This is a genomic window from Streptomyces sp. NPDC037242 (genome assembly GCF_055604165.1).
The window spans coordinates 1-41,644 of the sequence record NZ_JBVJUY010000049.1 but is presented as its reverse complement, the minus strand read 5'-3'; the positions used below and the strand labels follow the sequence as shown (position 1 = coordinate 41,644).

37 protein-coding genes and 10 pseudogenes are annotated in these 41,644 nt (G+C 68.7%); 24 read left to right on the top strand and 23 right to left on the bottom strand.

Features of this window, described 5'->3' with window-relative positions; genetic code table 11:
- Window positions 1–175: 175 nt before the first annotated feature.
- The 5 genes from kdpA to kdpF (ACZ7GJ_RS36390) all read right to left on the bottom strand — a co-directional run bounded on the left by kdpA (window position 176) and on the right by kdpF (ACZ7GJ_RS36390) (window position 3,048).
- Window positions 176–1,840 carry a potassium-transporting ATPase subunit KdpA gene (gene kdpA / locus ACZ7GJ_RS36410; RefSeq protein WP_470758041.1) on the bottom strand — a complete coding sequence of 555 codons (1,665 nt, stop codon included), beginning with the start codon at window positions 1,838–1,840 and terminating at the stop codon, window positions 176–178.
- An 8-nt stretch (window positions 1,841–1,848) separates the two neighbouring features.
- On the bottom strand, window positions 1,849–1,938 hold the full coding sequence (gene kdpF / locus ACZ7GJ_RS36405; protein WP_063785316.1) for a K(+)-transporting ATPase subunit F: 90 nt from the start codon (window positions 1,936–1,938) through the stop codon (window positions 1,849–1,851).
- A 239-nt stretch (window positions 1,939–2,177) separates the two neighbouring features.
- Window positions 2,178–2,486, bottom strand: coding sequence for a hypothetical protein (locus tag ACZ7GJ_RS36400; protein WP_470758038.1), 309 nt, complete (start codon window positions 2,484–2,486; stop codon window positions 2,178–2,180).
- 18 nt (window positions 2,487–2,504) lie between these two features.
- Window positions 2,505–2,861 carry a DUF4118 domain-containing protein gene (locus tag ACZ7GJ_RS36395; RefSeq protein ID WP_470758037.1) on the bottom strand — a complete coding sequence of 119 codons (357 nt, stop codon included), beginning with the start codon at window positions 2,859–2,861 and terminating at the stop codon, window positions 2,505–2,507.
- A gap of 97 nt (window positions 2,862–2,958) precedes the next feature.
- Window positions 2,959–3,048 (bottom strand): K(+)-transporting ATPase subunit F, encoded by a 90-nt coding sequence (gene kdpF / locus ACZ7GJ_RS36390; protein WP_470758035.1) that lies wholly within the window; start codon window positions 3,046–3,048, stop codon window positions 2,959–2,961.
- Between the two features lie 241 nt (window positions 3,049–3,289).
- On the opposite strand from kdpF (ACZ7GJ_RS36390), the gene ACZ7GJ_RS36385 reads away from it, so the two are divergent.
- From ACZ7GJ_RS36385 to ACZ7GJ_RS36370, 4 genes are all read left to right on the top strand, one after another.
- Window positions 3,290–5,176 (top strand): APC family permease, encoded by a 1,887-nt coding sequence (locus ACZ7GJ_RS36385; RefSeq protein ID WP_470758033.1) that lies wholly within the window; start codon window positions 3,290–3,292, stop codon window positions 5,174–5,176.
- 259 nt (window positions 5,177–5,435) lie between these two features.
- On the top strand, window positions 5,436–7,586 hold the full coding sequence (gene kdpB / locus ACZ7GJ_RS36380) for a potassium-transporting ATPase subunit KdpB (protein ID WP_470758031.1): 2,151 nt from the start codon (window positions 5,436–5,438) through the stop codon (window positions 7,584–7,586).
- Between the two features lie 190 nt (window positions 7,587–7,776).
- Window positions 7,777–9,714 (top strand): APC family permease, encoded by a 1,938-nt coding sequence (locus tag ACZ7GJ_RS36375; RefSeq protein ID WP_470758029.1) that lies wholly within the window; start codon window positions 7,777–7,779, stop codon window positions 9,712–9,714.
- A gap of 117 nt (window positions 9,715–9,831) precedes the next feature.
- The gene (locus ACZ7GJ_RS36370; RefSeq protein ID WP_470758027.1) at window positions 9,832–9,963 is read left to right on the top strand and encodes a hypothetical protein; all 132 of its coding nucleotides are present in this window, start codon (window positions 9,832–9,834) and stop codon (window positions 9,961–9,963) included.
- Between the two features lie 9 nt (window positions 9,964–9,972).
- Here the strand turns inward: ACZ7GJ_RS36370 and ACZ7GJ_RS36365 are convergent.
- Window positions 9,973–10,367, bottom strand: a pseudogene (locus tag ACZ7GJ_RS36365) (diaminopimelate decarboxylase); the annotation flags it as partial.
- Between the two features lie 95 nt (window positions 10,368–10,462).
- Here ACZ7GJ_RS36365 and ACZ7GJ_RS36360 point away from each other — a divergent pair.
- From ACZ7GJ_RS36360 to ACZ7GJ_RS36335, 6 genes and pseudogenes are all read left to right on the top strand, one after another.
- Window positions 10,463–11,426, top strand: a pseudogene (locus ACZ7GJ_RS36360) (site-specific integrase); the annotation flags it as partial.
- Window positions 11,427–11,484: 58 nt separating this feature from the next.
- The gene (locus tag ACZ7GJ_RS36355) at window positions 11,485–11,820 is read left to right on the top strand and encodes an ArsR/SmtB family transcription factor (RefSeq protein ID WP_470758025.1); all 336 of its coding nucleotides are present in this window, start codon (window positions 11,485–11,487) and stop codon (window positions 11,818–11,820) included.
- A complete protein-coding gene (locus ACZ7GJ_RS36350) occupies window positions 11,820–12,539 on the top strand; it encodes a cation efflux transmembrane domain-containing protein (RefSeq protein WP_470758024.1) in 720 nt (239 codons plus the stop codon). Before ACZ7GJ_RS36355 ends, ACZ7GJ_RS36350 begins: the two co-directional genes overlap by 1 nt.
- A 79-nt stretch (window positions 12,540–12,618) precedes the next feature.
- Complete coding sequence (locus tag ACZ7GJ_RS36345) at window positions 12,619–13,407, top strand: TSUP family transporter (protein WP_470758023.1); 789 nt, start codon at window positions 12,619–12,621, stop codon at window positions 13,405–13,407.
- Window positions 13,408–13,901: 494 nt separating this feature from the next.
- Window positions 13,902–14,180, top strand: a pseudogene (locus ACZ7GJ_RS36340) (transposase); the annotation flags it as partial.
- Window positions 14,181–14,574: 394 nt separating this feature from the next.
- Complete coding sequence (locus ACZ7GJ_RS36335) at window positions 14,575–14,757, top strand: hypothetical protein (protein ID WP_470758022.1); 183 nt, start codon at window positions 14,575–14,577, stop codon at window positions 14,755–14,757.
- Between the two features lie 191 nt (window positions 14,758–14,948).
- On the opposite strand, the gene ACZ7GJ_RS36330 is transcribed toward ACZ7GJ_RS36335, so the two are convergent.
- Complete coding sequence (locus tag ACZ7GJ_RS36330; protein ID WP_470758043.1) at window positions 14,949–15,983, bottom strand: M14 family zinc carboxypeptidase; 1,035 nt, start codon at window positions 15,981–15,983, stop codon at window positions 14,949–14,951.
- Between the two features lie 91 nt (window positions 15,984–16,074).
- Here ACZ7GJ_RS36330 and ACZ7GJ_RS36325 point away from each other — a divergent pair.
- The 3 genes and pseudogenes from ACZ7GJ_RS36325 to ACZ7GJ_RS36315 form a co-directional block, all read left to right on the top strand.
- Window positions 16,075–16,302, top strand: a pseudogene (locus ACZ7GJ_RS36325) (trypsin-like serine protease); the annotation flags it as partial.
- A 170-nt stretch (window positions 16,303–16,472) separates the two neighbouring features.
- Window positions 16,473–16,964 (top strand): hypothetical protein, encoded by a 492-nt coding sequence (locus ACZ7GJ_RS36320; protein WP_470758021.1) that lies wholly within the window; start codon window positions 16,473–16,475, stop codon window positions 16,962–16,964.
- 274 nt (window positions 16,965–17,238) lie between these two features.
- Window positions 17,239–17,787, top strand: coding sequence for an EF-hand domain-containing protein (locus ACZ7GJ_RS36315; RefSeq protein ID WP_470758020.1), 549 nt, complete (start codon window positions 17,239–17,241; stop codon window positions 17,785–17,787).
- Window positions 17,788–17,844: 57 nt separating this feature from the next.
- Here ACZ7GJ_RS36315 and ACZ7GJ_RS36310 read toward each other — a convergent pair whose 3' ends face one another.
- Window positions 17,845–18,657 carry a site-specific integrase gene (locus tag ACZ7GJ_RS36310; RefSeq protein WP_470758019.1) on the bottom strand — a complete coding sequence of 271 codons (813 nt, stop codon included), beginning with the start codon at window positions 18,655–18,657 and terminating at the stop codon, window positions 17,845–17,847.
- A gap of 504 nt (window positions 18,658–19,161) precedes the next feature.
- Between ACZ7GJ_RS36310 and ACZ7GJ_RS36305 the strand changes: the two genes are divergently transcribed.
- The gene (locus tag ACZ7GJ_RS36305; RefSeq protein WP_470758018.1) at window positions 19,162–19,518 is read left to right on the top strand and encodes a hypothetical protein; all 357 of its coding nucleotides are present in this window, start codon (window positions 19,162–19,164) and stop codon (window positions 19,516–19,518) included.
- Window positions 19,519–19,591: 73 nt separating this feature from the next.
- Here ACZ7GJ_RS36305 and ACZ7GJ_RS36300 read toward each other — a convergent pair whose 3' ends face one another.
- From ACZ7GJ_RS36300 to ACZ7GJ_RS36290, 3 genes are all read right to left on the bottom strand, one after another.
- Window positions 19,592–20,437 (bottom strand): tetratricopeptide repeat protein, encoded by an 846-nt coding sequence (locus ACZ7GJ_RS36300; protein WP_470758017.1) that lies wholly within the window; start codon window positions 20,435–20,437, stop codon window positions 19,592–19,594.
- A gap of 222 nt (window positions 20,438–20,659) precedes the next feature.
- Window positions 20,660–20,848, bottom strand: a complete 189-nt coding sequence (locus tag ACZ7GJ_RS36295) for a hypothetical protein (RefSeq protein ID WP_470758016.1) — start codon at window positions 20,846–20,848, stop codon at window positions 20,660–20,662.
- Window positions 20,849–20,988: 140 nt separating this feature from the next.
- Entirely contained in the window at window positions 20,989–22,215 is a 1,227-nt protein-coding gene (locus ACZ7GJ_RS36290; RefSeq protein ID WP_470758015.1) for a BTAD domain-containing putative transcriptional regulator, read from the bottom strand.
- Window positions 22,216–22,999: 784 nt separating this feature from the next.
- On the opposite strand from ACZ7GJ_RS36290, the gene ACZ7GJ_RS36285 reads away from it, so the two are divergent.
- A complete protein-coding gene (locus ACZ7GJ_RS36285) occupies window positions 23,000–24,856 on the top strand; it encodes an endonuclease/exonuclease/phosphatase family protein (protein ID WP_470758014.1) in 1,857 nt (618 codons plus the stop codon).
- Window positions 24,857–25,133: 277 nt separating this feature from the next.
- Here ACZ7GJ_RS36285 and ACZ7GJ_RS36280 read toward each other — a convergent pair.
- Window positions 25,134–25,223: pseudogene (locus ACZ7GJ_RS36280) on the bottom strand (NAD(P)-dependent oxidoreductase); the annotation flags it as partial.
- A 22-nt stretch (window positions 25,224–25,245) separates the two neighbouring features.
- Between ACZ7GJ_RS36280 and ACZ7GJ_RS36275 the strand changes: the two are divergent.
- Window positions 25,246–25,713 (top strand): annotated as a pseudogene (locus tag ACZ7GJ_RS36275) (LmrA/YxaF family transcription factor); the annotation flags it as partial.
- 107 nt (window positions 25,714–25,820) lie between these two features.
- Here ACZ7GJ_RS36275 and ACZ7GJ_RS36270 read toward each other — a convergent pair.
- Window positions 25,821–26,702, bottom strand: coding sequence for a hypothetical protein (locus tag ACZ7GJ_RS36270; protein WP_470758013.1), 882 nt, complete (start codon window positions 26,700–26,702; stop codon window positions 25,821–25,823).
- 10 nt (window positions 26,703–26,712) lie between these two features.
- The gene (locus ACZ7GJ_RS36265) at window positions 26,713–27,276 is read right to left on the bottom strand and encodes a papain-like cysteine protease family protein (RefSeq protein WP_470758011.1); all 564 of its coding nucleotides are present in this window, start codon (window positions 27,274–27,276) and stop codon (window positions 26,713–26,715) included.
- A 549-nt stretch (window positions 27,277–27,825) separates the two neighbouring features.
- On the opposite strand from ACZ7GJ_RS36265, the pseudogene ACZ7GJ_RS36260 reads away from it, so the two are divergent.
- Window positions 27,826–27,897 (top strand): annotated as a pseudogene (locus tag ACZ7GJ_RS36260) (hypothetical protein); the annotation flags it as partial.
- A 3-nt stretch (window positions 27,898–27,900) separates the two neighbouring features.
- Window positions 27,901–28,424 (top strand): annotated as a pseudogene (locus ACZ7GJ_RS36255) (LysR substrate-binding domain-containing protein); the annotation flags it as partial.
- A 197-nt stretch (window positions 28,425–28,621) separates the two neighbouring features.
- Here the strand turns inward: ACZ7GJ_RS36255 and ACZ7GJ_RS36250 are convergent.
- Entirely contained in the window at window positions 28,622–29,455 is an 834-nt protein-coding gene (locus ACZ7GJ_RS36250) for an SDR family oxidoreductase (RefSeq protein ID WP_470758010.1), read from the bottom strand.
- Between the two features lie 290 nt (window positions 29,456–29,745).
- Here ACZ7GJ_RS36250 and ACZ7GJ_RS36245 point away from each other — a divergent pair, with 290 nt between their 5' ends.
- Complete coding sequence (locus tag ACZ7GJ_RS36245; RefSeq protein ID WP_470758008.1) at window positions 29,746–30,258, top strand: hypothetical protein; 513 nt, start codon at window positions 29,746–29,748, stop codon at window positions 30,256–30,258.
- Here the strand turns inward: ACZ7GJ_RS36245 and ACZ7GJ_RS36240 are convergent.
- Window positions 30,237–31,022, bottom strand: coding sequence for a GNAT family N-acetyltransferase (locus tag ACZ7GJ_RS36240; RefSeq protein WP_470758006.1), 786 nt, complete (start codon window positions 31,020–31,022; stop codon window positions 30,237–30,239). The two genes, ACZ7GJ_RS36245 and ACZ7GJ_RS36240, sit on opposite strands and share 22 nt — an antisense overlap.
- Window positions 31,023–31,709: 687 nt before the next feature.
- Between ACZ7GJ_RS36240 and ACZ7GJ_RS36235 the strand changes: the two genes are divergently transcribed.
- Complete coding sequence (locus ACZ7GJ_RS36235) at window positions 31,710–32,105, top strand: hypothetical protein (protein ID WP_407835199.1); 396 nt, start codon at window positions 31,710–31,712, stop codon at window positions 32,103–32,105.
- Between the two features lie 257 nt (window positions 32,106–32,362).
- On the opposite strand, the gene ACZ7GJ_RS36230 is transcribed toward ACZ7GJ_RS36235, so the two are convergent.
- The 4 genes and pseudogenes from ACZ7GJ_RS36230 to ACZ7GJ_RS36215 form a co-directional block, all read right to left on the bottom strand.
- Window positions 32,363–33,049, bottom strand: a complete 687-nt coding sequence (locus tag ACZ7GJ_RS36230) for a hypothetical protein (protein WP_470758004.1) — start codon at window positions 33,047–33,049, stop codon at window positions 32,363–32,365.
- A gap of 578 nt (window positions 33,050–33,627) precedes the next feature.
- Window positions 33,628–33,942 carry a hypothetical protein gene (locus ACZ7GJ_RS36225; protein WP_470758003.1) on the bottom strand — a complete coding sequence of 105 codons (315 nt, stop codon included), beginning with the start codon at window positions 33,940–33,942 and terminating at the stop codon, window positions 33,628–33,630.
- A 238-nt stretch (window positions 33,943–34,180) separates the two neighbouring features.
- Window positions 34,181–34,627, bottom strand: a pseudogene (locus ACZ7GJ_RS36220) (transposase); the annotation flags it as partial.
- 214 nt (window positions 34,628–34,841) lie between these two features.
- Window positions 34,842–35,231 carry a Uma2 family endonuclease gene (locus ACZ7GJ_RS36215; protein ID WP_470758001.1) on the bottom strand — a complete coding sequence of 130 codons (390 nt, stop codon included), beginning with the start codon at window positions 35,229–35,231 and terminating at the stop codon, window positions 34,842–34,844.
- Between the two features lie 222 nt (window positions 35,232–35,453).
- Between ACZ7GJ_RS36215 and ACZ7GJ_RS36210 the strand changes: the two genes are divergently transcribed.
- On the top strand, window positions 35,454–36,794 hold the full coding sequence (locus ACZ7GJ_RS36210) for a Vps62-related protein (protein WP_470757999.1): 1,341 nt from the start codon (window positions 35,454–35,456) through the stop codon (window positions 36,792–36,794).
- A gap of 324 nt (window positions 36,795–37,118) precedes the next feature.
- Window positions 37,119–37,277: a hypothetical protein gene (locus ACZ7GJ_RS36205; RefSeq protein WP_470757997.1), complete on the top strand. Its 159-nt coding sequence runs from the start codon at window positions 37,119–37,121 to the stop codon at window positions 37,275–37,277.
- On the opposite strand, the pseudogene ACZ7GJ_RS36200 reads toward ACZ7GJ_RS36205, so the two are convergent.
- A pseudogene (locus ACZ7GJ_RS36200) lies at window positions 37,275–37,634 on the bottom strand (transposase family protein); the annotation flags it as partial. The gene ACZ7GJ_RS36205 and the pseudogene ACZ7GJ_RS36200 sit on opposite strands and share 3 nt — an antisense overlap.
- Before the next feature lie 170 nt (window positions 37,635–37,804).
- A complete protein-coding gene (locus ACZ7GJ_RS36195) occupies window positions 37,805–38,368 on the bottom strand; it encodes an RICIN domain-containing protein (protein ID WP_470757995.1) in 564 nt (187 codons plus the stop codon).
- A gap of 356 nt (window positions 38,369–38,724) precedes the next feature.
- Here ACZ7GJ_RS36195 and ACZ7GJ_RS36190 point away from each other — a divergent pair, with 356 nt between their 5' ends.
- Window positions 38,725–39,984, top strand: a complete 1,260-nt coding sequence (locus tag ACZ7GJ_RS36190; protein ID WP_470757994.1) for an MFS transporter — start codon at window positions 38,725–38,727, stop codon at window positions 39,982–39,984.
- A gap of 509 nt (window positions 39,985–40,493) precedes the next feature.
- On the opposite strand, the gene ACZ7GJ_RS36185 is transcribed toward ACZ7GJ_RS36190, so the two are convergent.
- Entirely contained in the window at window positions 40,494–40,847 is a 354-nt protein-coding gene (locus tag ACZ7GJ_RS36185; protein ID WP_470757992.1) for a hypothetical protein, read from the bottom strand.
- A gap of 409 nt (window positions 40,848–41,256) precedes the next feature.
- Between ACZ7GJ_RS36185 and ACZ7GJ_RS36180 the strand changes: the two genes are divergently transcribed.
- The gene (locus ACZ7GJ_RS36180) at window positions 41,257–41,514 is read left to right on the top strand and encodes a hypothetical protein (protein WP_470757991.1); all 258 of its coding nucleotides are present in this window, start codon (window positions 41,257–41,259) and stop codon (window positions 41,512–41,514) included.
- Window positions 41,515–41,644 lie beyond the last annotated feature (130 nt).

Here is a 41,644-nt window from a genome sequence, read left to right as displayed (position 1 = left end):
ACGAACATCACCGGCGACTTGACCATCACCCGGGGATCGAGCTTGCGCACGGCATCCGGGAAGGACCTGACCAACTGCTTCGGATCGAAGAGACCGCCGCCCACCCGTCCGGCGCCGCCCGGTTTGTGGCCGGTGGGCACGTCCTGGTGCGGAGCCCTTGTCGGTGTGGCGGTGCTCATGATGCGAGCCCTTCGGCGAGCGGACCCAGCGCGAGGGCCGGGAAGTAGGTGAGTCCGGTGATGATGAGGATGGTGCCGACGAGCAGGCCGGCGTAGAGGGGCTTGTCGGTGCGCAGGGTGCCCGCCGTCTCGGGGACGGGCTTCTGCTCGGCGAGGGAGCCTGCGAGGGCGAGGACGAAGACCATGGGCAGGAAGCGGCCCAGCAGCATCGCGATTCCGATGGTCGAGTTGAACCACTGGGTGTCGGCGTTCAGGCCCGCGAACGCCGATCCGTTGTTGTTGGCGCCGGAGGTGTAGGCGTAGAGGATTTCGGAGAAGCCGTGTGCGCCGGAGTTGGTCATGGAGTTGCCCGGGGTGGGCAGGGCCATGGCGGCGGCGGTGAAGCAGAGCACGAGGGCGGGGGTGATGAGGATGTAGCAGGCCGCGAACTTGATCTCGCGGGTGCCGATCTTCTTGCCGAGGTACTCGGGGGTGCGCCCGACCATCAGGCCTGCGATGAACACGGCGATGATCGCCATGATCAGCATGCCGTAGAGGCCGGAGCCGACGCCGCCGGGCGCGATCTCACCCAGCTGCATGCCCAGCAGCTGAATGCCGCCGCCGAAGCCGGTGAAGGAGGAGTGGAAGGAGTTGACCGCGCCGGTCGAGGTGAGCGTGGTGGCAACGGAGAAGATCGCGGAGGCGCCGATCCCGAAGCGGGTCTCCTTGCCTTCCATCGCCCCGCCGGAGACCTCGAAGGCCGGGCCCTTGCCCGCGAACTCGGTCCACATCATCAGCGCGGTGAACCCGATCCAGATGATCGCCATCGTCGCGAGGATCGCGTAGCCCTGGCGCAGGTTTCCGGCCATGCGGCCGAAGGTGCGGGTCAGCGCGGAGGGGATCAGCAGGATCAGGAAGATCTCGAAGAGGTTGGAGAACGGGTTGGGGTTCTCGAAGGGGTGGGCGGAGTTGGCGTTGAAGTAGCCTCCGCCGTTGGTGCCCAGCTCCTTGATGACCTCCTGCGAGGCCACCGCCCCGCCGTTCCACTGCTGGCTGCCGCCCATGAACTGGCCGACCTCGTGGATGCCGGAGAAGTTCTGGATGGCGCCGCAGGCGACCAGGATGATCGCGCCGATGACGGAGATGGGCAGCAGGATCCGGACCACTCCGCGGACCAGGTCGGCCCAGAAGTTGCCCAACTCACCGGTGCGGGAACGGGAGAAGCCCCGTACGAGGGCGACCGCGACAGCCATGCCGACCGCGGCGGACACGAAGTTCTGCACCGCGAGGCCGCCGGTCTGTACGACGTGGCCCATGGCCTGCTCGCCGTAGTACGACTGCCAGTTGGTGTTCGCCACGAAGGACGCGGCGGTGTTGAACGCCTGGTCCGGGTCGATCGCGACGAAGCCGAGCGAGCCGGGCAGGATCCCCTGCGCCCGCTGCAGGGCGTAGAGGAAGAGGACGCTCACGGCCGAGAAGGCCAGGACGCCGCGCAGGTAGGCGGGCCAGCGCATCTCGGCGGTCGGGTTGGCGCCGATGGCCTTGTAGATCCACTTCTCGGGGGCGTAGTGGCGCTCCGAGGAGTAGACCCGGGCCATGTAGTCGCCCAGGGGTCGGTAGGCCAGCGCGAGCGCGGCGATCAGCGCGAGCAGCTGGAGCACACCAGCGATTTCGGGGCTCATATCAGTGCTCAGAACCTCTCCGGCTTGACGAGGGCGAGGACGAGGTATCCGAGCAGGGCGACGGCCACGATGAGGCCGACGATGTTTTCGGCGTTCACAGCTTGGTCACCCCCCGGGCGATGAGAGCCACCAGCGCGAAGACCGCGATCGTGGTGACGACGAAGGCCAGATCGGCCACCGTGAGCTCCTGGATGAAGTGGAAGATGTCTATCGGCCATGTGGCCGAGGACGAGATAACCGTGTCTTCACCCCGGCGTTAAGACGCCTTGACGGGGTCCATACGAGCGCACGGGAACTCTTAACGGGGCCCTTACGCGGCAGACGGGTGAGGGGCGTGTCAGGCCTGGTGGGGGAGGTCGGCGGTGTCCAGGGCGGCGCCGGCCTGTGCGGTCAGCGCGACCGCCACCAGGCGGGCTTCCTCGCGGGGCAGGGGGCGGCCGGGGACCGGTTCGAGGAGGTAGCGGCCGTAGTAGTGCCCACCGCCGATGACCCTGAGCTCGGTCTCACCGTCCGTGGGCCAGGCCGTGTACTCCGTGATCCCGTCTGCGTGGCGAAGCCACAGGCTGCCGTCGTGCTCCAGCCGGGGCCGGTGGCCCATCAGGGTGCCGTACTCGAAGCGGCAACCGCGCAGCCGCAACAGGCCCAAGAGCTCCCGGCGGACGTGCTAGACCACCGCGTCAGGGGAGGCTCCGTCCTCGGCCAGCCGGGCGGCCCCCTGGAGGCTGGACAGGTGCGCGGCATCGGTGACCACGGTCGTGTGCAGGGTGCGCGCTCGTACGGCCAGCTGGCCGACGATCAGGCCGACGACCAGCAGGAGTACGGCCGTTTGGATCTCGTCACGGTCGGAGATGGTGAACTTCTGGTAGGGCTTGGTGAGGAAGAAGTCGTACCAAGCGGCCGCGGAGAGCGCGGCCAGTGCTCCGGCGGCCCGCGTGCCCGAGGCGGCGACCGCGACGGCGACGATCAGGGCCTCGTTCGTCGCGGACAGACCGGTACGGAACGCAACGAGCGCGAGCGCCACGAGCAGGGGCGCGACGAGGGCCGCGAGCAGGGCGGCCCGGTCGTGGAATCGGAACCCGGACGCGTGATGCCTCCGGTCCGGACATGGGGATCCTGACTCAGAACCTCTCGGGCTTGATCAGGGCGGTCACCAGATAGCCGAGCAGGGCGAGGGCGATGATGAGCCCGACCACATTCTCCGCGTCCATCGGCACGTCTCCTTGGAAGTCGTCGGGCGCAAAAGCCGCCCACTTCAAGCGTGCCCCCGGGTGACGGGGGAACCAGGCACCCTGGCACGGTCTTGACGCACCCCATACGACTTCCTGCCCCCGGCGTCAGGAGCGCGTGAAGAGTGGGGCGCCCGCCGTATGGATCTCGCCAAGAGCACTGGTGATCCTGCCGTGGCGTCCCGACGCTGTCCTCACTTTGTCCAACGGAGGAACAGCGAACATGTCCATACACATGGGAAAGCCGGCGGCGGGAGAGGCTCCTGGCACGGAGGAGCCTCCTGATACCGGCGTGGCAACGCCCGTGGCGGTGGCCGGGGAACGGCACAAGCTGACCGCACTACAGGGACTCGCCGCGCTGTCACTCGACGCCATGGCGTCCGTGGCGTACGGGCCGGAGTCGATCGTGCTGGTGCTGGCGGCGGCCGGCGCGTACGGGATGGGCTTCACCCTCCCGGTGACGATCGCCATCGCGGCCCTGCTGGCCGTGCTGGTGGCCTCGTACCGCCAGGTGATCGCCGCGTTCCCGGACGGCGGCGGCTCGTACGCCGTCGCGAAGCGGCACCTCGGACGGCGTACCAGCCTGGTGGCAGCGGCCTCGCTGATCCTGGACTACGTGCTGAACGTCGCGGTCTCCGTCACGGCCGGCGTGGCCGCGCTGACCTCGGCCTTTCCGGAGTTGTACGGGGAGCGGGTGTGGATCTGCCTCGGTGTCCTCGTCCTGGTCACCGCCGTCAACCTGCGGGGCGTGGTCGATTCTGCCAAGGCGTTCCTGGTTCCGACCGCGCTGTTCGTCGGTTCGATCCTGGCGATGATCGCCGTCGGGCTCTTCCGGGACGGGCCCGTCAGCACGGCCTCCGCAGCCGGGCATGCTTCCGCGCTCGGCGAGGGCGCCACCACGGTTGGCGCGCTGCTCCTACTGAAGGCCTTCGCGGCCGGCTGCTCCGCCCTGACCGGCGTCGAGGCCGTCGCCAACGCCGTACCGTCCTTCCGGACCCCGGCCGCCCGCCGCGCCCAACGCACCGAGGTCGCGCTCGGCGCCCTGCTCGGTGTCATGCTGATCGGCCTCTCGGTGCTGATCGGCCGGTTCCACCTCCAGCCCGTCGAGGGCGTCACCGTCCTCGCGCAGCTCGCGGACGCCTCGTTCGGCCACAACGCCGCCTTCTACGTCGTGCAGTTCGCCACGATGGTGCTGCTGGCGCTGGCCGCGAACACCTCCTTCGGAGGCCTGCCGGTCCTGATGAGCCTGCTCGCCCGGGACAACTTCCTGCCGCACGTCTTCGCGCTGAAGGCGGACCGCCAGGTCCACCGCCACGGGGTGGTGTGGCTGGCGCTCGTGTCCGCCGCCCTGCTGGTGTTCTCCGGTGGGGACACCAATACCCTCGTCCCGCTCTTCGCCATCGGTGTCTTCGTCGGCTTCACCATCTGTCAGGTGGGCATGGTCCGGCACTGGTACGGAGAACGGCTGGGTGGCTGGCGGGCGAAGGCGGTCCTCAACGGCTTCGGCGCACTGCTCACCGGGGTCTCGGCCGTCGTCGTCACGGCCACCAAATTCACCGAGGGTGCCTGGCTGATCGTGCTCGCACTGCCGCTGATCGTCCTCGGCTTCGAGAAGATCCACCACACGTACGCCGATATCGGCGAGCGTCTCGAACTCGGCCGGATCCCGGTGGCACCGCATCGTTCGCGATCCCTGGTCGTGGTGCCCGTCGCGGGACTGTCGCGCCTGACCTGCCAGGCGTTGACCGCCGCGCGCTCCCTGGGGGACGAGGTCCTCGCCGTGACCGTCACCCACCCTGCCCTAGAGGACCGGCAGGCCACCGAAGCCCTGCGCCGGGACTGGGAGTTGTGGAAGCCCGGCGTGGAGCTGATCGAGCTCTCCTCGCAGACCCGATCCCTCGGGCGTCCTGTGTCCGGCTACGTGCGCGAGCTGACGCGGACCCATCCGGACGCCCAGGTCACCGTGCTCATCCCGGAGACCGAACCGGCCCGCCTGTGGCAGCGGCTGCTCCAGAACCAGCGTGGCTCGGTCGTTGCTCATGCCGTCCGGCGGGACACCGACGCGGTGATCTGCCGACTGCGCTTCCGCGTCACGTCCGAGGCCCGTTGACACACCCTTGACGGCGGTTTGACGCGACCTGTGCGCTGCCGTCAAGAAGGTGCCAATTCCCCTTCCGGAAAGGGGATCACATGACCAACAGGCAGTAGTTTCCTGCCTGTTGCGCCGCCGGGGGTCTCACTTACCCACATGACGGCCGAGGGGGTCGATGGAGAGGATCCCCGGCGGCGACACCCCTCAACCGCACCTGCCTCTTGTCCGCCACCGCCGACGAGGGGGTGCCCAGCCGCACTCACCAGAAGGTCTCTTCATGGCTCCCGCCGCCGCCCAGCACGTTCCTCCGGGTCTAGGGACCCCGCCGCGGACCCCGGTCAACCGGCCCTCCCGCAAACGCCCCGGCCAGGTGAACATGCTGGAGCCCGAGCTCCTCGCCACGTCCGCCAGGGATGCCGTTGCCAAGATCCACCCGCGTGAGCTGGTCAAGAAGCCGGTCCTGTTCGTCGTCGCCGTCGGATCCGTGCTCACGACCCTCTCCGCCCTCATCCACCCGTCCGTCTTCACCTGGGTGATCAGCGTCTGGCTGTGGCTGACGGTCCTGTTCGCCAATCTGGCCGAGGCGGTGGCCGAGGGCCGGGGCCGGGCCCAGGCCGAGTCCCTGCGCAAGGCCCGTACGGACACGGTCGCGCTGCGACTGGAGCACTGGACGTACGGGGCGAACCTGCGGCAGGCGCGGACGGAGGCCGTCACCCCGGCCGAGCTCCAGCCCTTCGACTTCGTCCTCGTGGAAGCCGGCGAACTGGTACCCGCCGACGGCGACGTGGTGGACGGGGCCGCGATGGTGGACGAGTCGGCCGTGACGGGCGAATCTGCTCCGGTGCTGCGGGAGTCGGGCGGCGACCGGACCGCGGTCACCGGCGGGACGACCGTCCTGTCCGACTCGATCGTCGTACGCGTCACCTCCCGCCCGGGCAACAGCTTCATCGACCGGATGATCGCCCTGGTGGAAGGCGCGTCGCGGCAGAAGACCCCGAACGAGATCGCGCTGAACATCCTGCTGGCCGCCCTGACCGTCATCTTCATCCTGATCGTGGTCAGCATCCAACCGATGGCCGCCTACGCGGGCGCAGCCCAGTCGACGACCGTGCTGGTCGCGCTCCTCGTCACCCTCATTCCCACCACCATCGGCGCCCTGCTCTCCGCCATCGGCATCGCGGGCATGGACCGCCTCGTCCAGCGCAACGTCATCGCCATGAGCGGACGCGCCGTCGAGGCCGCCGGCGACGTGAACACCCTCCTGCTCGACAAGACCGGCACCATCACCCACGGCAACCGGGAAGCCGCAGCCTTCATCCCGCTCCCCGGAATCGACCACACCAAGCTCGCGGACGCCGCCCAGCTCTCCTCCCTCGCCGACGAGACCCCCGAAGGCCGCTCCGTCGTCGCCCTGGCCCAGCGGTACGGACTTCAGCCGGCCGCCACGGAGGACCTCAGCAACCCCCGCTTCACCGAGTTCAGCGCCCGCACCCGGATGAGCGGCATCAACCTCAGCTGGGACAACGGCGCCGGCTGCGCCATCCGCAAAGGAGCGGTGACACAGGTCTGCGACTGGGTCGCAGCGCGCGGGGGAACGGTACCCGCCGAGGCCGTCGGGTGGTCGGTCTCCGTATCCGAATCCGGGGGCACGCCCCTGCTGGTGGCCGTCCACGACTGGGACGGCCCGCGCGTGCTCGGCATCATCCATCTCAAGGACGTCGTCAAGGACGGCATCCGCGAGCGCTTCGCGGAGCTCCGCAGCATGGGCATCCGCACGGTCATGGTCACCGGCGACAACGAACTGACCGCCCGGGCCATCGCCGCGGAGGCAGGCGTGGACGAGTACCTCGCCGAGGCCACCCCCGAGGACAAGCTGGCCCTCATCAAGCGCGAGCAGGCGGGCGGCAAGCTGGTCGCGATGACCGGCGACGGTACGAACGACGCCCCCGCCCTCGCACAGGCCGACGTCGGCGTCGCCATGAACACCGGCACCTCGGCCGCCAAGGAGGCCGGGAACATGGTCGACCTGGACTCCAACCCCACCAAACTCATCGAGATCGTCGAGATCGGCAAGCAACTCCTCATCACCCGAGGAGCCCTGACCACCTTCTCGATCACCAACGACGTCGCGAAGTACTTCGCGATCATCCCGGCGATGTTCACGTCCGCCTACCCCGGACTCGGCGCCCTCAACATCATGGGGCTCAGCAGCCCCACCTCCGCCATCACCTCGGCGATCATCTTCAACGCCCTCATCATCGTCGCGCTGATCCCGCTCGCCCTGCGCGGCGTCCGCTACAAGCCGGCCTCCGCACACGACCTGCTGCGCCGCAACCTTCGCGTCTACGGCCTCGGTGGCCTGATCCTGCCCTTCGTCGGCATCAAGCTCATCGACCTCCTGGTCTCCACCATCCCCGGCCTCGGATGAGGTCTCCTGCGGGCCGCAGTTGCTGCCGACCCCGCCACGGTCATGTCTGATACTCCATAGGAGGCTTCCTCCGCGTTAAGGAAGCATCAGGATCGGTCCCCTCCCGTGCAGAACTGCTCCGGCTGCGTACGCTGGCTCAGCCGTCGACGTCGACGGCTGATTCTTTTCCGTACGACAGGAGTCCCCCACGATGGCCACCCCTGCCCGCACGTCGCGCCTGCGCGCGTGGCTGCTGGAAGGCTTGACCGCCGAGAACAGTTCGCCCGCCGCCAAGGAGGCGGCGGCCCAGCCCCACGGCCGGCCGTGGTGGCGTGTCATGTGCCTCACGGGTCTCGACTACTTCTCCACCCTCGGCTACCAGCCCGGCATCGCGGCGCTCGCGGCCGGGCTGCTGTCGCCGCTCGCGACCATCGTGCTCGTCCTGCTCACTCTCTTCGGCGCGCTGCCCGTCTACCGGCGCGTGGCCGAGGAGAGCCCCAATGGCGAGGGTTCGATCGCCATGCTGGAGAAGCTGCTGTCGTTCTGGAAGGGCAAGCTCTTCGTCCTGACCCTCCTCGGGTTCGCGGCGACCGACTTCCTGATCACCATCACGCTGTCCGCAGCCGACGCCACCGCGCACCTGGTGGAGAACCCGCACCTCACCAGCACCCTGCACGGCCACGAAGTGCTGATCACCCTGATCATGATCGCGCTCCTCGGAGCCGTGTTCCTCAAGGGGTTCAGCGAGGCCATCGGCGTCGCCGTGGCCCTGGTGGCCACCTATCTAGGTCTGAACGTCGTGGTCGTGGCGGTCGGGCTGTGGAACGTGATCACCGAACCGCACGTCATCACCGACTGGTCGGACGCGCTGACCACCGAGCACGGCAACCCCTTCATGATGATCGCCATCGCGCTCATCGTCTTCCCCAAGCTCGCGCTCGGCCTCTCAGGCTTCGAGACCGGCGTGGCCGTCATGCCACACGTCAAGGGCGACCCCGACGACACCGTGGAAAGGCCCGCGGGCCGGATCCGCGGGGCGAAGAAGCTGCTGACCACCGCGGCCGTCATCATGAGCGTCTTCCTGATCTGCTCCAGCTTCATCACGACGCTGCTGATCCCGGCCGACCAGTTCAAGCCGGGTGGCGAGGCCAACGGCCGCGCCCTCGCCTACCTGGCCCACGAGCACCTGGGCTCCGCCTTCGGCACGGTCTACGACATCTCCACCATCCTCATCCTCTGGTTCGCCGGATCCTCGGCCATGGCGGGTCTGCTCAACCTGATGCCGCGCTACCTGCCCCGCTACGGCATGGCCCCGCACTGGGCCCGCGCCCTGCGACCGATGGTCATCGTGTTCACCCTGATCGCCTTCCTGGTGACCTGGATCTTCAACGCCGACGTGGACGCCCAGGGCGGCGCCTACGCCACCGGTGTCCTCGTCCTGATCACCTCGGCCGCCGTGGCCGTGACCATCGCCGCCCGCCGGGCCGGTGAGCGCGGCTGGACCATCGGCTTCGGCATCATCTCGGCCGTCTTCATCTACACCACGGCCGTGAACGTCGTGGAGCGGCCGGACGGCGTGAAGATCGGCGCCTGCTTCATCGCGGGCATCATGGCGCTGTCCCTCCTCTCCCGTCTCGCCAGGGTCTTCGAGCTGCGCGTCACGCACGTGGAGTTCGACGACATGGCGGCGCGGTTCATCCGGGACACCGCCAACCGCACGATCCGCTTCATCGCCAACGAGCCCGACAACCGGGACCTGGAGGAGTACCGGCAGAAGAAGGCACAGATCCGCGCGGACAACGACATCCCGTCCGAGGACGACGTCATGTTCGTCGAGGTCACGGTCCTGGACGCGTCGGAGTTCGAGTCCGGGCTTCGGGTACGCGGGGAGGTGCTGCACGACCGCTACCGCGTCCTGACCCTGGAGAGCTCCAGCGTCCCCAACGCGCTGGCCGCGCTCCTGCTGCACGTCCGGGACGAGACCGGCCAGCGCCCCCACATCTACTTCGAGTGGACCGAGGGCAACCCCCTCGCGAACTTCCTACGGTTCTTCCTCTTCGGCCAGGGCGAAGTCGCCCCCGTCACCCGCGAGGTCATCCGCGAGGCCGAACCCGACCGCAATCGCCGCCCCCACGTCCACGCCGGCTGACCACTTTCGTACGGGAAGCGCAAGGAATCCCGCCGGTCCCTCGCAAAAGCGGGGAACCGGCGGGATCCTTCTGCTGTGATTGCTGCCTGGGGTCCCGACCGTCCCGTCCGCCGAACCATGTTGGCCCTCGGCGCAGCGGGCCTGGCCCTCGTCTGCGCCGGCGCGTTCCTCGACGCGCTCTGGCTGCTGGGCATCGGAGTCTGGGCCGTCATCGCCGCGATGCTGATCGAGCTCGTCTACCGGCCGTAGCCACGGTCGCTACGCGCCGATGTCGCGTAGGCGCAGATCCTCCAGGGTTTCGCGGCGGACAAGCAGCCGTACGGTGCCCTCGTGGACCGCGACTACCGGGGGTCGGCCCACCATGGTGTGGCCGGAGGCCATGGACACCTGGTACGCCCCCGCCACCGGTACGGCGATCAGGTCGCCCGGCCGGACGTCCCCGGGCAGTTCCACCCCGGCGGCGAGCACGTCCCCCGCCTCGCGGTGCCGACCGACAACCGTGGTCGTACGGGATGCGGCTGTCGAGGCGCGGCCGATCAGCCGGGGGCGTAGCGGACGCCGTACAGGGCGGGCCGGGGGTTGTCGCTCCTGCCGCCGTCGACGGCGACGAACACCATGTCCCCGCTGCGCTTGACGGCCAGGACCCGGTCCGCGCCCACATCGCTACCTTGGCTTGATCCGTCACCTGCGGTGACAGCCCTCGGCCGGCGCATGAAGCGGCCCTGTTATCTGTGGCGAAGGGAAAGCGGTGCCGACTGTCGTGCAGCTGCCGGCGGGGAAGGCGGTGACCGTCCGGGCGGCGGTCGACGTGTTCCTCGACTCGCTCGGCAACCCGAACACGATCCGCAACTACGGGATCGGGGTCGGCAAGACCGCCGAACGGCTCGGTGAGGGCCGCCCGCTCGCCTCGGTCGCGGACGACGAGATCAGCGAGGCGCTCGAACTGCTCTGGGGTGCCGCCGCGGTCAACACCTGGAACTCGCGTCGGGCCGAGGTGCTGTCCTGGCTCGGCTGGTGCCGGGAGCGCGGATACGACGCTCCTGCCGTCCCGGCTTGGGCGAAGCGCCTGGCGGTGCCGGACTCCGAGACTCCTGCCCGCTCGAAGATGGCCGTCGACCGGCTGATCGCCCGCCGTGAGGTGCACCTGCTGGAGAAGACGTGTGGCGGATGCTCTACGAGACCGCGGGCCGCTCGGAGGAGATCCTGGGCGTGAACATCGAGGACCTGGACCTCGCCGGCCGCCGCTGCCCTGTGAAGGCGAAGGGCGCGAAGCCGAAGTCCCGCCGCCGGGGCCAGGTGCGCGAGGACTTCGTGCTGGAGACGGTCTACTGGGACGCGGGCACCGCCCGGCTCCTGCCCCGCCTCCTGAAGGGCCGCACACGGGGCCCGGTGTTCGTCACCCACCGCCGCCCGGGTCCGGGAAAGGTCGTCAGCCCCGCGACGTGTGCCCGGACACCGGCTTTGCCCGGTTGTCGTACGGACAGGCCCGAGCCCTGCTGGACGAGCCCACGGCCGTGCGCGGCCCCGGGACCGGCTGGGATCTGCACGAGTACCGCCACTCCTCTCTGACCCACCTCGGCGAGCAGGGCGCGTCGCTGCTGATGCTGATGGCGAAGTCCCGGCACAAGAAGCCGGAGAACGTGCGCCGGTACTTCAAGCCGTCGCCGGAGGCGATCGCGGAACTGACGAGCCTGCTCGCGCCGGGGACAGCAGGCGCTGAGCTCAGAATCCACGATTCCCTGAATTCAGGTGTCTGTGTACTGTCAGAGGGTGCTGACAGTCGCTCCTGACATCGAGGTGCTGGCCCGTTTCGGTCGCGCGCTCGCCGATCCGATCCGCTGCCGGATCCTGCTCGCCCTGCGCGAGGCGCCGGCCTACCCCTCCGACCTCGCCGAGGCCATCGGCGTCTCCCGCACCCGGCTCTCCAACCACCTGACCTGCCTGCGGGACTGCGGCCTGGTCGTCGCGGTCCCCGACGGCCGTCGCACCCGCTACGAACTGGCCGACGCCCGACTCGGCCACGCCCTGGACGACCTGCGCCAGGCCGTCGTGGCGGTCGAGCACGACAAGACCTGCCCGGACGCGGACACGAAGGGCTGCTGCTGATGGCCTTGATAGCGCTGGGGCAGTCGCCGTCCCGCCGGGACGCGCTGGCCCGCCGGATACGGCTGCTGGTCGCCGCGACCATCACCTACAACGTGGTCGAGGCGGCCGTCGCGCTCACCGCCGGGACGATGGCCTCCTCCACCGCGCTGATCGGCTTCGGCCTGGACTCGGTCATCGAGGTGTCCTCTGCGACCGCGGTGGCCTGGCAGTTCTCCGCCCGCGACCACGCCGTGCGCGAGGCACGGGAGAAGACCACGCTGCGGATCATCGCCGTCTCCTTCTTCGCTCTCGCCGCCTATGTCGCCTTCGATGCCGTCCGCGCCCTGACCGGCACCGGCGAGGCCGAACGCTCCGTTCCCGGCATCGTGATCGCCGCCCTGTCGCTGGCGGTCATGCCGTTCCTGTCCGCGGCCCAGCGCCGCGCCGGCCGTGAACTCGGCTCCGCGAGCGCGGTCGCGGACTCCAAGCAGACGCTGTTGTGCACGTACCTGTCCGCCGTGCTCCTGGTGGGCCTGGTCCTCAACGCCGCCCTCGGCTGGTCCTGGGCCGACCCCATCGCAGCCCTGATCATCGCCGCCATCGCCGTCAAGGAAGGCCGCGACGCCTGGCAAGGCAAGGGCTGCTGCGCCCCCACATCCGCGAGCAGCCCCCTGCCGGCGGCCGCCCCCGCGGACCGGGACGGGTGCGGCTGCGGCCCCGGGTGCTCCTGCTGCTCGTGAACATCACGTTGCCGACCCGCCCCGCACTCGCGTACGCCGCCGATACTGACCGGGCAACGAGCGAGGGGTGGGGCGGCCGGTGGAGTGGACGCTGTGGGCAGGGCTGGCCGCCGGGCTGCTGATCGCAGTCGTCACGGCGCCTGTCGGGGTGTCGGGGGCGGTGTTCCTCCTCCCGGTCCACCTGTCCGTCTTCGGCGTACCGTCCCCGGCCATCACACCGACGAATCTGCTCTTCAACGTGGTCGCCGGGCCGGGTGCATTGTGGCGCTACCGCCGCGACGGCGCCCTGCGCGGGGATCTGGCCCGGCGCTTGGTCGCCGGGACCCTGCCCGGCGTCGTCCTCGGGGCCGCGATCCGCGTCTTCGCCCTGCCTGGCCCCGGCGTCTTCCGACTCCTGATCGCCACCCTCCTCCTGCCGCTCGGCCTGTGGCTGGGCGTACGCACCCTCGCCCCCGCCCGCCACCGGCAGGCCGCAGCCGACTCCGAGCCCTCGCCAGAGGCGCTCACCGCGTTGGCGCTGGCGGTGGGCGTGGTCGGCGGGATCTACGGCATCGGCGGCGGATCCCTCCTCGGCCCGATCCTCGCCGCCCGCGGACTGCCTATGAGCCGCGTCGCGCCGACCGCACTCGCGGCCACCTTCGCCACCTCGATCGTCGGCGCGGCCACCTATGCGCTCCTGTCCCTGGCCACCACCGGCGACGTCGCACCCGACTGGGGACTCGGCCTGGCCTGCGGCCTGGGCGGCCTGATCGGCGGCTACCTCGGCGCCCGCCTCCAACCCCGCCTCCCCGAAAGCGCCCTGCGCCTCCTTCTTGCCGTGCTCGCCACGGGCATCGGTGCCCTGTACGCCCTCCAGGCCCTGACGTAGACCACCCCGGAGGCAGCCGGGCAGCCGACGGGTGATCGCCCTCACCGACAGGCTTACAACCGGTACCCAGGTACAGGTTTACCGTCGGAGGTGTCCCCGCCCTCAGGGATGTGACGACGGGAGTGAGTGCCATGAGCGATCTGGCGTGGGTCCCGCAGTCCTGCACCCTGCCCACCGAGGAGCGGCCCCTGCGGGTCGCCGAGTGGGACGGACTGTTCTCGGAGCGGCTGGCCCCTCGCTGTCGAGGCCCGAGCCGCTGCGGCTGCACTTCGAGCTGGCCGCCGGCCCCGGGGTCGAGGCCCGGGACTGTCCGGAAGTTTGTGTATGCCCCGGTGTGACCCGTAAGGCATGAGACGTGGTCTCTGCCGGGAAGGATCACTGATGGGGATCAACGACGATCGGGCCCGTGAAGGCATCGTACGGACGGGGGCCGAGTTGGCTCGACTGGCGCAGACAGAGCGCGACTTGGCGGGGCAGCTCGTGGAGCGGGCTCGCGCCGAGGGTGTGAACACTTCGCGATGTTCCTGCGGTTCCCACCCGAGATCCGCAAGATCGTCTACACGACGAACATGATCGAGTCCCTGAACTCGCGCTTCCGGCAGGCCACCCGCCGCCGAGGCCACTTCCCGAACGAGGACGCGGCGCTCAAGGTCCTCTACCTCGTCATCCGGGACCGACAGCCCAACCGGCGCAACCCCACCGGCCGGACCCACAACTGTAAGGAAGCCATCAACACGCTCGCCGGCCACTACGGCGACCACGTCACCGACAACTTCTCTGTCAAGTCCGGTGTGTTGAAGGCAAGTCCACCCGGAAACAGGACGGACCACGTACCAACATCGCCAGCATCATCCAGAGCGGCGGCCGCACCGCCAGCGACGAGGCGGAATAGACCGTGGGCCAGCGCGGGGACGGCCTCATCACACGCCACGCCCCCGGTCGGCACAGGCCCGGATGAACTACCTCGTCAAACAGCTCAAGTCCACCAAGGCCGCCGCTGGCGCCCTGGGAGTCCCCCAGCGCGCCGTAAGCGGTATCTCACCGGCAAGTTCAAGCGGTGACGTGCGAAAGCTACGCGTGACTGGAGCACGCTGAGCTGCGGATGCCCCCTCACACCAGCCACGTTCCAGGGCTCCGAACTGCTCCTGCGGTCCGGGGCGCTGGTGCATGCCGCCCTCAGATCAGCCTGGCACCGGCAAGACGATCGCCGGCCTGGCCCACGAACTCCTGGGCCCCTCGCGCCATCCCGGCGACCTGGGCCGGATCCCGGTCCTGTACATCACCGTCCCGCCCACCGCGACGGCCCACATGATCGCGGCGGAGTTCGCCCTCTTCCTGCGCTGCCGGTGACGCCCCGGGCCTCCAGGTCGCTCACGAGACCGCGTCCCGGGCCCGGTGGCGACGGGCTCCTCGCTGGCCCAGCGCACGATCAGCTCCCGCTTCGCAACAGGCGAGCAACTCACGCGGACGAGTGGCGGCGCGACTCAGCTTTCCCTTTCCCTTCCGACCTAATGATGGCTCGAACGCGGGGACGGTCTTCGTCAGAGCGATTCCATTTGCTTCACCGCGTTGCCGAGCGTGACGACGGCCGAGTAGAGCTCTTCGCTCGTTGGGCGAATCTGCTCGGGGGGTGTCAAGATTTCGCCACTCATGCGCAATTCGTACACGTAGCGGACTTTGTTAGTGTCGTAAGCCCAGTCCAGCAGAGTTCCGTGCCGTTCCCCGCCCAGTTTGGCCGCGGTTCCGTGACTGTAGCTCGTACCGCGCGCTGCGGCCATGGCCGCAGTCATCTTCTTGACGGCCTTATCCTGCCGGTCGTTGTTGGTCGGCAGCCTGTCCGGGGAGTAGGCGTACGGGTGCGCGACGCTCAGACCTTCTCCGCCGACATCAAGCAGCCCAATCACATTGCCCTTGCCTCTCACATAGAGGGCCACGGCCTTGGACTCGGGAGCGGAGAACGCGGTTGGGCCCCGATACTCCTCCGAGCAGGGATCCGTGCTTCCCTTGCCCCAAGATGAGTCGAAGTTGCTGTTCAGGTGCGTCCCGGTGCAACGACTTCCCGAGTTCGGCTGGCGATTCTTAACCCACTGGCGGTCAGTCGAGCGCGTGTATTCGTAGCCGTCAATATTGACGATGGGGACGAAGACCACTTCGAAGGTGCGCAGCAAATTTCCGATCGAGGAGTTTGATCGGGCCTGAGTGATAAACTGCGCGCACACTTGCACGCATGCGGCCGGGCCGATCCACTCTCGCGCGCGCTGCCCACCCACTACAAAAATTGAATTCTTGGGCGCAGCGCCCGGAATTTTGACCGAAATCCCGCGAATGGGCCGCTTCTCGTAAGTTTGACCGATATTAAGCTCGGTCGCCAGCCCATCGGAATTTCCGGCCAGTGTCTTCAGATGCGTCCAGTTCTCTTCCGACCCGTGGTAACTGTCCCCAAACTGCGGATCGATAGCTGTCTCTGCGGCAGGCGTCGCGGCTGCTAGCCGCGTGCCCATGGCCGCCGCCCCCGCCACTCCGCCGGCGGCCATCCAGCCCAACATCCTGCGTCGGCTGACTCCTGGTGTCGCCATGTTGATCACTGCCCTTCGGTCGTGTGTCCTGCCAACGACGTGACAGCGGCCAGGCAACGACACCGCTTCTGGCTGTCATCCCGCTGTAACCGACCAGATGTTCTGTGCGGCCGCCCCCCAGAGAGGCGTGGACGCCTGCCAGGGGGACAACGGCGGCCCGCTCCTCCAAGGCAACACCCTGGTCGGAGTCATCTCCTGGGGCGTCGGCTGTGCAAGGCACGGCCTCCCCGGCGTCTTCACGGATGTTGCCCAGTTCAGGACCTGGATCGATACGACCATCGCCGCCACCGACGCGGCCGCGGTTCCTCCCCGCGCGTGAGACCTCGACTCGCGTAGGGCGTACCGGCCTTCGCAGGCATCCCCGTCACGGCCAGCCGAGGACGGGACCCCCGTGGCATCGGTTCCTTGGAATCGCTCCGCGTGGGCGGTGTGTCATGGAAAGATCGCTGAGAGTGGCGACTGGGCCACTGGTCTGTGAGGAGTGGACACATGAGTGCCGACCAAGACGGACTCGACATCGCGGTCCCGGACTACAAGATCGACGACGTCATCCAGGCGGCCCGTTCGGGCGCCGTGATCGCGCAGGATTCCGGCGCCACCGACCTAGGTGCGCTGACCGGCGACGGGAGCGGTGACGGCAGCACCGGGGTCACCCGGGGCGCTGTCCCGGTCACCGACATCACTCCCGTCGAAGCGACCCTGCAGGAGGTGCCTGTCGCCGAGGTCCGGGCGGAGGACGTGGGGACGTTCAGCGTCCGCTACACCGGCCGCGTCCCGCAGCTGGTAGTCACCGGAGGCACGGTCGTGCCCTCCGTCATCACCGTCGTGGATGCCACGGGTGCCGTCCTCGCGGAGTACACCGCCAGGCCCGCCACCGAGCAGTTCCCCGCGGTCCGCGCCAGCCGCCTCCTGCCCATCGACCAGAACCAGCTCATCGGCTGCGCCGGCCCCAGCTGCACTCCGATCACCCTGACCAGGTAGGCGCCCGCCGCCAGGGGACAGGGCCGCGGTGCCACTGGCCCGCCGCTCTGGCCCGGACAGAGCACTGCCCCAGCACAGTGCAGGTGAGCTATGCCGGGGCCGACTCGACCAGCGACGCAGGCACGTCCGGGGGCCTATACGTGCGTGTGTCCCGCATATCCCTCGTCATGGTCGCGGTGCGTCGAAGGTCACCGGCGTCACTGCGGCCGACTCTATCGTCCGGGTATCGCTGCCTGCCCGAAGAGCAGGCGGCCCGTGGATTGAGGACAGTGCGATGAGCGGTGCCGTGCAGGGTCAGAAGTTCAGCATTCTCTTTAACTGGTTCGACCAGGACTGCGACGGGCAGCTGTCGGCCGGTGACCTGCAGGCGACGGCGAAGGTGTTCGCGCAGGTCGCCCGGGATGAGGACCACGCGAACGTGGCGGCGATCCACGCCGCGTTCGGGCAGTGGTGGCAGCTGCTCGTGGAGCACGCGGACACCGACGGCGACGGACAGGTCTCCCGGACCGAGTTCATCACCGCCATGGGCGACAGCGTGACCGCCCCCGAGCACTTCGAGAGCGCGGTCATGGCGATCGCCGACGCGGTCATCGACGCCGCCGACACCAACGCCGATGGCGTTCTGAGCCGCGAGGAGTACGTGGCCCTGTACGAGGTGCTGGGTGTTTCCCCGGAGCAGTCGGCTCCTGCCTTCGACCGGCTCGACCTCGACGGGGATGGTGTGATCAGCCACCACGAGTACCGCACCGCCATCGTCGACTTCTACCTCAGCACCGACCCGAACGCCCCCGGCAACTACCTCCTCGGCCCGATCGCTGCCTGACCGCGCCGGCCCACCGCCCGAGGACTTCGGGGTCGGCAGCGGACCTGTCCTCATCGCCTACCGCGACAAGAACGGCTCGGCCGACCAGCTGCTGTGCGTCCACCGCGGCGCGGGCAAGAGGGCGGCCGTCACCGACAGCGGGACCCGCGCCAGGCGCCCCGAATAGTAGCGACCGCCCTCCAGCCGCACCTGCGGAACCTCGACCGTCAGCAACGATGCCCCCTCCGTGAGCCGGATCCCCGAAGAGAACAACAGATCGGCGAAGGAAGCGTTGCGGTCCTCAAGCCGACCACCCCACCCCGCAGAGGGACACCCGTCCACACCGTGGCCACGCAGCCCGACATCGACCCACCGGCGAAAGGCCCGCGGCGTCAGCCAGTGGACCTCGCTGGCCCTGGCATTCTTCGCCCGCGCCGCAGGCACCGTGATCACCTCGCCGTACCGGCCGACAGCGGACCGCGTCACCACCGGATTCACCGCAACGTGCCCACCGCGAGCCGCCCAGTCATACAGCCGGGCCAGCGCCGCCAGACCACGGTTCCACCGCGAACCCCCGACGCGCCGTGGGTTGCGTGGCGAACGCGTCCGCCAATCCTCGAAATCCCACAGATCGTCCGGCGACGCCTCGCTCCACGCCTTCCCGCGATCCCACAGAAAGTCAAAGAACAGGCAGTAGTCGTCCGTGTAGTTCCGCTTTGTCTCAGGCGCCAGCCGCGCGAATGCAGAGCGGCAAAAGTACAAGCTCAGCAGGTCATCGATCCGCCAGTCCGGCGACAGCAGAATCGGATCGCCCACATGAATCCCGGCACGCTCTTCCCGCCCTGCCAGATCCTCCAAGCCCCTCAGCACCGGCAGCCGATCCGTCGGCACATGCCGGTCCTGCGGGACCCAATACGTACGCCAACCAGGCACGACCTCACCCTTGCTCGATCCGCTTCAACACGCAGATCCAACAGGGAAGACAACCAGTAACACCAGACCAGACAGAAGAAGCGTTAGCACCAGGGCTTACACAAAGAAGCTGACACTCCCGGCCTCGGCCCCGTTTGTGCATCGAAGTTGTCCACCGGGGCCAGGCACGGTGCTCGGTCACATCTCGCGGGCCCTACCAGCAAGGCCCACGGTCACAGGGGGTAGGCGCACCACAGAAGTTGGACCAGAACCCGTCTTCATGAGCGAAGCCAGTCAGCCAGCTGCGTCGCGCCCGGCCTGCTGCCGTTCGGTGCAGCGGTGGTCTGTTGCTGCTCTGTTGTTGCTCTGTTGGGGGGCTTCGCCAAGATCGGTGGTGCCGGTCCGGACGGGGCCGCACTCCGCAGGGCCTCCTGCGGGATCCGTTTACTCGCATGCGAGTGAGAAATGACATATGGAGTTGCCGTGAAGAAGAAGATTGTTCAGGCGGTCATGACGGCGACCGCTGTGGCTGCCTTGGGGATCGTCGCCGCAGGCCCGGCGAGCGCCGCGTCGTCCTCGTGCTCGTCCTCGGGTGGGACGCTCTGCACCAGCTCCAGCATCCCGGCCAACAACAGCCACCAGGTCTGTTTCGGTGGGAAGCACAACGCCCTGGCCTCCTGGGGGCGCGCTGAACTCTGGGACGGCGACACCGGGGTGATGGTCGGCTCCATTGCGACCAACGGCTACCGCTGGCAGCAAGCGTGCACCGGTGGGCTGTACGGGCAGCACTACTACTTGAAGGGCACGGGCGGGTTCTTCTACGGCGAAGTCTGGAACTGAGCGACGCCTGACACCAGCATTCTGAACTGCCCCCGCCGGAAGAACCTGCGGGGGCAGTTCGTCTGCTCGCCAATCAGGCCGTGAGTCGGCGGAGTTCCGGGAGTACGGGGGCATCCGTGCCCACCAGGGCGCACAGGGCCCTGTGCCAGTGCCTCTGGGCTCCCGGTTCGTCACCCACATCGCGGAGCACGTGTCCGTACTCATGCTCGGCCAGGCCGGTTGCGTACACGTCGCCGCGGTTCCGAGTGGGCTCCAGGAGCAGCTCGCAGGTGCCCCGCGCCGCCTCCAAGCGGCCGAGCAGGCGCAGCGCCCGAGCCTGGCCCCGGCGCATCTCCCTCTCCGCGTTCCAATGGGTCGCACCCGCGGCGGTGACGGCGAGGCCTTCGGCGAAGCGTGACAGCGCGGCTTCGGGCTGGCCCAATGCCAGGTGGGCGTGGCCGATGTTGGACAGCGCCACCAGGCGGAGCGCCTGCGCGCCGATCCGCGTCGCGATGTCCAGGCTCTGGAGGGGGTACGAGATCGCGAGGCGGGCGTCAGTCAGTTCGGTCACGTATCCCTGGATCCCCAGGAGGAGCGCCTGATGGAAGTCGGAGACCGGCTCTGGGCGGAGTGACAGGCAATGGGCCAGGGCCGTCCGGGCCTCATCGCACCGTCCCATGGCTCTCAGTACGGCCGCTCGGTTGCCGAGCGTGATCATGCGGGTAACGGCGTCCTGGCCCGCCGACATCGCGCTGGACTCCTCCAGCAGGCGCAGTGCCTCGTTCATGAAGCCGTCGGAGTACTGGGCGACTGCCAGGCAGCGGAGGGCCTCGGACTCCGCCTCCGTATCGCCGCCTTCCCAGGCCAGGCCGATCGAGTGGTGCGTCAGACGCTTCCTCGCCTGCGTGATTCCGCGGTCGTGGAAGTAGGGGAAGAGCATCCGAATGAGTTCGATGGATTGCCGACGGCCCAGTCTGCCGCCGTCCGTCTGTCCAGCCAGGAAGATCAGGTTCTCCGACTCCTGATCCGCCCACCTGAGGGCTTCCCTCACATCGTGGAAGGACGAGCCGCCCGCAGGGGCAGGGTCGTCGTCAGCCCACGGGGTACCGGCCCAGGAATTGTCGGGGCGCAGGACCTGGGCGCATGCCGCTGCCTGGCGCAGTTACCAACGCAGCGCCCCCTCGTCCAGTCCGGAGTGGTGCGATCGCGCGGGGTGGGAGTGTGCCAGCTCCCGGGCGAAGTCCCGTACGAGGTCGTGAGGCACGTACCGGTCGGCACACGACTCGTCCAGCAGCGCGACATCGGCCAGCTGTTGAAGCGCCAGATCAGCGCGGAGTTCGGACACATCCATGAGCCGTGCCGTCAAGCCGACGGAATACTCGGGCAGGGCGAGGGAACCGAGGCGCGTGAGCGCGTACGCCGCGTCGCGGTCGGTCTGCTCGGGCGACGAGGTGAGGGCCTCGTGGGCCGCGGCCAGCGACCTGCGGACGCTCAGGTCGTCCAGTTCGAGGTGTCGAGCCGGGCTTCCTGTGCGGCAACCCGTTCGGACAGCGCTTCCACGGTGAGATTTCCACGGGTCGCCAGGCGGGCGGCCGTGATCCGCAGTGCGAGCGGAAGACCCCCGCACAGGGCGACGAGTCTGTCCACCGAGGCGGAGTCGTCCGCCGTCAGGGCGCGGCCCGAGGCCCTGCGCAGAAGGAGGCCGCTCGTCGCCGGTGATAGAGGTACCAGTCGGATGTGCCTGCCCGAATCCAGCGTTGCGAGCGGAGGCCGGCTCGTGACCAGTAGAGCGCAACCTGGTCCGGCGGGCAGCACGGCCCTGATCTGGCTGACCGAGGCAACGTCGTCGAGGACCAGGAGAACCCGCCTGTCCGCCAGGATAGACCGCAGCAGTGCCGATGCCCCCGCGCTGCTCGTCGGAATCTCCCGCGGGTCCACGCCTATGCCCTGCAAAAGCAGCGCGACTGCCTGGCAGGGCTCCACCGGCGAGACTCCGGGGGTGGCCGCATGGAGGTTGAGGAAGAGCTGTCCGTCAGGGAAGGCGTCTTGCAGTTCCCGGGCTACGTACAGGGCCAGGCCGGTCTTTCCCACGCCCGCCATCCCGCTGATCACGGCGATGGCCGGGTGGGTTCGGGGGGCAAGTAGCACGGAGCGGATCGCTTCGATGTCCTGGGTGCGGCCCACGAAATGCAGAGGTGGTGGGGGGAGTTGCGCCGGCCGGCTGGCCGGAGCCGCGACGGCGGCCACTTCCTCCGGAGCGTCCGGATAGCTCTTCCGCGCCAGGATGAGCCGATGTGCCTGCTGGACCGCGAGGCCGGGTTCCACGCCCAATTCGTCCACCAGCATGGTCCGCAGGCTCTGATATCGGGCCAGTGCTTCCGCTTGCCGGTTCGTGCGGTCGAGGACAAGCATCAGCTGCCGGTGAAAGGATTCGCGCAGAGGGTGCTCCGCGACCAGGAGGGCGAGCTCGGCGGACAGGCCATCAAGTCGTCCGAGCTTGAGCAGGGCCTCGAACCGGCACTCCAGGATCTGGAGCCTCTGCTCCTCCAGATAGACGATCCTCGGGTGTTCCGGCGCCGTCGACGTGTCGGCCAGGGGCGTGCCCCTCCACAGGCCCAGCGCTGCCTCGGATACCCGCTCCGCTTCGTCCCACTTCTCCAGACGCAGGGCTTCCCGGGCATGGTCGCCGTGTCGCAGGAAAGGCAGCACCGGCCGCACGGCCTCTCGCTACCACCTCGACCGTGCCGAACGCGGTCGCAACCGTCTCGACATCCACCTCGTCGATCCCGGCGAACACGAGCGAGTCCCAGAACGGTGCATCGTCTGCATGACCGGCACCATCACCGTCCACAACCGACCACAGCATCGACCGGCAGGGACCTGAGGGAGCGTCACCTCCGGCAGTCAGGCGGCAAGGTGTACGCGGTCTCACACGAAACGCCCCCTCGCAATCGAGCATCAAGGTGACGCTCCGCAACGGCTCCCCAAGATCTGTGCCAGAACCCGCTACTGACGTACAAAGCCAGCCGGCCTTGACCAGCTCCGGTCCCCCGCCGTCGATGATCCCCGCTATCGCGACACGGTTGTCCTGGTCGCGCAGCTCGCACTGGGTCACCTCTGCCCGACTAGTACCTCCTTCCCAGGCCTCGCCCGCGCCGCTCGGGTCGGTATCTATAAACGGCCGTTGATTGTCCATCAACTATCGTCTAGCTAAAGTGGTGTGCAGCGCGTATGGTCAGGCTGCGCACCGCTCTGACCAGCTATTCGCTCACGGTCCGCGTCACGGTTGAATCCCGGCTCTTGTCTTGCTGCCCTTACCCCGGCCTCGGTGTGCCGAGGACTGACATCGAGCTCCCCGCGTCACCGGCTGACCGCCCCTGACGCTCGGCCGTTCCCCGTGCGCTCACCGCCGACATCGAGTTGAGCGTGCGTCAGACCGGCCTGCGCGGCCGCCTTCCTCTTCCCGATTCACTGCCCCTTCCCATCCATAGTGAGAGTTTTCATGCCCTGGTCCATACGAGTCAGACCTCTGCTGATCGCAGCCGCGCTGGTGTTCTCCGCACTGCTCGCCACGTCGTCCATCCCCGCCTCGGCCCAACCCACAACCACCCCGTCCCTGCGCATCGCCAGCTACAACGTGTGCGGCAACCACACCTGCCAGTCGCAACTGAGCCGTGGACCCTGGGCAGACAGCGTGGCGCAGGCCGTTTCGCAGTCCGACACCGACGTCCTGATGATGCAGGAACTCTGCAGGGGCCAGCTCGACGCGGTGCAGGCCCGGCTGCCGGGGTACGTCGCGGTGTGGACCCCCGCCATCAAGGGCCTCAAGGGATGCGGCAAGTGGAACGATCCGCCAAGCACGGTCGGCGACTTCGGGCTGGGCATGCTGGTCCGCGCTGCGGTCGTGGAAAAGCACGAAGCTCGGCTCACCCTCGCCGTTCCGGACGGCGAGGTACGTCCCGTGCAGTGTGCCACCGCCCTCCTGGCGGGGCGCACCGCCCAGGTCTGCAACACCCACCTCAGCTCGGAGCTGGTCGGCCACGGCACGGCCGAGGTCGTGGCGAAGGCCCGGGAGTGGGCCGCCGGGGTGCCGGTGATTGTCGGCGGGGACTTCAATGCCGACCCCAGGGACCCGAAGCTCAACGTCTTCTACCAGTTGCAGGGCGGAACCGGCGCTTTCACCGAGTTCGACGAAACGGACTCCGCCTACTTCGGCCAGAGCGCTACCTGCCAGGGACAGACCGCGTGCCGGACCGGGCAACTGACGACGCTGCCCACGCCCGGCAAGCCGGCCCGCAAGTTCGACTACCTCTTCGCCGACACCGCGCACTTCCAGCCCGTCCAGGGTGACGTCGTGGACGTGGTGCGCGACGGCACGAGCCTGTCCGACCACATGATGCTCCGTACGGCCATGTCCTGGAAGTACGAGCAGGTCGACTCCGGACGGGCTCAGGATCCGGGGTGGAAGACACAGGCCCTCGTGCAGTCCGGCAGCGGTCTCTACCAGGGCGTCCGGCTGTCGGACGGCTCCTGGACCGGCTACACCGACGTCCAGGCCAAGGCCTCCAGCCTGGGAGGGATCCGCTCCTCCGCGGCCGCCGGCATGAACGGCGACACCCACGTGCTGGCCATCAGCAACAGCGGCGGCCTCTTCCACGCCATCCGCAACCAGAACGGCACTTGGGGCACCTTCGGCGATGTCTTCTCCGTAGCGAACGCCCTCGGCAACCTCACCCAGGTCTCCACCACCAACATCGGCTACGACCTCCACGTCGTCGCCGTCGCCGACGGCAAGGCCTTCCACACCGTCCGCAATGCGGCCGGCCAGTGGACCAAGTTCGCCGACATCTCCGGCGTCGCCGGCCCGATCAGCTCCGTAACCTCCGTCGCGGTCGCCGGCACCGGAGGCCAGCTCCAGGTCACCGCCGTCACCGGCGGCAAGGCCTACCACACCATCCGCAACACCACCGGCCACTGGGTCGGATGGGGCGACGTCGCCGGCGCCATCGGCACCACCGGTCCCATCACCTCGGTGAGCATGGCCGGCACCGGCAACGACGCCCACCTCGTCCTCGCCACCGACAACGGCACCCACCAGTACCACGCCATCCGCAACGCCGACGGCACCTGGACCCCCCTCGGCGACCTCAAGGACATCCTCGGCACCATCACAGCCAAGTCCCTGGCCGCCGCCACCGTCGACGGCGAACTCCAGCTCGCCGCGACCACCGCCGACGGCAGACTCCTCCACACCACCCGCCACACCAACCGCACCTGGGACCGACCCAGCACAGTCCCCCTCCAGGGCCTGCCGGCAGCCCCCGGCCACCTCGCCATCACCGCCACCTACAACGGCTGACCAAGCCCGTAACAACGGCACCCAGCCGGATCCACCGCAGGGCTGAGGATGCCGCCCCGTGCCGCCCCGTGCCGCCGTTCCGCGGCGGCCGGGCCGGCCCGTCGTGGTGGCCCATGACGGCGCGGAGATCGACCGGGCTATCCGGGCTTCCTGAACGAACGGGCGGGCCCCTCCTTGGTGCGTGTCACTGGGAACGGCCTCGTAAACTGTCCGCGGCACGGCCGGCGTCCGTACCGCGCTGGAAGAGGCGGGCGAGCGCGGCCGGAAGGGCGCAGGCAGTGAACTGTACGGCTCTCCGCTCGGCTGCCCAGAGGGCGGCGGCCCGGGCCCGCTCCGGGGTATCGGAGCTGAGATTGACCAGGAGGCGCAACCCACCCTCGGCTCGGTGCTCGGTCTACCACTTCTTCCCGGGCGGCGAGGAAGCCGTCGCCGTGGCTGCGATCAAACACAGCAGCGAGGAATTCGCGACGTTCCTGCGGAAGGCACTGGACAGCGTCGACGACCCAGCGGAGGCAGTGATGGTCTGCGCCGGACAGCTCGCCGAAGAACTGCGCGAGTCGGGCTGGATCGACGGTTGCCCCGTCACGGCGGCAGCCCTTGAGACGCTCGGCACCGACTCGGGCATCCAGCAGGCGTGCGCCGCTGCACTGCGCGCTTGGGAGCAGTTGGTCTTCGACAAGCTGCTGCGCTGCGGCTTCCCCTCCGCGAGTGCCCGGGACCTGGCGATCACCGTCATCGGCGCCTTGGAGGGTGCCGAAGTGACCGCCCAGGTCAACCACAGTGAGGAACCACTACAGGCGGTCGGCCGACAACTCGCCCGTCTTGTGCACTCGTACGAGGTCTGCTCGCCCCGCTGACACGTGGAGCGAGCGTGGCGAGTCGGCGGGTGAATCAGCTCCGCGATGTCGCTCCGTCCCGGCTGGCTGCCGGGGCGGAGCGGAGGGGCGTACGGGGGTGGTCGGGCTCAGCGGATGCTTGCGCGCCGGCGCCGGCGGAGCACGGCGGCTCCGCCCGCGAGGGCGAGTGCCGTGCCGGAACCGCCCACGAGGAGCAGGGTGGAGGACGAGGCGTCGCCCTCCGTGTGCTGGAGGCCGTAGCCGCTGGAGTAGCCGTTGGTGTCGTACTCCGAGCCGGGGAGCTTGTCGGCGTAGCGGGCCTTGACCAATTTCTGGTATTCGCCGAGCGACACCGACGCCTGGCCGCCCAGTCCTTGCCGGGCCTGGTCGTTGAGTGGCTCGACGGTGTTGAGTTTGAGCTGGTACCAGCCGCGGATCTGCGGTTCGGTGAAGACCAGCGTGCCTAAGGTGGCCTTGCCGGCGTATGTGGCGTCGCTGTCGCCGTCGCGCACGGCCGCCAGGTGCCAGCCGCCGCCCTGGGTGGGGGCGAGCATGACGGTAGCGCTGCGGCCGTTGACGGTGGTGCTCAGCGAGGAGACCAGTTGCGTCAGCTTGATCGCCTCGGTGGGCAGTGGCTGGGCGGTGCCTGCGACGAACCCGGGGGTGATCTCGTTCCGCGCCACCGGGTCCTTGATGGTGAAGACCGGGAGGCCCTGGCAGGGCTCGGCCGCTTCGGGGATCGTCTGCACCGGCTCGCCGACGTCGCCGGTGGGCACCGGAGTGCGTAGGAATCGGCAGACGGCGTTGCGGACGTTCGTGGACTTCACGGCGTCGAGGGCGGCCTGGTAGTCGGGGATGTCGGCCGGGAGCGGGTCCCTGGCCGGGGCCGCATGCGTCGGACCGACGACGGACAGCAGCGCGGATGCACTCACTGCGATGAGGACGGACAGACGGGAGAAGCGAGAGGCCACCCGCTTGCTGGACATACTGGTGCCGTTCATGTCGCGCATGTCGCCTGCCTTAGCGGGAGATGCCGATGCGGGAGTGAGTCCACTTGGACGAGCTGTTGCTCACGTAGTCGTTGTAGTTCCACCACGTGTACGTGGTGGTGTCCGGCCACGGGTCGGCCACAGCGATCGTGTTGTTCGAGGTGTCGAAGCCGTACACCACGTTCATGTGGCCGCCCCCGGACGTCCACCCGATGCGGGCACCGATCGGCCGGGCCGCCTTGACGTCGGTGTACACCTGGTTGAACGTGGCCGCGCTGTTCAGGCCGGAGCCGGTGTGGGCCATGCCGAGGCTGCTCCAGCCCCGGGCCATGTCGTCGAGCGTGGCGGGCTGGTTGTTGCAGCCGTAGTAGGGCTGGGCCCTGTTGCAGAAGTCCGTCTGTGTGGAGCCGAAGCCTTGGAACTTGGCGATGGTCAGCCCTGAGGCGACCCAGCACCACTGGGACTTCTCCTGCTTCAGCATGCTGATGGTGTCCTGACCCGCTTCCGCGTGAGCCGTGCCTCCCGCGGCCGCGAGCGATCCCAGGGCGGCCAGCGCGATGGCCGACGCCGTGGTTCCGTACCGTAACCTGCCCATTTTCCTGCCTTCCCCTGATGGGTACAACGAGATGAACGGGGCAATCTGGCAGGAATATGACAGCGCATCATGTCTGAGGCATCTAGACATGATGCAGTAAATTACGCTCAATTGAGTATTTGTCAGGTCATCATGTGAATCCGATACTTACAGCCCACGCTCACCTGCCGAGCGGGGTGTGATGCCCACAAGCCGCCCGCCTCGGGGGCTCCAGGTGCCCGCTCCCCGAGTGCGGCAGCACCCCGCTCCCCCCACGACAGGGTTGCCGACAGACGTCCCTGACCAGCCGCCTTTCGTCTGCTTGCACCGTGTGACCCAGCGACAGCCACAAGGGTCGGCGGCCCTGGCGTCGGCGCCGTTGTGCCACGCCCGGTGATCTGCCGCGCATCTGCGCAGCCGTCCCGGTGCTTCAGGTCCCGCCGAGTGGGTTCGAGTACGCCTGGTAGACGGCGGACGCGCGACCCTCGCGGTACTCAAGGACGGTGAGATCCACGAGCTGGCCGGCGGAGTACTGCACGGGGTACCGGAGTCGAGGCCACGACCGACTCGGTGTTCCTGGGCGGCTCCGTCGCCAAGATCTACCCCGCCACACTGGTGATGCAGCTCGTCGACTCCGGTGCGCTGGACCTCGACGCGGGCGTCGCGGATCTCGTGCCCGAGTTCTCCACCCCGGACGCAGAGGCCACCAAGGCGACACTTCCCGACATCCGCCACCGCCTCGTCAGCAGGGACCGGCTGGTCGTCGCCGTCCGTCCAGGCCACCCGCTCATCGAAATCCCGATGAGCCTTGAGAACTACGCGGCTGCCGAACACCTCACCGTTTCGCGGCGCGGAAGCCTGCGCGACCCCATCGACAAAGCCCTGGCCGAGCGCGGCCTCGATCGGCGCGTCGTCGCCGCGGGGCCCACGGCCGCCTTTGCGCTGCAACTCGCCCTCGGCAGCGACCTGGTGGTGACCCTTCCGGCGCGGTCACCCGCGCGGCCCGGGAGCAACTCGGCCTGACCACTCTGGCGCTGCCACTGCCGTTGCCCGATGTCCCCTTGTACTTGCTGTGGCACCAGCGCTACGACGACGACCCCGCCCACACCTGGCTGCGCGACCTGGCCACCAAAACCGTCCAGACACTGTTTGCACCACCAGACGCCTGATCGCCACAGCCGCCGTGGTGTTCAGTCGCGATGGAAGGTGTCGTCGACGACACCCGGACACCGATGGCCGCCAGACCGGCCGGCGGCTCCGCGACGGCCCCTCGTGATGCCTCACTTGGCGCCGCCAGGCGGGAACGCCAGCGTGGAACCGCCGGCCACCGGTCGGCGCCCAGGGGGCGCCGTCGTCTGATGGCCCATCACGGTACAGTCGGGCCCTGCGTGATGATCCGGGCGGCGGCGAATTCCGCGAGGTAGGCCCGTTCGGCCTCGTCCAGGTATCCGTAGGCGTCGTCGCCGATGGGGATCCGCAGGGGTGTGGCGGTGTCGGAGGCGATGATGTCCAGGACCCGCGCCGCGAAGTCCTCGGGGCGTCCGGTCCCGGGGTTGTCCGCGAGGCCGCGGGCTCCTTCGAGCATCTCCCGGTTCGTGACGTCGTAGGCGGGAATCCGGTGACGGGTCTCGGTCATGGAGGCGCCGTAGCGGGTGGCGAACATGCCGGGCTCCAGGACGGTGACGCGGATGTTGTGGGGCGCGGCCTCGACCGCCAGGGCTTGGCTCATGCCTTCCAGGGCGTGCTTCCCGGCGCCGTAGGCGGCAAGTCCCGGAAAGGCCATGCGCCCGACGATGGAGGAAACGTTGAGGATGTGACCGTGGCCCTGGGCACGCATCAGCGGCAGGACCAGACGGGTAAGCCGCCACGGACCCACGACCAGGGTCTCCAACTGCTCGCGCAGTTCGGAGTCGGAGACCTCCTCGACCGCACCGAACAGCCCGACGCCGGCGTTGTTGACGAGTACGTCGATGCCCCCGAGGCGGTCGGCGGCGGTACGTACGGCTTCGGCGCAGGAGGCGGCGTCCCGCAGCTCAAGCGGCACCGGCACGATGCGGCCCGGCCAGGCGGCGGCGAGTTCCTCCAAGTCGGCGGTATCGCGTGCGGTGACGGCCAGATCGTCCCCCGCCCTGGCCGCGGCCACGGCCACGGCCTGGCCCAGGCCGGAGGAACAACCCGTGACCAGCCAGCGTCGTCCCATCGTTCCCCCGATGCGTCGGTGATGCGCGGCGTACGCCGAGCGGACGAAGCTCATGGTCGGCGGGCGCCGTCCCGTCGGCCATCCCTCCCGCAGGAGCGTGTGGAGGCGCGCAGGCGCACGCCCCGGCGCGCGTCCCGTCAGCGACGCCCGGACGGGGAACCGGACCCGGGCGACGGCCACCAGGCCTCTTCGCCCGGCGCGGCCGCACGGGGCAGCTGTTTCCCTTGTCCGGCGATCCCGCATCAAGGACGATCTGCGCAGCAGGCGGACCGTTCCGGAGGGGGAGACGGGTGGAATTCTTCATCGGCGGATTGACTACGGTGCTCGGGATCCTGGTGGGCGGAGGGATGACGTGGTTCTCCACCGTCCGGCACGACCGCTTGGCGCGGGCGTTCGAGATGCACCGCGAACTGCACGGCACCGAATTACTGGCGGCCCGCTACAGAGCGGGCGCGGCGGTCAGGCGGCATCAGGGGCGCACGTACCTGGAACTCGAACAGGAGCTCGGCCCTCAGACGGCTCACGACCTGAGGCTGGTCGTGCACTTCTTCGAGCGGCTGTGGCTGGCGATCGAGCACGACACCATTGCGGTGAGGTACGTTCCTCGGCTGTTCGGCGACACCTTCTACTGGTGGTACGCCGCTTCCTTCCAGCACCAGTTCATTCCGCTCGCCAGCGAGGTCGGCCTCAACATCCAGAGTCTGTGGGAGTGGCTGGAGCGCCACGCCTCCCCGGAGCAACGCGAGAGGTGGCAGCTCGGCAACGAGCGCTGGCTTCCCGCTCAGCCCGTCGACCCCGACTGAGGGCGGCGGCCTTCCCCGCTCGCGACCTCGAGCGTGGTGAGCTCGAACGTCGCGAGCTCGACGTACTCGCGGAAGCCGAGCCGCTCGTACAGCTCGATGGCGCCGTGGTTGGCGATGTTGACACCGAGCGCGACAGCCCCTGTGGAGGAGTGCAACCCTCGCGCCATGGCGGCCGTGAGAGCGGTGCCCAACCCCTCGCGGCGGCACTCCGGGCGCACGGTGATCGCCGCCAGGTAGCCGACCCCGCCCAGGCTCCGGTCCGCGCCGCAGGCCACCAGCCTGCCGGCATCCCGGATGCCGTACCATCCGTGGATGCCATGTCCCCGGGCGCGGACCACGGTGTCCGGGTTCCCTTCCCGTAGCAATTCCTCCAGCTCGTCGTACTCGGCCGTTGGGATGCGGAACACATCAGCCTCCCGCTTCTGCTGCGAGGGCGCGCCGTCCATCCAGCGGAACTGCCACTCCTCCCGCAGGCGGACTCCCGGGATGCCGTGAAAGCGGTGTGCGGGCAGCGGCACCCTCAGCCAGGCACCGGCCGGAATCGAACCTGCCCGGTAGAGCCGCATGAACAGCTCTTCGGCGGCGTCCGTGTTGCCGTTGAGGGAGACCAGGGATGCCCATGGGGTTGGAGTGAACCAGGCGACCGCACGATCGGTGGCATACGCGATGGACCGACGCGACATGGCCATGCGCGTGTAGGGGTTGTTGCCCACCCTCTCCAGAATCTCTGCGTACCCTGTGACTCGATCCGTCGTGGAGTGCATCCGAGAAGCATATTCCCTGTAGAAACACGGCCGTTGGGGTTGCGAACGGTCGACGTGGTCGCGGACGTACCCGAGCCGACCCGCTCTCGGAGCGTGCCGTACGTGAGCGTCGCTGGCATGTTCTGCAGGAGGTGTCCTCGACGGCTCCCGCGGCCTCGTCTCCCCAGGCCCGTCAGCACGCGGTCGGGCTTGGTCGGCCAATCGCCGCTGTACGCCCGTTGGCTCCGATCCAGTCAGGGAAGTGAGCCACAAGTCCTTGTGCGACTGGAGCCCCTGCTCGCAGGAGCAGTGACCTCCTCCCTGAACCAGTTCGTCGCTTTCGGCCAGTGTGAACGGTCTTTTAGGTCACAGCTACCGAAGGCCCCGGCTCAGGAGACGCTGTCGCCCCACTCTGGAATCCAGTGCAGTCGCCGCCCGGCAAAGGGTCGGCAAGCGATCGGAACACTTCGGGGGAAGGAACACATCATGGGGGTACGAGGGCGAATGCGCGGGACCGGTATCGCAATGGGGGCCGCGGTGGTGGCGGTAGCAGTGGCATCTGGGCCGGCGGCGAGCGCCGACCAGTGGCGGCCTCGGCCGGGGACCTTGTACATCTCCGACCTGCCCAAGACCGAGTCGTGGCGCGCTGCACCGGTCGCGCGGGGCTGGGGCAGGTCTCACGAGTGTCTGGCGAACTGGCCGGAAGGCATGCCCGAGGTGAACGTCTGGCACCGGGACTTCAGCACCGCGGAGACCGCCTACGCCGAGCAGAAGGTGGTGGTCTTCGCCACCGAAGCGGAAGCCATCACCTTCGCGGAAGAGACCCGCAAGAGCTACGCCGAGTGTGCGAACCGCCCGCAGGAACCCGGGGTGACCGCCACCGGTTACGACCACGGCGTACTCGACGTGGAGGAAGGGGCGACGTTGCACGGGATGTACACCTTCGACGCCGAAGCGTCCGACCGCCCGCACTACAACTACCTCTGGGGCGTCGGCCGCGACGGAGACACTGTCACCCTGAACATGTGGCAGAGCTACTGGGGGGACCCGCCGGTCACCGAATGGAAGAACACCTTGCGGACCGCCGTGAACAAGCTGTACTGACCATCCGCTGACCTGTGCCTGTGCCGACCGTCACCTCACTGACCTGCGGCGGTCCATCTTCAGTGGCACAAACAGCCATCAGTCCAAGTTCGATGGCAAACGGCCCGTCTTCGCTGTCACAGGTCAACCGGGTCGGCAGTCTCGCCGGGACGCGGTGACCGATGACGCCGCCCGCCCCGATCCCAGGGAGTGGGGATAGCCGGTGCGCGGGGTGGCTTGCCCAGGCTCCCCATGGGCTTGCCCGCCGTGCGTGGCGGTCAGCTGCGGCCGCGGAAGAGGCCGCGGCTGGGCCGGGCCGGCTCCCGGTCGTCCTCGAGGGGCGGCGCTGCGGCCTGGAGGCGGGCGGCCTGTTCGCGGGCGACGTCGTCGGCGTGGCAGGTGCCGCACACGGTCAGGTCTCCGGTCGTCCGGGCGCCGCCGCGCGCGGTGGTCTCCTCCCAGCGCTCGTCGGTGAACTTCCTTCCGCACCGCGTACACACCGGCCGCCGCGCTTCCCGCTCGGCGGCCCGGCGCTGCGCCGCACTCTCGTCGGCGCGGGCCATCTGGGCGCGGTAGAGGGCGTCGCCGTCGGGGTTGTCGAGTGCGGCCGTCAGCGTCTGCTCGCCCCTCCGTCCCAGCCGCCGCCACACCGGCCCGTCGGCGCCGTGCTCCTGGAGCTGCTCCAGGGTGGTCACGACGACGGGCACCGCCTGGCCGTAGCCCCGTGCGGTGATCCCCCGCTCGAAGGTGTCGTACCGGCGCGGCGCCCAGTACCGGCGGCCGGCCTCCTCCAGCACGGCGACCGTGTCGTCGACCTTCGCCTCGGTGGTGTCCGCGAACACGAACGCCACCGGAGGCAGGCCCTCCCGGCCGATCGGCGGGTAGACCCGGCGCCACAACCGCTCCTCGTGGTCGACCGTCCCAACACTCGCGGCTCCGGCCAGTGCTGGGTCAGGCAGGGCCATCACCAGCCGTAACAGGGTTGTCCTGCTGACCACGCTGCCAAGCACCCCGGCAAATCGGCTACCTGCCCGGCCCGCGAGAGCGACGGCCACCGCTTCCAGAATCCGACGCGACCCCGGTGTCCGTCTGCCACACGGGACGGTCAGCCCCTCGACCTGTTCGACGGACGTGCGCCGCCGACAGCCAGTGATCTCGCAGTAGAGCCGGCGCACGGTCAGCTCGACCAGCACCGGCTGACCGCCGTATCGGCCAGCCGCCGCTCATAGGTGCTGTGCACCCGGCTCGACCGAACCGAGCAATCCGGGCACGGCACACCACGGCTCCGCGTCCTGGCCGAGACCCGTGCCGTCCCGTACTCAAGGAACACCCGCTCCACCAGCACCGCGCTGAAGTGCGGAAACAGCACCGCTATGAGGTCATCACACCGCACCACGGTCCCAGATGACGGGACGTCACCGAGGCGGAACGGCGTTGATCGCCCTCACGAAATGTGTGCCTGATCCCCGAAACCAGTGGCCTAGCCACACGGAGCGGTGTCTTCAGGGAGGTATCGCTCCAGCTGAAGCACGAGTCGAATCCTCTAGAAAATCGGTGTCGACGCCTGGATCTCAAGGAGGCCTTCATCCATCGTCAGCGACGGGATCACACGGGTGGTGTTCCACTGGTCGAGATGGGACTCGTGGAGGAAGCGGTCGACATTCTCAGCTTTGTCGGACCGCATGACCACCACTACCGTGTGCTCACGGTTGACGTAGGGGCCGGCCACGAGCTCGACGTCTGCGCTCTGAGCAAGGTACGGAAACTTCGGAGCGGTCTTCAGTATCAGATAGCGCGTCGTCGCGTTTGCCAGCGGGCAGTTGTCCGCAGTATGGCTCGCGAGAAGAATGAAAATCATCTCAGGCTCCTCTTCAGTGGACCCTAAGTCCACGCTAGGAGCCTCGGCGCTGTTCCGCGACCGGCGCGAGCTGCGATGCGCCGGGTTGGTGTCAGACCCTGCGGACCGGAGATGCTGCGGTCCACCCCGATCCCAAGTTCGTGAAGTCTGTGGAGGTGAATGGCGGCGGTGGGAATGCCGCTGCTGGGGCACATCACTCTGTGGTTGTAGTACGTGTGAACGCGTCGAACCACTCCCCGGCGTGGGCCAGGGAGTGGAACCGGTCAGGGTAATCGGCGGCGTACTTCGTGGTCTTGAACTGGCTTTCGCTGAAGGGATTGCCGTTGGAGACCTTCGGCCTGGAATGGCTTCTGGTGACGCCGAGGTCGATCAGCAGCTGCGAGACCTTCTTCGAGGTCATCGAGGTGCCGCGATCCGCGTGCACGGTCTCGGGTATCAGCCCGTTGCGCTCGATGGTCTCCCGGATCAGCTCTTCGGCCCGCTCCGCCGATTCGGCTCCTTCGACGGTGTGGCCGACGACGTAGCGGCTGAAGATGTCGATGACGACGTAGGCGTGATACCAGACTCCCTTGATCGGGCCGGCGAGCTTGGTGATGTCCCAGGTGAACACCTGCGACGGGGCAGTGGCGACCAGCTCGGGCACGGTCTTGGCCGGATGGGTGGCCTGGCGGCGGCGCTCACCGGAGGTCCTGCGGCGGGCGGCGGCTTGCGCCGCTTGGGCTCGGTGAGCCCGGCCGGGTCGATCTCGAAGACGAACGGGGCTTCGACGCGGGTTGTCGCACCAGGGAGGGCGATCGTCTGCTCGATGTACCGTCCGTCGGCGAGCTCGCTGACGATCAGGCGCGGGGCAGGGTCGAACTCGAGACGCCAGTAGTGCTGAATGCCGGCCTCGGCGTACATCATCGGTTGAACTTGCGGTCCATGGTCTTGTTGCCGGGTGAAACGAGCTCGACGATCAGCTGGACCGCTTCCGCGTCGACGCTGACGCCGTCCTCGGCGGTGGCGCCCGCGTCCGCGTCCGCGACGACGATGTCCGGAACGACCAGCCCGGACGGCAGGATCACGTTGATCGCCTCCAATACCTCCACCGCGGCGCCGACGGCCTGGGCCGCGGCATCGAGCGCGCCGTGGAGACGGAAGCTGGCCCGCTGGTGACGCGGGCCGGGAGTAGGGGACATCACGAGCGACTCACCCACGAGTTCGTATCGGTGCGGGCGGTCTTCGGCCAGGGCCAGGACCGCATCAACAGCCCAGGGCCCGTGGCGCTGGGCAAGACTGGCAATGCTCATCGCCCTTTCGCCTCCTCCCAGTGTGGACTACGGGCGCAACGCCCGAGAGCTACACGGAACGGCCTCGCAGCCGGGCAGGGGCCGGGCTCCCTCCGCAAGGTTGCCGTTCCGGTCCGATGACTGTTCGTAATCGGACAGAAGCAAGAAGTAGTGCTCGATGGGCTGACGGCGCCGCCTAGTGTCGGGGCGGCAGAGGACAGACCACCACAATGGAGGGTTCTCATGGCAGAAAGCGCACGCTACGGGGCAATCGACCTCGCCGTCACGTCCCGCTTCGGCTGGGTGTGGGACGACCGGGGGTCCGGGGCGGACCGGGACGGAGCGTTCTTCAGCCCCCAGATGAACATCTTCGACTGGCTGGCAGGCTGGCGGATCCTGGCCCAAGTCGGCCGTTCGGGCTACGGGAGCATCGACAACCAGACCACCGCGCTGATCGCCCGGGGCGCGAACAGCTCGGACGAGATGCTCAAGGCCCCGGTCGACTTCCAGCTCATATGGAAGGACAAGGGCTCGGGGGCGAACGCCGACGGGTCGGTGTGGCGGCCGGTCCCGCCGGAAGGGTACGTGGCCCTCGGCGACGTCTTCCAGGGGTCCTGGGACAAGCCGAACCCCGCCTCGTACGCCTGCGTCCGCAAGGAGTTCGGCGGACGGCGGTACGTACGGGAAGCCGCGATCGGATCGTCGATATGGGACGACCGCGGGTCGGGTGCCGACGCGGACGTGTCGGTGTGGCGGGTGCAGGCGCCCGGGTATCCCTCGGACAGCCTCGAGCGGCTCATCCTCGACCTGGACGCCTTCGTCGCCGGCAACCAGTACGGCGTCAAGCCGAGCCGCACCGTGTGGGTGCTCGACCTGCCCGCCCTGGTCGTCAAGCGCACCCCGCCGCAGGTGCCGGTCCTCACCTCCCACCGGGAGCCAGACCCGATCGCCCAGATCACCGACCGGGCGGTGACGGTGCCCGCCACCGTCATCAAGGACCCGAACAAGACGGCTGAGTGGCAGGCGCTCAACTCGCCCTTCTACACGCTGGAGCGGCGGGTCAACTACACGTTGAAGATGTTCCGCAACAACCAGAACGGCACGGTCGAGCAGAACGACTCCCAGGCCATCACCACGGGCGTCTCGACCGAGCGGAGCGAGGAGTTCAGCCGTCGTACCAGCGTCACGGTGACCGCGTCGGCCGGCATCCAGCTGAAGGCGTTCTCCGCCTCCGTGGAGACCAGCGTCACCACGGAGCTCGGGTACAGCAGCCGCTACGGCGTCACCCAGCTTCAGCAGGAGACCAAGACCTGGAGCCTGAACACCCCGCCGCGCTCCTCCGGGGCGTTGTGGGCAGCCACCCACGAGGTCATCGCGATCCGCAAGGACGGCGATGCGGTCGGCGGCCAGGGCGGCCTGAAGTTCGACGTCGACACCCGCGTCAGCGGCGAGTACCCGGGCGGGGCCGGGGTACGGATGTTCGTCGAGGAGTTGGAGACCACCGCCGACGACCTCAAGGCCCAGCCCTTCGGGGAGCCCGCCGACAACATCCCTGACGAGGCGCGGGACTTCATAGCCGACTGACATCCGGCTTGCCGGAACCCCTGCCCCCGCGCTCGACGCCGCAAGCGTCGGGTGCGGGGGCACCCGTCAAGGCACGTAAAACCGACGTACCGCAACGATCACCCGTGGTCAGCCCGTCAGCCTCTACGCCCCCCTTCAACCTCAGTAATCAGTTGCCATCCCACCCGCATCGGGAACGAGTGCCGACCAGGGACCTGGCGCTGCGCAGGGGGGAGGCGACTTCGCGGATCGCGCCCCACTCGGGCCCGGGTGCGCCGTACGGCCGTTGGACGGATGACGACCGGGCGGTGACGCCGGGTCAGGCGTGGGAGGGGGGATCCGAGGATGGTCAATGCCCGTACGTACCCGTTGTGGCGGGACCTCGCGATGAGCGAGGACCTCCCCAAGGAAGCCCTTAAGACGGTGATCGAAGCCCTGTGCACCCCGGCGCCGCACGGATTCGACCGCCGGGACGAGGAGTGGCGGGATGAGGCGTTACAGTAGCTCTTTGACGACAGTCTTGACCTGCCTGGTCAGACGAGCGGTGCGTCGCTGGTAACGCTCCAACACCCCAGGCACCTGCTCGCGGAAAGCATGACGGCAGCCGAGCGTAGGGCACACCAAGCACCGCACCCGCACACGGACCACCACCCGCCGCCCCGTCGACCGGCACGTCGGCGACTGTCCGCCAGTGGTAGCCGTGCACCCGCCCCGCCGACGCCCACACACCGGACAGACCGCGACCTCCTGCGGAGTCCGAGCCCGCACCACGATCCGATCACCCTCGTCGACCACATCCTCTATGACCAGCAGAGACAGACCCGAAAACACCGTCTGCACAAGCTCGTTGAAATCCTTCACACGAGGGCAAATGACCCTCACGACTCTCCGCCACCACCGAATGTGAGCCAGAGCGTTCGATTGACAGACCCACTTGGGGAGCCGAAGCGGAATCCGTGCTGCTGACGCTCCCGCTTCGGCTCCTCCCGGTGGTCATTCGAGGCAGCTTCAGTCAGCCCCGTGGGCAGGGCCTACCACCAGGCAGAGTTGTTCGGTCCGAGCCTCCCAAGCCTGTCACTGGAGGGGTAGGAGTAGTCGAGACGCAGGAGGTCGTAGTCGGTTTCGATGTTGGTGGCGGCCATGGCCACTTCGAGGTTCGTTTCCGGACGCCAGACCCACCACCGGTTACCGTCGTCCCCTTGGGTCTCCTCGCGCAGGCTCCACCGCTGCAAGGCGGAGTCGTCGCAGCTGCGGATGACGATGGTCTCACCGCGCGCGGGTGTGTTGTCCACGGGCTGGAGGCACTTACCGCCGGACGTGGTCCTCAGGGTGCCAGTCCACAGGCGGGCAACCGAGTCCCAGGTGCCGTTGAAGTCCCATGCCTCACCAACGTTGGCGTCCCGTGCGGTACCGCGGGCCGAGTAGACCTGAGTCCCATCAGCAGTGCTGCTGACGGTGAGTCGGCTTCCGTCCATTCTATTGACGAGGTCCTGGTTGCGCTGTTCGTCCGCAGAGGCCGGCGTGGCACCGGTCAGTAGAGCGGGGATGGCCACCGCTAGGGCGGCGGCGAGGAGAGTGGGGCGACGTTTGGTCATGACATCCCTTTTCGGAAGCGAGAGCGACGAACGGATCATGACACACAGTAGCCAAACGCGGCGCGCTGACGCACGGAGAGTGACCCTGGTCGAGTTCGGCGCCGCCGGGATGTTCAAGCAGTCGCGCTGCACCGCCTCGGCCGGCCTGATGCTGACGGCCGGGAGGTACGGGGTCCCCCGCGAGCCCGACCCGCGCGATCGCGTGCTCCGCAGGCCACTCCGGCAGCTCTGGCCATCAGCCACGCACGTTACGGGGGCACCAATCCAGGGGTCCACCTTGCGCCACCCCTTCGGTCTCCGATAGAAACTTGCCACAAGATGTGAGTTCCTAAAAGAAACTGACTGGAGTTCCGGAGTTGCCCTCCCCTTCCGCTCCCGCCCTCTCCCCGCCGGGAACCGCCCCCGCCCCGCGCCTCTCCCCCTCCGCCGCCTTCTGGCGCTACTGGGCCGCCTCCACCGTCAGCAACACCGGCAGTGCGGTCACCGTCATCGCCCTCCCCCTGATCGCGCTCACCGTCCTCGACGCGACCGCGCTGCAGGTCACCCTGCTGACGGCGGCCGGACAGATCTCCTGGCTGCTGCTCAGCCTTCCCGCCGGGGTCGTCGCCCAGCGCATCGAACTCCGCAGCCTCCAAGTCACCCTCGACCTCGCCCGGTTCGCCGCACTCGGCTCGATCCCGCTCGCCTGGTGGCTCGGCAGCCTCGGCTACCCCCACCTCCTCCTCGCCGCCCTCGTCACCGGCGCGGCCACCGTCCTCTACGACATAGCCAACTCGACCTTCCTGCCGGCCGTCGTCCCGTCCGGGCAACTCACCGCCCGCAACAGCCTGATGTCGGGAACGCACGCGGTCACCCAGACCGCAGGCCCCTCGGCAGGCGGGCTCCTGATCCAGGCGGCCGGACCGGTCGGCGCACTGCTCGCCGACGCCGCCAGCTACCTGACCTCCGCGCTGGTACTGCGCACCCTGCCCGCCACCCGGCCGACTGAGCGGCCGAAAGAGAGCACGGCACGGCTGATCGCCGAGGGCTGGCGGTACGTCACCCGGCATCCCGTGATGCTGCCCTGCATGCTGTGGGCCACCGCCGCCAACTTCGTCTGCGCGGGCCTCGCCGCGCTCACTCCGCTCTACCTGGTCCGCGAGGCGGGACTGCCGCCCGCCCTGCTCGGCCTCGTCATCGCGGCGGACGGCCTCGGGGCGCTGGCCGGCGCGGCCCTGGCCCCCTGGTTCTCCCGGCGGCTCGGGACCGCTCGCGCGCTGCTCGCGAGCACGGTGACCACCGTGCTGTTCCTGTTCCTGGTACCGCTGACCACGGACACCGGCAACGTGTACTGGTTCGCCCTGGGCAGCTTCGGCTTCGGGCTCGGCATCGTCATCGGCTCGATCACCACCCGCACCCACCGGCAGACCGATTCCCCGCCGGAGCTGCTCTCCCGCGTGATGGCCACGGTCCGGTTCGTCTCTTGGGGCGTCCAGCCCCTCGGAGCCCTGACCGCAGGCGTACTCGCGACGGCCGCCGACCCGCGCACCGCGCTCTGGGCAATTTGCGCCACGGCACTGCTCCCGCCGGTCGTCCTGCTCCTCAGCCCCGTCGCACGCCGCCGCAACCTGTCCTGACGGACCGTGAACTGCTCGACGAGATCGTCCACGAGGGCGCCCGACGGATGCTCGCCATCCGGGCCCGATGGCGCGCGATCACCGGCGCGTCCGAAGCTCCGGCGACGTCGGCGGACCACACGGGCTACATATGGTGGCGCAACTTGCTGTTGGTCACCAGCGACTGGGCTACCATCCCGCATTTCGGGATTTGCGACTGCCCGAACACATCCCCGCCACTGCGTCCGCCGCCTCAGCCGCTCTCATCGTCCACAACTCTTGCCAATTACTCTACTTCGAGGAGCCTTCGGCCGAGGCCCCGCCTCTTGAGCGGATCTATGCATGGCGGCCGTGGCCGGAGTGGGTCACTGCACCCTTGAACGATGGCGTTGAGGTGTTCACTCTGCCGCAGCGGTTGACCCGGGCGCTTGCCAACGCGAGTTCCGTCGAATGACCGACGATGATCTACTGGCGGTCTTGCAGGGGGTCGCCCGGCTTGCAGCGTCTGCGGTGAGCACGGGTGGCGGCCTCTACAGCTGGAGCTTCTGAGCGTTCCTGCTCGGGGGACGCTCGTTCTTGACACCGCTGCATGCCAGGAGCTCGGTCCCGGTGGCGTCGAAGTACAGGGTGAAGAACCAAGATCGGTCTGCTGCGACGATGTTGCCGGTACGCAACTGCTCGTCGCGGGCCCGAGCGCGGAGGATCTCAACGCTCTCGTCGAGGCCGAGGGTCGTCAGTCCGATCTTCAACGACCATCTCAGCCTTGACGCAGCGATGCCGAAGACCATCCACTGTGGCGGCCGTCCGTCGAAGAGCATCACCTCGCCGCCAGCGGCGATGGCGTCGCGTGCTGCCTTGCAGGCACTGGTTTGCTCTTTGAGCATCACGCTGAGTCGGGCGGACTTGGGCTCCCGTCCTCGGTGGCCATGTGGCGACTGTAGAGACCGGATACAGGCCTTGCTACCGGATTCGGCGTGACCTGCGCGGGGCTCAGGGACAGAGGCCGTCGTGACAGGTAGAACTGCGGACCGGATGACCGGGCCGTCGTGGGGCAAGGTGCCGGCGACGGCCTCCATGCCGGCCCGGAAGGGGGCGTGCGACATCCCCGAGACGGCCCCGACAGGTCGGGGTGTCTCGTCAGGGGGCGCACGGTGAGGGCGCAGAGTGTCGAAACGATACGGCTTCGGGCATTGGAGTTAACCGCCGTTCCCCGCAGTGCCCTCGGGCAGTTGGACCGGCTGGCGCGTGCATACATCGACTGCGCGTTGTCCACACGTAATCCTTAGGAGAGTCATGCGTATTCGTTCTGCTGTCACCGCGTCCGTCCTGGCCGCCGGCATCCTGCTGGGCGGGGCCGGTGCCGCGCTGGCCAACGACGGGGTCGACATCGAGGGCTTCAAGGGTGGCCACGCCGCTGCCTCCTCGAACTGCTCCTCCTTCGCCGGGGTGCCCGCCACCAAGCCCGCGTACACCGGCCCCACCTACACCTCGAGCTGCGCCACCGAGAGCGAGAAGGAGTGGGCGGCCGGCTTCCACCTCGGTGCCCGCTGACCTACGGGGCTCGCACCGGGGGGGGGGGGGGGGGGGGGGGGGGGGGGGGGGGGGGGGGGGGGGGGGGGGGGGGGGGGGGGGGGGGGGGGGGGGGGAGAGTGGGGGGGGGGGGGTCGGGGGATGCGCGTGT

Excerpts from the sequence above, each read along its gene's own strand:
- kdpB (WP_470758031.1), top strand. The coding sequence starts at position 5,436 with ATGGCTCCCGCCGCCGCCCAGCACGTTCCTCCGGGTCTAGGGACCCCG.
- ACZ7GJ_RS36215 (WP_470758001.1), bottom strand. The coding sequence starts at position 35,231 with ATGAGCATTGCCAGTCTTGCCCAGCGCCACGGGCCCTGGGCTGTTGAT.
- ACZ7GJ_RS36320 (WP_470758021.1), top strand. The coding sequence starts at position 16,473 with ATGAGTGCCGACCAAGACGGACTCGACATCGCGGTCCCGGACTACAAG.
- kdpF (WP_470758035.1), bottom strand. The coding sequence starts at position 3,048 with ATGGACGCGGAGAATGTGGTCGGGCTCATCATCGCCCTCGCCCTGCTC.
- ACZ7GJ_RS36330 (WP_470758043.1), bottom strand. The coding sequence starts at position 15,983 with ATGGCGACACCAGGAGTCAGCCGACGCAGGATGTTGGGCTGGATGGCC.
- ACZ7GJ_RS36285 (WP_470758014.1), top strand. The coding sequence starts at position 23,000 with ATGCCCTGGTCCATACGAGTCAGACCTCTGCTGATCGCAGCCGCGCTG.
- ACZ7GJ_RS36295 (WP_470758016.1), bottom strand. The coding sequence starts at position 20,848 with ATGGATGTGTCCGAACTCCGCGCTGATCTGGCGCTTCAACAGCTGGCC.
- kdpA (WP_470758041.1), bottom strand. The coding sequence starts at position 1,840 with ATGAGCCCCGAAATCGCTGGTGTGCTCCAGCTGCTCGCGCTGATCGCC.
- ACZ7GJ_RS36300 (WP_470758017.1), bottom strand. The coding sequence starts at position 20,437 with ATGCTCTTCCCCTACTTCCACGACCGCGGAATCACGCAGGCGAGGAAG.
- ACZ7GJ_RS36240 (WP_470758006.1), bottom strand. The coding sequence starts at position 31,022 with ATGCACTCCACGACGGATCGAGTCACAGGGTACGCAGAGATTCTGGAG.
- ACZ7GJ_RS36350 (WP_470758024.1), top strand. The coding sequence starts at position 11,820 with ATGGCCTTGATAGCGCTGGGGCAGTCGCCGTCCCGCCGGGACGCGCTG.
- ACZ7GJ_RS36250 (WP_470758010.1), bottom strand. The coding sequence starts at position 29,455 with ATGGGACGACGCTGGCTGGTCACGGGTTGTTCCTCCGGCCTGGGCCAG.
- ACZ7GJ_RS36225 (WP_470758003.1), bottom strand. The coding sequence starts at position 33,942 with ATGATTTTCATTCTTCTCGCGAGCCATACTGCGGACAACTGCCCGCTG.
- ACZ7GJ_RS36315 (WP_470758020.1), top strand. The coding sequence starts at position 17,239 with ATGAGCGGTGCCGTGCAGGGTCAGAAGTTCAGCATTCTCTTTAACTGG.
- ACZ7GJ_RS36385 (WP_470758033.1), top strand. The coding sequence starts at position 3,290 with ATGTCCATACACATGGGAAAGCCGGCGGCGGGAGAGGCTCCTGGCACG.
- ACZ7GJ_RS36235 (WP_407835199.1), top strand. The coding sequence starts at position 31,710 with ATGCCCGAGGTGAACGTCTGGCACCGGGACTTCAGCACCGCGGAGACC.
- ACZ7GJ_RS36270 (WP_470758013.1), bottom strand. The coding sequence starts at position 26,702 with ATGCGCGACATGAACGGCACCAGTATGTCCAGCAAGCGGGTGGCCTCT.
- ACZ7GJ_RS36230 (WP_470758004.1), bottom strand. The coding sequence starts at position 33,049 with ATGGCCCTGCCTGACCCAGCACTGGCCGGAGCCGCGAGTGTTGGGACG.
- ACZ7GJ_RS36370 (WP_470758027.1), top strand. The coding sequence starts at position 9,832 with ATGTTGGCCCTCGGCGCAGCGGGCCTGGCCCTCGTCTGCGCCGGCGCG.
- ACZ7GJ_RS36210 (WP_470757999.1), top strand. The coding sequence starts at position 35,454 with ATGGCAGAAAGCGCACGCTACGGGGCAATCGACCTCGCCGTCACGTCC.
- ACZ7GJ_RS36265 (WP_470758011.1), bottom strand. The coding sequence starts at position 27,276 with ATGGGCAGGTTACGGTACGGAACCACGGCGTCGGCCATCGCGCTGGCC.
- ACZ7GJ_RS36375 (WP_470758029.1), top strand. The coding sequence starts at position 7,777 with ATGGCCACCCCTGCCCGCACGTCGCGCCTGCGCGCGTGGCTGCTGGAA.
- ACZ7GJ_RS36205 (WP_470757997.1), top strand. The coding sequence starts at position 37,119 with ATGGTCAATGCCCGTACGTACCCGTTGTGGCGGGACCTCGCGATGAGC.
- ACZ7GJ_RS36180 (WP_470757991.1), top strand. The coding sequence starts at position 41,257 with ATGCGTATTCGTTCTGCTGTCACCGCGTCCGTCCTGGCCGCCGGCATC.
- ACZ7GJ_RS36335 (WP_470758022.1), top strand. The coding sequence starts at position 14,575 with ATGCCGCCCTCAGATCAGCCTGGCACCGGCAAGACGATCGCCGGCCTG.
- ACZ7GJ_RS36185 (WP_470757992.1), bottom strand. The coding sequence starts at position 40,847 with ATGCTCAAAGAGCAAACCAGTGCCTGCAAGGCAGCACGCGACGCCATC.
- ACZ7GJ_RS36195 (WP_470757995.1), bottom strand. The coding sequence starts at position 38,368 with ATGACCAAACGTCGCCCCACTCTCCTCGCCGCCGCCCTAGCGGTGGCC.